Origin of the sequence: Nonomuraea sp. NPDC005692 (assembly GCF_040631115.1) — a bacterium.
Taxonomy (GTDB): domain Bacteria; phylum Actinomycetota; class Actinomycetes; order Streptosporangiales; family Streptosporangiaceae; genus Nonomuraea.
Map to the genome: position 1 here is coordinate 1 of NZ_JBEXYU010000006.1, position 57,671 is coordinate 57,671.

General features: G+C 74.4%; 47 protein-coding genes (1 of these 47 running past the window's edge). 28 read left to right on the top strand and 19 right to left on the bottom strand.

Annotation, left to right across the window (positions count from 1 at the left end; genetic code table 11):
- Positions 1–113: 113 nt before the first annotated feature.
- A complete protein-coding gene (locus ABZ459_RS15170; protein ID WP_357970684.1) occupies positions 114–986 on the top strand; it encodes a PfkB family carbohydrate kinase in 873 nt (290 codons plus the stop codon).
- Between the two features lie 43 nt (positions 987–1,029).
- Entirely contained in the window at positions 1,030–2,118 is a 1,089-nt protein-coding gene (locus ABZ459_RS15175; RefSeq protein WP_357970686.1) for a LacI family DNA-binding transcriptional regulator, read from the top strand.
- Positions 2,119–2,133: 15 nt separating this feature from the next.
- Here ABZ459_RS15175 and ABZ459_RS15180 read toward each other — a convergent pair whose 3' ends face one another.
- Both ABZ459_RS15180 and ABZ459_RS15185 read right to left on the bottom strand, forming a co-directional pair.
- Complete coding sequence (locus ABZ459_RS15180) at positions 2,134–2,421, bottom strand: DUF3040 domain-containing protein (protein WP_357970689.1); 288 nt, start codon at positions 2,419–2,421, stop codon at positions 2,134–2,136.
- Between the two features lie 363 nt (positions 2,422–2,784).
- Positions 2,785–3,387, bottom strand: a complete 603-nt coding sequence (locus ABZ459_RS15185) for a DNA starvation/stationary phase protection protein (RefSeq protein ID WP_357970692.1) — start codon at positions 3,385–3,387, stop codon at positions 2,785–2,787.
- Positions 3,388–3,577: 190 nt separating this feature from the next.
- On the opposite strand from ABZ459_RS15185, the gene ABZ459_RS15190 reads away from it, so the two are divergent.
- Positions 3,578–3,712: a hypothetical protein gene (locus ABZ459_RS15190; RefSeq protein WP_357970694.1), complete on the top strand. Its 135-nt coding sequence runs from the start codon at positions 3,578–3,580 to the stop codon at positions 3,710–3,712.
- Between the two features lie 45 nt (positions 3,713–3,757).
- Here the strand turns inward: ABZ459_RS15190 and ABZ459_RS15195 are convergent, their stop codons facing one another.
- On the bottom strand, positions 3,758–4,198 hold the full coding sequence (locus ABZ459_RS15195; RefSeq protein WP_357970696.1) for a PPC domain-containing DNA-binding protein: 441 nt from the start codon (positions 4,196–4,198) through the stop codon (positions 3,758–3,760).
- Positions 4,199–4,235: 37 nt separating this feature from the next.
- On the bottom strand, positions 4,236–4,775 hold the full coding sequence (locus ABZ459_RS15200) for a hypothetical protein (RefSeq protein ID WP_357970698.1): 540 nt from the start codon (positions 4,773–4,775) through the stop codon (positions 4,236–4,238).
- Between the two features lie 99 nt (positions 4,776–4,874).
- Here ABZ459_RS15200 and ABZ459_RS15205 point away from each other — a divergent pair, with 99 nt between their 5' ends.
- Together ABZ459_RS15205 and ABZ459_RS15210 are read left to right on the top strand one after the other, a co-directional pair.
- Entirely contained in the window at positions 4,875–8,219 is a 3,345-nt protein-coding gene (locus ABZ459_RS15205) for a serine/threonine-protein kinase (RefSeq protein WP_357970699.1), read from the top strand.
- A 111-nt stretch (positions 8,220–8,330) separates the two neighbouring features.
- Positions 8,331–11,354, top strand: coding sequence for a BTAD domain-containing putative transcriptional regulator (locus ABZ459_RS15210; RefSeq protein ID WP_357970702.1), 3,024 nt, complete (start codon positions 8,331–8,333; stop codon positions 11,352–11,354).
- An 18-nt stretch (positions 11,355–11,372) separates the two neighbouring features.
- Here the strand turns inward: ABZ459_RS15210 and ABZ459_RS15215 are convergent, their stop codons facing one another.
- The 6 genes from ABZ459_RS15215 to ABZ459_RS15240 form a co-directional block, all read right to left on the bottom strand.
- Entirely contained in the window at positions 11,373–12,347 is a 975-nt protein-coding gene (locus ABZ459_RS15215; protein WP_357970705.1) for a hypothetical protein, read from the bottom strand.
- Positions 12,347–13,747 carry an AMP-binding protein gene (locus tag ABZ459_RS15220; RefSeq protein ID WP_357970707.1) on the bottom strand — a complete coding sequence of 467 codons (1,401 nt, stop codon included), beginning with the start codon at positions 13,745–13,747 and terminating at the stop codon, positions 12,347–12,349. The genes ABZ459_RS15215 and ABZ459_RS15220 overlap by 1 nt, the downstream gene beginning before the upstream one ends.
- 254 nt (positions 13,748–14,001) lie before the next feature.
- Positions 14,002–15,381 (bottom strand): FAD-dependent monooxygenase, encoded by a 1,380-nt coding sequence (locus tag ABZ459_RS15225; RefSeq protein ID WP_357970709.1) that lies wholly within the window; start codon positions 15,379–15,381, stop codon positions 14,002–14,004.
- A 54-nt stretch (positions 15,382–15,435) separates the two neighbouring features.
- On the bottom strand, positions 15,436–18,489 hold the full coding sequence (locus ABZ459_RS15230) for a hypothetical protein (protein WP_357970711.1): 3,054 nt from the start codon (positions 18,487–18,489) through the stop codon (positions 15,436–15,438).
- Between the two features lie 115 nt (positions 18,490–18,604).
- Positions 18,605–19,387, bottom strand: a complete 783-nt coding sequence (locus tag ABZ459_RS15235; RefSeq protein WP_357970714.1) for an SAM-dependent methyltransferase — start codon at positions 19,385–19,387, stop codon at positions 18,605–18,607.
- A 66-nt stretch (positions 19,388–19,453) separates the two neighbouring features.
- Complete coding sequence (locus tag ABZ459_RS15240) at positions 19,454–20,053, bottom strand: TetR family transcriptional regulator (protein ID WP_357970717.1); 600 nt, start codon at positions 20,051–20,053, stop codon at positions 19,454–19,456.
- Positions 20,054–20,125: 72 nt separating this feature from the next.
- Here ABZ459_RS15240 and ABZ459_RS15245 point away from each other — a divergent pair, with 72 nt between their 5' ends.
- Both ABZ459_RS15245 and ABZ459_RS15250 read left to right on the top strand, forming a co-directional pair.
- Positions 20,126–20,929, top strand: coding sequence for a methyltransferase domain-containing protein (locus ABZ459_RS15245; protein WP_357970720.1), 804 nt, complete (start codon positions 20,126–20,128; stop codon positions 20,927–20,929).
- A 71-nt stretch (positions 20,930–21,000) separates the two neighbouring features.
- Complete coding sequence (locus ABZ459_RS15250; protein WP_357970722.1) at positions 21,001–24,174, top strand: CARDB domain-containing protein; 3,174 nt, start codon at positions 21,001–21,003, stop codon at positions 24,172–24,174.
- 39 nt (positions 24,175–24,213) lie between these two features.
- Here ABZ459_RS15250 and ABZ459_RS15255 read toward each other — a convergent pair whose 3' ends face one another.
- The 5 genes from ABZ459_RS15255 to ABZ459_RS15275 form a co-directional block, all read right to left on the bottom strand.
- Positions 24,214–25,653, bottom strand: a complete 1,440-nt coding sequence (locus tag ABZ459_RS15255) for a cation:proton antiporter (protein ID WP_357970725.1) — start codon at positions 25,651–25,653, stop codon at positions 24,214–24,216.
- A 54-nt stretch (positions 25,654–25,707) separates the two neighbouring features.
- The gene (locus ABZ459_RS15260; RefSeq protein ID WP_357970727.1) at positions 25,708–26,916 is read right to left on the bottom strand and encodes an MFS transporter; all 1,209 of its coding nucleotides are present in this window, start codon (positions 26,914–26,916) and stop codon (positions 25,708–25,710) included.
- A 71-nt stretch (positions 26,917–26,987) separates the two neighbouring features.
- Positions 26,988–27,875 carry an ATP phosphoribosyltransferase gene (hisG, locus tag ABZ459_RS15265; protein ID WP_357970729.1) on the bottom strand — a complete coding sequence of 296 codons (888 nt, stop codon included), beginning with the start codon at positions 27,873–27,875 and terminating at the stop codon, positions 26,988–26,990.
- A 44-nt stretch (positions 27,876–27,919) separates the two neighbouring features.
- Positions 27,920–28,624 (bottom strand): SDR family NAD(P)-dependent oxidoreductase, encoded by a 705-nt coding sequence (locus tag ABZ459_RS15270; RefSeq protein ID WP_357970731.1) that lies wholly within the window; start codon positions 28,622–28,624, stop codon positions 27,920–27,922.
- A complete protein-coding gene (locus tag ABZ459_RS15275) occupies positions 28,611–29,330 on the bottom strand; it encodes a phosphoribosylaminoimidazolesuccinocarboxamide synthase (protein ID WP_357970733.1) in 720 nt (239 codons plus the stop codon). The genes ABZ459_RS15270 and ABZ459_RS15275 overlap by 14 nt, the downstream gene beginning before the upstream one ends.
- A gap of 224 nt (positions 29,331–29,554) precedes the next feature.
- On the opposite strand from ABZ459_RS15275, the gene ABZ459_RS15280 reads away from it, so the two are divergent.
- The 5 genes from ABZ459_RS15280 to ABZ459_RS15300 are packed head-to-tail and all read left to right on the top strand — an operon-like array spanning position 29,555 to position 36,014.
- Complete coding sequence (locus tag ABZ459_RS15280) at positions 29,555–30,832, top strand: aminotransferase class III-fold pyridoxal phosphate-dependent enzyme (RefSeq protein ID WP_357970735.1); 1,278 nt, start codon at positions 29,555–29,557, stop codon at positions 30,830–30,832.
- Entirely contained in the window at positions 30,825–31,880 is a 1,056-nt protein-coding gene (locus tag ABZ459_RS15285) for a Gfo/Idh/MocA family oxidoreductase (RefSeq protein ID WP_357970738.1), read from the top strand. Before ABZ459_RS15280 ends, ABZ459_RS15285 begins: the two co-directional genes overlap by 8 nt.
- 28 nt (positions 31,881–31,908) lie before the next feature.
- Positions 31,909–33,732, top strand: coding sequence for an ABC transporter ATP-binding protein (locus tag ABZ459_RS15290; protein ID WP_357970741.1), 1,824 nt, complete (start codon positions 31,909–31,911; stop codon positions 33,730–33,732).
- Positions 33,733–33,753: 21 nt separating this feature from the next.
- Positions 33,754–35,532, top strand: coding sequence for an ABC transporter ATP-binding protein (locus ABZ459_RS15295; protein ID WP_357970743.1), 1,779 nt, complete (start codon positions 33,754–33,756; stop codon positions 35,530–35,532).
- A complete protein-coding gene (locus ABZ459_RS15300) occupies positions 35,529–36,014 on the top strand; it encodes an NUDIX domain-containing protein (RefSeq protein ID WP_357970745.1) in 486 nt (161 codons plus the stop codon). Before ABZ459_RS15295 ends, ABZ459_RS15300 begins: the two co-directional genes overlap by 4 nt.
- Here ABZ459_RS15300 and priA read toward each other — a convergent pair.
- The gene (gene priA, locus ABZ459_RS15305; protein WP_357970747.1) at positions 36,011–36,748 is read right to left on the bottom strand and encodes a bifunctional 1-(5-phosphoribosyl)-5-((5-phosphoribosylamino)methylideneamino)imidazole-4-carboxamide isomerase/phosphoribosylanthranilate isomerase PriA; all 738 of its coding nucleotides are present in this window, start codon (positions 36,746–36,748) and stop codon (positions 36,011–36,013) included. The two genes, ABZ459_RS15300 and priA, sit on opposite strands and share 4 nt — an antisense overlap.
- 183 nt (positions 36,749–36,931) lie before the next feature.
- Between priA and hisG (ABZ459_RS15310) the strand changes: the two genes are divergently transcribed.
- The 11 genes from hisG (ABZ459_RS15310) (at position 36,932) to ABZ459_RS15360 (ending at position 48,472) form a co-directional block, all read left to right on the top strand.
- On the top strand, positions 36,932–37,798 hold the full coding sequence (gene hisG / locus ABZ459_RS15310) for an ATP phosphoribosyltransferase (RefSeq protein WP_357970750.1): 867 nt from the start codon (positions 36,932–36,934) through the stop codon (positions 37,796–37,798).
- Positions 37,795–38,601, top strand: coding sequence for an HAD family hydrolase (locus ABZ459_RS15315; RefSeq protein ID WP_357970752.1), 807 nt, complete (start codon positions 37,795–37,797; stop codon positions 38,599–38,601). Before hisG (ABZ459_RS15310) ends, ABZ459_RS15315 begins: the two co-directional genes overlap by 4 nt.
- 148 nt (positions 38,602–38,749) lie before the next feature.
- Positions 38,750–39,769, top strand: coding sequence for a BMP family ABC transporter substrate-binding protein (locus ABZ459_RS15320; protein ID WP_357970754.1), 1,020 nt, complete (start codon positions 38,750–38,752; stop codon positions 39,767–39,769).
- Positions 39,766–40,857, top strand: a complete 1,092-nt coding sequence (locus ABZ459_RS15325) for an ABC transporter permease (RefSeq protein ID WP_357970757.1) — start codon at positions 39,766–39,768, stop codon at positions 40,855–40,857. The genes ABZ459_RS15320 and ABZ459_RS15325 overlap by 4 nt, the downstream gene beginning before the upstream one ends.
- Positions 40,854–42,074, top strand: coding sequence for an ABC transporter permease (locus ABZ459_RS15330; protein ID WP_357970761.1), 1,221 nt, complete (start codon positions 40,854–40,856; stop codon positions 42,072–42,074). Before ABZ459_RS15325 ends, ABZ459_RS15330 begins: the two co-directional genes overlap by 4 nt.
- Complete coding sequence (locus tag ABZ459_RS15335) at positions 42,074–44,176, top strand: N,N-dimethylformamidase beta subunit family domain-containing protein (RefSeq protein ID WP_357970764.1); 2,103 nt, start codon at positions 42,074–42,076, stop codon at positions 44,174–44,176. The genes ABZ459_RS15330 and ABZ459_RS15335 overlap by 1 nt, the downstream gene beginning before the upstream one ends.
- Position 44,177: 1 nt before the next feature.
- The gene (locus ABZ459_RS15340) at positions 44,178–45,089 is read left to right on the top strand and encodes a hypothetical protein (RefSeq protein ID WP_357970767.1); all 912 of its coding nucleotides are present in this window, start codon (positions 44,178–44,180) and stop codon (positions 45,087–45,089) included.
- Positions 45,086–46,015, top strand: coding sequence for a PfkB family carbohydrate kinase (locus ABZ459_RS15345; RefSeq protein ID WP_357970769.1), 930 nt, complete (start codon positions 45,086–45,088; stop codon positions 46,013–46,015). The genes ABZ459_RS15340 and ABZ459_RS15345 overlap by 4 nt, the downstream gene beginning before the upstream one ends.
- Positions 46,012–46,737: a GntR family transcriptional regulator gene (locus tag ABZ459_RS15350; RefSeq protein WP_357970772.1), complete on the top strand. Its 726-nt coding sequence runs from the start codon at positions 46,012–46,014 to the stop codon at positions 46,735–46,737. The genes ABZ459_RS15345 and ABZ459_RS15350 overlap by 4 nt, the downstream gene beginning before the upstream one ends.
- A 58-nt stretch (positions 46,738–46,795) precedes the next feature.
- Complete coding sequence (locus ABZ459_RS15355; protein WP_357970775.1) at positions 46,796–47,491, top strand: LuxR C-terminal-related transcriptional regulator; 696 nt, start codon at positions 46,796–46,798, stop codon at positions 47,489–47,491.
- Between the two features lie 48 nt (positions 47,492–47,539).
- The gene (locus ABZ459_RS15360) at positions 47,540–48,472 is read left to right on the top strand and encodes a 2OG-Fe(II) oxygenase family protein (protein WP_357970778.1); all 933 of its coding nucleotides are present in this window, start codon (positions 47,540–47,542) and stop codon (positions 48,470–48,472) included.
- A 30-nt stretch (positions 48,473–48,502) separates the two neighbouring features.
- Here the strand turns inward: ABZ459_RS15360 and ABZ459_RS15365 are convergent, their stop codons facing one another.
- Positions 48,503–49,228 carry an alpha/beta hydrolase gene (locus ABZ459_RS15365; protein WP_357970780.1) on the bottom strand — a complete coding sequence of 242 codons (726 nt, stop codon included), beginning with the start codon at positions 49,226–49,228 and terminating at the stop codon, positions 48,503–48,505.
- Between the two features lie 187 nt (positions 49,229–49,415).
- Here ABZ459_RS15365 and ABZ459_RS15370 point away from each other — a divergent pair, with 187 nt between their 5' ends.
- Both ABZ459_RS15370 and ABZ459_RS15375 read left to right on the top strand, forming a co-directional pair.
- Positions 49,416–50,369: an alpha/beta hydrolase gene (locus ABZ459_RS15370; protein WP_357970782.1), complete on the top strand. Its 954-nt coding sequence runs from the start codon at positions 49,416–49,418 to the stop codon at positions 50,367–50,369.
- Positions 50,370–50,380: 11 nt separating this feature from the next.
- On the top strand, positions 50,381–51,067 hold the full coding sequence (locus ABZ459_RS15375) for a hypothetical protein (RefSeq protein ID WP_357970785.1): 687 nt from the start codon (positions 50,381–50,383) through the stop codon (positions 51,065–51,067).
- A gap of 9 nt (positions 51,068–51,076) precedes the next feature.
- Here ABZ459_RS15375 and ABZ459_RS15380 read toward each other — a convergent pair whose 3' ends face one another.
- Together ABZ459_RS15380 and ABZ459_RS15385 are read right to left on the bottom strand one after the other, a co-directional pair.
- Positions 51,077–53,389, bottom strand: coding sequence for a tetratricopeptide repeat protein (locus ABZ459_RS15380; protein WP_357970787.1), 2,313 nt, complete (start codon positions 53,387–53,389; stop codon positions 51,077–51,079).
- 55 nt (positions 53,390–53,444) lie between these two features.
- Positions 53,445–54,644 carry a serine hydrolase domain-containing protein gene (locus tag ABZ459_RS15385; protein WP_357970789.1) on the bottom strand — a complete coding sequence of 400 codons (1,200 nt, stop codon included), beginning with the start codon at positions 54,642–54,644 and terminating at the stop codon, positions 53,445–53,447.
- Positions 54,645–54,796: 152 nt separating this feature from the next.
- On the opposite strand from ABZ459_RS15385, the gene ABZ459_RS15390 reads away from it, so the two are divergent.
- The 3 genes in view from ABZ459_RS15390 to ABZ459_RS15400 are tightly spaced (at most 30 nt apart) and all read left to right on the top strand, a layout consistent with a single transcriptional unit that may run on beyond the window.
- Positions 54,797–55,129 (top strand): YciI family protein, encoded by a 333-nt coding sequence (locus tag ABZ459_RS15390; protein ID WP_357971205.1) that lies wholly within the window; start codon positions 54,797–54,799, stop codon positions 55,127–55,129.
- Positions 55,122–56,366, top strand: a complete 1,245-nt coding sequence (locus ABZ459_RS15395) for a DUF6596 domain-containing protein (RefSeq protein ID WP_357970792.1) — start codon at positions 55,122–55,124, stop codon at positions 56,364–56,366. Before ABZ459_RS15390 ends, ABZ459_RS15395 begins: the two co-directional genes overlap by 8 nt.
- Before the next feature lie 30 nt (positions 56,367–56,396).
- A protein-coding gene (locus tag ABZ459_RS15400; RefSeq protein WP_357970794.1) for a glycoside hydrolase family 15 protein crosses the window boundary here: on the top strand, positions 56,397–57,671 show its 5' portion. The gene runs 540 nt beyond the window's last position; only the first 1,275 of its 1,815 coding nucleotides appear in the window; it begins with the start codon at positions 56,397–56,399; its stop codon lies beyond the right edge, outside the window.

Sequence of the window (57,671 nt, forward strand, 5' to 3'; positions counted from 1 at the left end):
CCCTTCGGCTCCAGCTTCCCCCTCCTCCCCGCGCCCCCCCCCCCCCCCCCCCGGGGGGGGGGGGGGCCGCGGCCCCGGCCCGCCCATCCCGAACACCCCGGCACAGGAGAAACATGAGAGTCCTCGGCTTCGGCGACAACATCGTCGACCGGTTCGTCGATCGGGGCATCGACTATCCGGGCGGCAACAGCGTGAACGTCGCCGTCTACGCGGGCCGCCTCGGCGTCGAGGCCGCCTACCTCGGGGTCTTCGGCGACGACGACCTCGGCGGCTTCCTGCGCGAGGCCGTCGCCGCGCAGGGCGTCGCGGTCGACCGCTGCGTGGTGCGCCCCGGCGAGAGCGGCGTGTCCCGGCTGCGCGTGGACGACGGCGACCGGGTCTTCCTGGGCTGGAACGGCGGCGGCGTCACCGTGCGGGAGCCGCTGGCGCTGACCGGCGACCTGCTCGCCTACGCCGGCTCGTTCGACCTGGTGCACTCCAGCGTCTACTCCGGCAGCGAGGACGAGCTGCCCGGGCTCGCCGGCCTGCGTCCCCTGGTCAGTTTCGACCTGTCCAGCGAGGACGACTACCGCGCCCCCGCCTACCTGGACCGCGTCTGCCCGCACGCCGACCTGGTGCTCCTGTCCTGCTCCCACCTGGACGAGGCGGCCACCCGCGACCTGCTGGCCCGCGCCGTGGCGAGCGGCGCCCGCCTGGCCCTCGGCACCAGGGGCGTGGACGGCGCGATGGCCTACGACGGCCACGACCTGGTCGCCGCCCCCGCCCGGCTGGTCGAGGACCCGGGCAAGATCGTCGACACCATGGGCTGCGGGGACGCGTTCCTGGCCGGGTTCGCGGTCTCCCTGCTGCTCGACGGCTGGCGCAAGGGCGCCGCGCCCGGCCCCGGGCCGGTCCTGCGGGCGCTGCTGGCCGGCGCGGAGACCGCCTACGACCAGTGCTTCGTCGAAGGCGCCTTCGGCTTCGGCAGGCCCGCCCCGCGCGGCTAGCATGGGCGTGCCCGCGACCCCCCAGAAACGAGGAACCCGTTCGATGGCAGCCGACCGGAGCCAGTCGGGGCGGCCGACGATCTCGGAGGTGGCCGCCGAGGCCGGCGTCGGCCGCGCCACCGCGGCCCGCACCCTCGGCGGCTACGGCTATGTCAGCCCGGAGCTGCGCGAACGGGTGCTGGCGGCGGCCGAGAAGCTCGGCTACCGCACCAACGCCCTGGCCCGCAGCATGTCCACCGGGGTCAGCCACACGCTCGGCGTGATCCTGGCCGACATCGGCAACCCGTTCTTCGCGGGCGTCATGCGCGGCATCTCCGACGCCTCGCGCGCCCGCGGGTTCGACACGATCGTGCTGAGCACGTACGAGCGGCTCGACGAGGAGGTGGCGGCCACCGACGTGCTCATCGACAAGCGGGTCGACGGCGTCATCATCGCCTCGGCGGCCGTGGGGCGCGACGAGGTCAAGCACATCAGGGCGGCCATGGGCCGGGGCATCCCGATCGTGCTGGTCGACCGCGCGGTCGCGCCGCTCGACCTCGACACGGTCGTCATCGACAACCGCGGCGCGGCCCGCGAGGCGGTCGAGGTGATGATCGCGGCCGGTCACCGGCGCATCGGGTTCGTGTGGGGGCCGTCCTCGATCGATCCGCCGGTGACCAGGCGGGCGCTGCTGGAGAAGGCCCGCAACGTGTGGACCGACGGCGAGCGCCTGCGCGGCTACCTCGACGCGCTCGACGACGCCCGCATCCCCTTCGATCCCGAGCTGGTCATGACCGGCCCGAAGACCGAGGAGTGGGCCACCCAGGAGGTGGCCCGCATGCTGGCGCTGCCCGACCGCACCACCGCCCTGTTCTGCACCGAGACCGACGCCGTGACCGGGGCGCTGCGGGCCGTACGCGCCGCCGGGCTGTCCTACCCGGCCGACATCTCGCTCATCGGCTTCGACGACAGCGCCTGGGCGGCCGTCATGGACCCGCCGCTGACGATGATCGAGCAGCCGGTCCACCAGCTCGGCGCGAAGGCGGCGGAGGTGCTGCTCGACGTGCTCGACGGGGCCGAGCCGCGGCACGACGTGCACACGCTGCGCTCGCGCCTGGTCACCCGCGCCTCGGTCGCCCCGCCGCCGTCCTGAGCGGGCGGCCGGCGGTCAGGGATGGGTGACCTGGGGCGAGGTGGTCACCACCTCGCGGGTGGGGCGCGGCGCGGGAGGGGTGCGCGGACGGCCCGCCGCCACGAACACGACCGCCGACAGCAGCGTCATCGCGACCACGATGACCAGGATGAAGGCCATCTCCCGGCGCGTCACCGGGCAGCGGCGGCGCCGGGCCGGTTTGGCGTTGAGCGCGTCGATGCGGCAGGCGAAGTCGCGGTCCTGCCAGCGCAGATCCTGCTCGATCTCGGCCAGGATGCGGCGTTCGCGGTCCGACAGGCTCATGGCCGCCGCTCCCGTCCCGCGACGCCGTGGGCGGGGGCGGGCGGTGAGGTCAGCGGTTCGGTCATGTCGTTCTCCGTCGCTCCCGGTCAGAAGTAGCCCCCGTCAGGGCGGCCCGGTCGGGGTCGGCCCTGGTCAAAGGGCGTCCCGCTGGTGAGGCGCGCCTTCGTGGCGGCGCGCTCTGGCGGGTCGCCGGCGGCCCCACAGGCCCGCGATTTCTCCGTACCCGGCGGCGCAGGCTCGATGCGGTGCCTTACCGCGCCCGGTATGAACCGTTACGCCCGGTGTGCGATGTCGGCCTAAATCCAGACATTTCCTTCACCTGGCGTCGATTTCCGGCTTACCGGACCTCGGCCGTGCCGGTGGTCAGCGGTCCGGCTTCTCCACCAGCGGGGTGTCCACCAGGTGCTCGATCAGGAACCAGGTCTGCAGCTCGTTCGTCCTGATGACGTCGGAGACCAGCAGGTCGTTGGTGCCGTCGTCGCCCATCTCCTGCGCCCGGTTGGCCGCGTCGTGGGCGGCCACGAGGATGGTCTCGTGCGCCTCGATCAGGCGTGAGAGCATGGCGGGCACCTCCTCGCAGCCGTTCGGCGGGCGCGGGATCACGGTGATCTCGGCCACGTGCCGCGGGTCGCCCACCGCGACGCCGCCGAGGGTCTGGACGCGCTCGGCCATCTCGTCCACCAGCGCGATCTGCTCCGAGGCGTGCTTGTCCAGCAGCAGGTGGAGCTGGTAGAACGTCGGGCCGCGCATCAGCCAGTGGTGCTTCTTGTACAGGCTGTAGAGGATCTGGGTGTCGGCCAGGATCTGGTTGAGGCGCTGGCAGGAGTACTCGCGCGCGTCGCGGGAGAGGCCGAGCGGGAACATCCGCACGGTGCCGTACTCCTGGATCTCCACGCCGTTCACGTGCAGCCACGGCTGGCTGTCGGGCTTCGAGCGGGTCGGCTTGGCGGAACGCTTGGTGGGCACGTACATCTCCTCAGATAGTCGGAACAATCGCCCGGAAACCTCCCCTCCGGCGCGCCAAGCGCCCCCACGAGCCCGCACAAGAGCCGGTCAACATCCGGCGCCCGCGACCGTTTGCCCGCAGGTCAGAGGGGTAGCCGGAGCGATGGGCGCGGGGGAGCCCCGTGCCCGGTCCGCCGGGAGGGGGATGACCATGCGACGCAAAGAGCCCGAGGACGAAGAGACGCCCGCGGCCGACCTCGAAGGCCCCAGCGACGAGGAAGACTACGACGAGGAGCGCGAGCGCTTCGAGCACATGAAGGAACTGAACCCGGACGACTTCGAGTGACCGCCCGCGCTCGCCGACAGGACGGGGCCGGCGCGGGTCGGAAGGTCAGCCCAGGTCGATGAGGGCCAGGCCGGTGGCGGGGTCGTGGCGGCGCCGAAGGTAGCGCGGGGACTGCGTGACGATCACTTCCAGCGTCGGCCACACCTGGCCGGCCAGCAGGTGGCCGCCGCGGGTCGTGCCGTCGGGCAGGCCCACGACCGCATGGGCGTGCAGGTGGGGCCGTACGTCGTCGTCGGGCATGGCGAAGTCGCCGATCAGCGAGAGCACCTCGGTCTGGCGGTCGACCGGGATCGGGTCGTAGCGGAGCGCCTCCGGGTCGAAGAAACCCAGCGTGACCTGCCGGAACCCGCCGATGCCGGTCAGCCGGGCGGCGCGGACGCCGTTGGCGGCCGCCCACTCCGTCAGGCTCTCGACCACCTCGTCACCGGGGTCGAGGACCACCGCGTACGTCTGCTCCTCGACGGTGGAGAGCCGCTTGCTGCGCATGACGATCTCCTGCCCGCAGGGCGCGCGGGCAACCCGGTCACTTCCAGACGGCCTTGGCCAGGATGTTCCCCAGCCCGGGAGTCTTCCACTGGTCGACGACCAGCACCTTCTCCTTGCGCAGGTACCAGATGCGCTGGGTGAAGGACACCGGGGCCGGCTTGCTGGTCTTCGTCTGGCAGCCCAGCCGCCACTCGGTGAAGCGGGCCCGGTGCCCCGCCCCCACCTGCACGGTCGCGGCGCGGGACGGACGGACGGGCGGGACGCCCTCGAAGTAGCGCCGGTCCGGGACGCACTCCACGACCCCGGTGCTGGGGTGGTACGGCTCGCCCGGCCGGTACGTGCCGCCCTCGGAGGCGTAGGAGATGGCCCGCGGCCCGCCGAGGGAGAAGCCGGGGCACTCCATCGCCCGCTTGGAGCAGGCCCCGGTGACCACGTCGAGCCCGCCGACCGGGTCCTTCTTCACCTTCCAGGAGACCGGTATCTGGATGGTGAACCCCCGGAACGACACGGGTTTGGTGGCCTGCGCGGGCGTTCCGGTCAGGACGAGCGCCGCGCTGAGCGTCAAGGTCATGAGCACGGCGGCGATCCTAGGTCCTGACGCCGATGGAATGTCAAGCGCCGATGAACGGGAAAAGATGACCGCAACTTTGCCGGCGATCACCGCATCCAACCAGCCGTGAACGCGTTGACCCCCGACGATCCGCAACGCCTGGGCGGCTACTGGCTCGCCGGACGGCTGGGCGCCGGCGGTCAGGGCGTCGTCTACGAGGCCTACGCCGAGGACGGCGCCCGGGTGGCGATCAAGGTGCTGCACGGCGACGAGGCCGGACGGCTGGCCAGGGAGGCCGAGGCGGCGCGGCGGGTCGCCTCGTTCTGCACCGCCCGCGTGCTCGCCGCCGAGCTGGACGGCCCGCGCCCGCACATCGTCAGCGAGTACGTCGCCGGGCCGAGCCTGCGCCGGGCGGTCACCGACGGGCGCCGCTTCCTCGGCGGCGACCTGCACCGCCTGGCCACGGCGGTGGCGACGGCGCTCACCGCCATCCACGAGGCCGGCGTGGTGCACCGCGACCTCAAACCGGACAACGTGCTGCTCGGCCCGGACGGCCCGCGGGTCATCGACTTCGGCATCGCGCGGACCGCCGAGATGTCGCTGACCGCGACCGGCCTGGTGACCGGCACGCCGACGTACATGGCGCCCGAGGTGTTCGGCGGCCAGCGGGCCGGCGCGCCCGCGGACGTGTTCGCCTGGGGCTGCGTCGTCCTGTACGCGGCCACGGGCGCCGATCCGTTCGAGGCCGAGAGCCTGGGCGGGGTGATGCACCGGGTGTTGTCGGCCACGCCCGACCTGGCCGCGCTGCCGGACTCGCTGCGCCCGCTGGTGTCGGCGGCGCTGAGCAAGGAGCCCGGCCGGCGTCCCGAGGCCCGCCAGCTGCTGCTCGCACTGGTCAGCGGGGACGGCGGGCTCGACACCGCACGGCTGCTCGAACGCGGACGACAGGCCGCCCACGTCGCCGGGACCGCCGCCGACCCGGCGCTCGGCACGCTGGCCGAGGACTCCTACGCGCTGCTGGCCCCCGCCGAGCGGGAGCTGGCGCCCGAGGTGTTCCTGCGCCTGTTCACCGTGGACGGCATGGGCGAGCTGGCCACCCGGAAGGCCGCCCTGGACGAGCTGGTGGCCGGCCGTCCGGCGGCCGAGGCGCCGGCGGTCACCAGGATCCTGGAGGTGTTCGCGTACCTGCTGGGCCGCGACGGCCGCGAGGTCTGGCTCGCCCGCCCGGCCCTGCCACACGCCTGGCCGCGGCTGCGCCGCTGGATCGAGGCCAACAGGGAGGGGCTGGCCGTCCACGGCCCGATCCTGGCCGCCGTCCGGCGCTGGGACGAGGGCGGCCGCAGGGACCGCGGCCTGTTCCACGGCACGATGCTGGACGAGGCCCTGAGCTGGGCGGCGACCGCCCGCCGCGACATCAGGCTGTCCCAGGCCGAGCGCGACTTCCTGGAGTCCTCGGCGCGGCTGGCCAAACGCCGGGTCCGCCGTGCCCGGCTGCTGACGCTGAGCCTGGCGGGGCTGCTGGTCGTCGCGCTGGCCGCGGGCGGCCTGGCGGTCCAGCAGAGCAGGCTCGCCGCCGCCCGCGCCGACGAGCTGCAGGACCGCCTGACGACGTCGGAGTCCACACGCCTGGCCGCGCGCGCCGAGGCGACCAGGCGCAGCGATCCGGTGCTCGCCGGGCTGCTCGCCGTGGCCGCCTGGCGGTTGCGGCCCACGCCGCAGGCCAGGGCGGCGCTGACCGCCGCGCTCGCACAGCGCGAGAGCGGCATGTTCCGCGACCCGGCCGGCGCCCGCAGCACCCTGCGGGCGCTGGGCGCCGACGGGCGCACGCTGCTCAGCGTCGGCCAGGACCAGGCGCGGCTGTGGGACGTGCGTACCGGCAGGCGCGTCGCGCTGATCTCCGGCCTGGGCCTCGGCCGCGAGCGGGTGTCCGACATCGGGCTGTCCCCCTCGGGCCGGACGCTGGTCGCCGCCACCACACGCCGCGCCCGCGCCTGGGACGCCGGCACCGGCCGCCCGGTCGGCACCTGGCCGGTCCACCGGAGCAGGGACCTGGTCGAGGGCTGGCAGGACGTCATCCGCCGGCACGAGGGCCGCAAGGTGATCGTCAAGCCGGGCGACAGCGAGCAGTGGGACGTCACCGACCCCGCCGCCCGGCACGGCACGCCGAGCCCCGACGGCCGGTGGCTGGCCACGTCCGGCGAGGGGACCCTGACCCTGAGGCAGACGAAGGAGGGCTGGACCGAGGAGGTCGGCGAGGGCAACGAAGGCGTCTGGAACAAGGGCGATCCCGTCTTCGACCACACGGGCCGGTTGCTGGCCACCGTCACCGACGCCACCGTCCAGTTCTGGCGACTGCCCGACAGCCACCTGCTGAGCGCCGTCCCGGTGCGCGGGGACATGGACGCCGGCACCCGACCGGCCGCCGCCTTCGACGGCACGACCTTCCGCTACCTCGTCGGCGACCAGGTGTTCGCCGTGGACGTCGCCGATCTGCTCACCGAGCCGGTCGAGGGCCCGCCGTACGAGCGGGCCGACCTCGGCGAGGACGGCCTGCACCTCGTCGTGGACGGCGCACTCCGCCAGGTCGGTGGCGGGACGCCCGGCCGCCTGCCCGCCGCGCGGACGCTCGCCTTCAGCCGCGACGGGCGCAGCCTCGCGCTGCTGTCCGGCCACGACGTCAGCGTCCTGGACACCGCGACCAGGCAGCCCGCGGGCGGGTTCACCGCGGGCGCCGGACGGACGCAGCCCGAGCTCGTCCGCTTCAGCCCCGACGGCGGCCGGCTCGCCGTCGTGCTCGACGGCCCGGGAACCGGCGAGGACGCGGTCGAGCTGTGGGACTGGCGGGCGCGCCGCCGCCTGTGGAGCACACCCCTGAGCCAGGTCGTGGACCTGGCGTTCGCGCCCGACGGCGGCCGGCTGGCGGTGACCGGCCTGGACGTGCGGGTGCTGCGGGCGGCCGACGGCCGGATCGTGGGCTCGCCGTTCAGCGTCTTCGGCAAGGACGTCCTGGGCTCCTGGGTGCGTTTCACCCACGCGGGGGACGGTGTGGTCGTGTTCGACTCCCGCGGCCGGCTGAGCACGTGGGACGCGGGCGGCCGGCGGCTGACCGAGGGGACCGAGGGCTTCTCCTTCATCGGCACGCCGGCCTACTCGCCGGTCGAGGATCTCGTCGCGGTCAACGCGGGGCAGGGCCGCGTCCGCCTGATCGACCCGAGGACGGGCGGCGACCTCGGCCTGTCCGCCGACCCGGGCGGCGGCCTCGAACGTGACGAGGGCGAGCTGCTGTCGATCGCGTTCGCCCCCGACGGCTCGCACGTCCTGACGGTGGACGCCGGCGGGACCGTCGGGCGCGTCCCGGCCGCCGCCGAACTGGTGGCGAGGACGGTCTGCGCGCGCGCCGGGCGGGCGCTGACCGAGCGGGAGTGGCGGACGTACGTGCCCGCGCTGCCCTACCGGCCCGTCTGCGGCTGACCGCGCGGGCCCGGGTCAGGGTCCCTCACCCGGGATTGTCAAAACGCCGTCGCGGGAGATGTACTGCCGTCCGGAAAGCCGATCTTTCGGTTCGGCCACGAGGGAGGCACGGTGGACTTCGCGATCCTCGGCACGATCCGGGTCAACGGCCCCGGCGGGCGGGTGCACCTGAGCCGCAAGCAGCGGGCCGTGCTCGGCGTCCTCCTGCTCCACCCGAACGCGACCGTCTCCAGGGAACGCCTGATCTCGGCCGTCTGGGACGACCCGCCGCGCTCGGCCCTGGCCAACATCCAGACCTACGTCCACCAGCTCCGGCGTTCCCTGGAGGGCGGCGGCCTGCTGGTGCGCACCGAGGGTTCGGGCTACGCCTGCGAGGTCCCGCCGGACAGCCTGGACCTGCTGGTGTTCGAGGACACCCTGCGGCTGGCCCGGCGGGAGCGGGCGGCGGGCGACCTGGCCGCGGCCGAGCGCGCCTACGCCGGGGCCGTCGCCCTGTGGCGCGGCGCGCCCGCCGAGGACGTGCCGCTCACCGGCGCGATGGCCCCCCGGCTCCTCGAACTGGAGGAACGCCTCGCGGTGGCCCGGTCGGAGTGGATCGACGCCCGGCTCGCCCTCCGGCAGGACGACCTCGTCGCCGAGCTGCGCGCGCTCATCGCCGCCCACCCGCTGCGCGAGCGGCTGTGGGAGCAGCTCGTGATCGCCCTGCACCGCGGCGGGCGGCGGGACGAGGCGCTGGAGGCCTTCCGCGAGGCCCGCGAGCTGCTGGTCGCCGAGCTGGGCCTGGAGCCGGGCCCCGAGCTGCGCCGCCTGCACGCCGCGCTGCTCGCCGGCGACCCCGACCTCGACCGGTGGCCGGGAGCGGACGGCCCGCGCTTCCCGGCGGCCGACCAGTGGCCCGCGGCGGCCGTCCCGGTCCAGCCGTTGTGCCAGCTTCCCGCCGACACCGCCGACTTCGTCGGCCGGGAGCCGGAGATCGCCGAGCTGCTGCCGCTGTTACGGGCGCGGCCGGACCGGCTCAGCCCGCCGATCGCGATCCTTTCGGGGCTGCCCGGCATAGGCAAGACCACGCTGGCGGTGCACCTCGCCCACCTGCTGCGCGCCGACTACCCGGGCGGGCAGCTCTTCGTCCGGCTCGGCCAGGACGCCCGCGGCCCGCGCGACCCCGGCGAACTGCTCGACGTGCTGCTGCGCTCCCTCGGCCTGGACGGCGCCATGATCCCCGCCTCGGCCGGGGAACGCGCCGGGCTGCTCCGCCAGCGGCTGGCCGACCAGGCGGTGCTGGTCGTGCTCGACGACGCCGTGGACGAGGCGCAGCTCCGCCACCTGCTGCCGGGCACGCCGCGCGGCGCGGTCCTGGTGACGTCCCGCTCGCCGCTGCCCGCGCTGGAGGGCGCGGTCCGGCTCCCGCTCGACCTTCCCGGCGAGCGGGACGCCCGGCTGCTGCTCGAACGCGTGGCCGGCCGCGACCGGATCGGCGCCGCGCCCGAGGCCGCCGAGGAGATCCTGCGTTCCTGCGGCCGGCTGCCGCTGGCGCTCAGGGTCGCGGGAGCCCGCCTGGCCATCCGCCCGGTCTGGCCGGTACGCGAGCTGGCCACCCGCCTGGCCGGCCACGACCTGGACGAGCTGGTCGTCGGCGGCCTCGACGTGCGGGCGACGTTCGAGCCCGGCTACGCGGCACTGCCGGAGTGGGCCAGGCACGCCTTCCGCCTGCTCGGGCTGGCCGGGCTGGACAGCGTCGCCGAGTGGACCACCGCCGCCCTGCTCGGCCTGCCCGCGCGGGAGGCCGACGCCGTCCTGGAGACGCTGGTCGCGCGCGGCATGCTCACCTCCACCGAGATCGACGTCGCCGGCCAGCCCCGCTACCGGCTGCACGACCTGCTGCGCGTCTACGCCAGGGAGCGCGCCGAGGCGGAGGAGCCCGCCGGGCAGCGGCACGCCGCGCTGACCCGGCTCGCGCTGGAAAGCCTCCGCAGGGCCAGGGCCGCCACCCGCGGGCTGCCCATCCCGCTGTCCCCGCCCTACGAGCGCGGCGAGCCCGGCCCCGGCACGCCCGCCGGCACGGTGTGGTTGTCGGCCGAGCGGCGCACGCTGGTGCTCGCCGTCACCACCGCCGCCGAGCTGGGCCAGGTCGCCACCGCCGCGGAGCTGGCCCACCACCTGACCGGCTACCTGACGATGGAACGTTTCCTGGCCGACGCCGAGCGCGTCCAGCACGCGGTGATCGCGGCGGCCACCGCGGCCGGCGACGAGCGCACCGCCCTGCGGTCCAGGCTGCTGCTGGTCAACATGGACATCGAGCGGGGCCGCTACCCGGCCGCCGACGCGGCGTGCGGGGAGCTGCTGGCCGCCTTCGAACGGATCGGCGACCCGCACGGGGCCGCGTACGCGCTGATCAGCCGGGCCGCCGACCGCCACGGTTCGGGCCGGCTGGACGAGGCGCTGGCCGACGCGTACGCGGCGATCGAGCTGCTGGCCGCCCACGACGACGCGGCCGGCCTGGCCTACGCCTGGACGTGGCCGATCTGGATCCACATCGAGCGCGGCGAGCACGACCAGGCCGTCAGGATCGCCCGAGCCCGGCTGGCGGAGGCCGGCGAGGACGACCACGGCACCCGCGGCAACCTGCTGCGCGCCCTCGGCACCGCCTGCTACCAGGCGGGCGAGACGGCCGAGGCGGTCGCGTGCTACCGCGAGAGCCTGCTGACCGCCCAGGCCGTCGGCGACCGGGTCGAGATGAGCAAGGTGTTGCGCAGGCTCGGCGAGGCGCTGGGCGCGCTCGGCCGGTTCGAGGAGGCGGCCGAGACGCTGGCGGCGAGCCTGCGGCTGTTCGTGGAGTGCGGCGACGTCCTGGGCGAGGCGCTGAGCGGGCACGCACTCGGTGTCGTCCGGCTGCGCCAGGGCGACCCGCACCAGGCGCTGCGGCACCTGGCCGCCGCGCTGGACCGGCTCGGCCGCGACGGCCCGCAGGTGTGGCGGGCCCGGACGCTCACGGAGATGGGCCGGGCCCACGCCCGCCTCGGACGGCACGAGGAGGCGGCCGCGGCGTGGCGGCACGCCCTGACCCTGTTCGGCGACAACCCGGAGGGCCGCCAGGTCGCCGCCTGCCTGGAGGGACAGCCCCGCGACGAGCCGTGACGGGATGCCGCCGCCGGCTCAGTCCTGCAGCCACCGCACGACCGGGGCCCCGGTCGCACCTGCCAGCCGGGCCGCGCGGCGGGCCTGACCCGGGGTGGCCCCCTCGCCGACGAGCGCGCCGCCGTCGTCCAGCGCGGCCCACACCCCCTCCGGCGCGCCGGAGGGGACGTCGAGCGCCCGGTTCACCGCGGGCCGGACCGGCGCGGGCGTGCGCCGGGCCCGCCACCGCCGCCAGTACAGCCACTGGACGAAGATCAGCGGGCCGAGCGCGGTCAGCAGCGGGATCGGCCGCCCGCCGCCCAGCACGACGGCGATGGAGACCGCCAGCAGCACCGCCTCCAGCCCCGCCGCCCACCACGCCGCCGCCTTCCCGTACGCCCTGACCGCCACCGCCGGCCAGATCGACAACATCAGGCAGTCCCCGAGGCCGATCAGCGAGGGGTTCTCGCCGTAGGAGGTGGCCAGCACGGGGGCGAACGGCAGCCCCTGCATGCGCTGCACGAAGTCGAGGGTCAGCGAGGACAGCCCGGTGGCCAGCGTGTCGTAGACGGTGAGCGCCACCGCCAGCGCGGCCACCTGGCCGGGCGTGACCGCCGCCTGCACCCACAGGTTCACCGCGCCGACGACGAGCAGCATCAGCAGCACGTCGTTGACCACCAGCACCCCGGCCGGCCATCCGGCGAGGTAGGCGGCCACGTCGGCGGCGCACAGCAGCAGCACCGCCGCCGTCGCCCACCGGCCGCCCAGCACGGGCGCGAGCGTGAGCTGCCCCAGCGTCAGCACCACCAGCCCGAAGACCGACACCACCACGCCGGTCGGCAGGTGCAGGTACGCGAACGGCATCACCACCAGCGCGGCGACCATGACCGCGATGTCGGAGCCCACCATCCGGCCGACCGGCGGCCTGGCCATGACGTAGCGGCCCAGGTAGGCGGCGGTCAGCGCGACGGTCAGGGCGACGAGCGCGTACAGCGCCGGCACGTACGGGGTCATCACAGTCCTCGCTCGAAGCTGAGCTCCAGCAGGTCGGCGCGGAGCCGGCACGGGGTGGGCAGGTCCTCGGCGGTCTCGACCAGGACGATGCCGCCCAGGGGCAGCCCGTGCGCCCGCTCCTCCAGGCGGCCGAGCAGGCCCGCGTCGGACTTGCCGGCCACGACGTACAGCAGGGAGCCCTCCAGCGACCAGCGCGTGGGCAGCGGCAGCGAGTGCTCGGCCTGCAGCACGTCCAGGACGTCGCGCGTGGTGAGCCCGCCGGGGGACACCCGCCCGAGCACGCGCGAGGTCGCGGGCAGCGCGGCCAGCGCGCACGACGGCCGCTCGTCCTCGCGCAGGACCCTGACCAGGTCGCCGGTGACGTACCGGAGCAGCAGGGTGGTGTCGCGGTAGGTGGAGTACGGGGTGACCACGATCGTGCCGACGGCCCCCGGTTCGGCGGGCCGCAGGGTGACGGGGTCGAGGATCTCGACCAGCCCCTGGTCGGCCGGCAGGTGCAGGTGGCCGTCGGCGCAGACCCGGCCGCCCACGGGGGCGATCTCGGTCATGGAGTAGCCGTCGCGGACCTGCGCGCCGAACGTGTGCTCCGCGCGCACGCGCAGCGCGTCGGTCAGCACCTCGCCGCCGGACCAGATCGTGCTCAGGCCGAAGTCGCCGGCCTGCCAGCCGCCCCGCTCGGCCTCCTGGACCAGCGCCGCCAGGTAGGAGGCGGTCACGTTGAGCTGGGTGATCTGCGGGTGTTTGCCGGGCACGTGCATCGGGGTGGCCAGCCGGTCGAGCGCGACGGCCGGATCGACGGCGCCCAGGTGCACGAACCCGGCCCCGGTCCGCGTGACGGCCCGCTCGGTGAGGATCTGGGCGATGGACCGCGAGCTGATCGCGTTGGCCCACAGGTCGGCGGAGCGCAGGTTGCCGGCGAGCATGAGCGCCAGCGCCGACATCGAGGACATCAGCTCGATCTCGTACGCCGAGAACCACACCATGGTCGGCGTCCCGGTCGTCCCCGTCGTGTGCGCGAGCACGACCGGACGGGCGCGGTCGGAGACGAAGGCGGCGGGCATGCCGCGCAGGTCGGCCTTGGAGGTGGGCGGGATCGTGGACAGCGTCGCGGGCGTGATCGAGCCGGGGTCCACGCCGTTCGTCCCGAACCAGCGCCGGTAGTAGGGGCTCTCGGCGGCCGCGTGGCGGACCGTGCGCCGCAGCCGCCGCCGGGTCAGGTCCTCCTGGAGCTCGGGGTCGCTGCCCGCGAGCATGTCGTCGGCGCCCTCGCCCGGGGACCCGAACGTCTCCAGGGTCACGCGCATGTCGTCGGCCAGCGCGTTCACGTCCCGCAGGCGGAACCTGCGGCCCGACATCATCGACCAGGCATAACCGAGCTGGCGTACCGCGGTGCCGAACACGCGTCGTCCTTCCACTCGTGGGGGGTGGCCCCCGGGAGACCCGGTCCCCCGGGGGTTCACGCGAGGGTGATCAGCCGTTCAGCACGAAGATGGCGGTGGACAGGGCGCTGACGGCGTACTTGGCGTAACGGCGAGCGGTCTTGACCATGAGGATCTCCCTGGTTGCTCGGGGCGCACGGGTGGCGCCCGCTGAGATCCAAGGATGTGCGGGGGCGCAAGAGAGCCACTACAGGGTCACTACAAGGGGCCTCGCCTCACACCAGCGTCAGGTAGTGGGCCAGCTCGGCGGCGGAGTCCGTGGCGATCCCGACGTGGCCGTCCGGGCGCACGAGCGTGTGCCGCACCCCGCCGTACGGCTCGGCCGGCGCGTACGCCCGCACCTGCGGGCCGCCCGGCACGCGGGGTGCGGGATCCGGCGACAGCAGCGTGAAGTGCGGGCCGCGCAGCAGGTCGAACAGGCGCGCCCGGGAGCCGTCGGCCAGCCGCAGCGGCCCGTCGGGCACCCGTTCGCCGCCCGCGCGGGCCAGCGAGCCGCCCCGGTAGCCGACCCGGAGCTGGTAGGTCTCCTCGTCCCGCCGGTACGACTTCCGGTCGTGCAGGTCCGTGCTGAGGCCGAGCACGCGGGCGGCGATCGGGCGGCGCTCCTCCTCGTAGGTGTCCAGCAGCGACGCCGGCCCGCCGGTCAGCGCGCGGGCGAGCTTCCAGCCCAGGTTGTAGGCGTCCTGGACGCCGGTGTTGAGCCCCTGGCCGCCCGCCGGGGAGTGCACGTGGGCGGCGTCCCCGGCCAGCAGCACGCGCCCGGCGCGGTAGGCGTCGGCCAGCCGGATGTTGACCCGGTAGAGCGAGGACCACAGCAGCTCGGTGACGCGGGCCGCGCGCAGCATCGAGCGTTCGGCGAAGAGCCGCTGGAAGCCGGCCAGCGTCAGGTCCGGCGTCGCGCCCGGCCTGAGCGGCGCCATGAACTGGAAGGCGTCGGTGCCGGCCATGGGGTAGAGCGCGACCATCCCCCTGCCCGGCCGCACCCAGGCGTGGATGTGCTCGCGGTCCAGCCCCTCGACGCGCACGTCCCCGAGGGCCATGCGCTCCTCCTCGCGGGTCTCGCCGGTGAACCCGATGCCGAGCGCCTTGCGCACCGTGCTCCTGCCGCCGTCGGCGGCGACCAGGTAGCGGGCCCGCAGGGTCGCCCCGGTGCCGAGCCGGGCCGTCACGCCGTGCGCGTCCTGCTCGAAGCCGGTCAGCTCGACGCCGTGCTCGACGGCGCCGCCCAGCTCGGCCAGCCGTTCCCGCAGCACCGCCTCGGTGCGCCACTGCGGGTGCATCCGCACCATCGGGTACGGCACCTGCTCGCTCGCCGCCGCCGGCCGGTGCATGCGGCCCTGGTAGACCGGCAGCCGCCCGATCCTGACCCGGATCGGCGGGTAGGGCGTTGTCCCGGCCAGGACCCGGTCGACGATCCCGAGGTCGTCGAAGATCTCCAGCGTCCGCGGCTGGAGGCCCTTGCCCTTGGAGCCCGCCGAGGGCGCCGCCGCCCGCTCGACGACGCGGTGGGCGATCCCGCGCCTGGCCAGCTCCACGGCGAGGGTGAGGCCGGTGGGACCGGCGCCGACGATGAGCACGTCCGTCTTGTCCGTCATGGGGCGACCGTGCCAGGCGCCGCTGCCAGATCTCTGTCAGCGCCCTGCCGGAGGTCACGAGCAGGGCGGACGGTAGGGCAGGTCGTCGAAGTAGCGCCGCCACTCGGCCCGGGTGAGCGGCATCCCGGCGGCCTCGCAGACGCGCGCGGCCACCGACTCCGGCCGCAGGTCCCACAACCGCAGGTCGTGGCCAGCGGCCGAGACGAGGGTGTGGTCGTCGGCGTACAGGACGGTCCCGAGGTCGGGGTGGGACAGCTCGGCGATCGGCCTTCGGGAGCGCAGGTCCCACAGGCGGGTGGTGCGGGAGGCGTCCGTGGTGGCCAGGGCGGCGCCGTCGGGGCTGAACCCGGCGATCAGGACGGTGCCGCCGTGCCCGCGCAGGGCCGCCGGACGGGGGGCGCGGCCCGGGTCGGCGATCCTCCAGACGCGGGCGGTCCGGTCGTGGCCGGTGCTGACCAGCACGTCGCCCTTCGGGCCGAAGCGCACGCCGGCCACCGCGTCGGCGTGCTCCTCGTGGTGGGCGACCTGGTCGAGGGCGCGGCGGCGCACGTCCCACAGGCGGACGCCGCGGTCGGCGCCGCCGCTGGCCAGCAGGCCGCCGCCGGGGCTGAAGTCGAGCGCGCCGACGTCGCCGAAGCCGTCGCGGGCGGCCAGGCGGCGCGGCGGGCCGGTGACGTCCCAGAGCAGCAGCCGGCCGCCGTGGTCGCCGGTGGCCAGGACGCGTCCGTCGGGGCTGAGCGCGGCGACCGCGAGGCCGCGCACCGGCAGCCGGACGTGCCGGGCCGGGCGGTAGGGGTCGCGGATGTCCCACACGGTCACGGCCACGCCGCGCTCGACGGTGGCCAGCCGGCGGCCGTCCCCGCTCAGCGCCGGATCGGCGGCCGGTGGAACGTTCCAGCGCGACAGCAGCACGCGGTGGCGGGGGTCGCGGACGTCCCACAGCGCGCCGCCGCGCGCGCCGGTCGTGGCCATCAGCGTCCGGTCCCGGCTCAGCACCAGCCCGGTCACCGGGTCGGGCACGCGCACCGGATGGCGCCACTGGTAGAACGCGCCGGCCGCCGACCCGGTGGCCAGCGCCTGACCGTCGGCGGTGAAGGCGAGGCCGAGCACGCGGTCGGGGTGCGGGAACGAGGTGACCTCCGCGCGGGTGGCCACCGTCCACAGCCGGACCGCGCGGTCGTCGCCGGCGGCGGCCAGGACGGTGCCGTCCGGGCTGAACGCCAGGGCGCCGGCGGGGTCGCCGTACCGGACGGGCCGGTCGCAGCGGCGGGCGCGCAGGAGGCAGAGCCAGGTGCCGCGGCCGGGCGCCGACCAGGCCAGCGCGGCGCCGTCGGGGCTGATCGCGAGCGCGGCGGGGCCGTCCTGGAGGCCGGTCGCGATCGTGTCCGCGGGGGAGGCGGGCCGGGCCGGGTCCCACAGGCGCACGCTGCCGTCGTCGTGGCCGGTGACCACCGTGTCGTCGCCGACGGCGAAGCGGGTGACCTGGGCGGAGGCGCGTACCGGAGGCAGGGCGACCGGGCGGCCGGCGAGCCTCCAGCGCCGGACGCCGTGCGCGGCGGCGGCGAGCACCGTGCGGCCGTCCGGCGTGAACGCCGCCGTCGCCGCGCCGGGCAGGGCGGCGACGTGCCGGGGGCGGGCGGGGTCCACGACGTTCCACACCTCGACGCCGTGCCGGGTGGCCGCGAGCAGGACGCGGTCACCGCCGGAGGGCCGGAAGGCGAGCGCGCCGACCGGACCGGCGGCGCGCGGCAGGGTGGCCAGCGGGGTGCGGCGGCGCGAGTCGGTGGCGTCCCACAGCTCGACCACGCCGTTGTCGGCGCCGGTCGCGAGCAGGGCGTGGTCCTGGCTGTAGGCGATCGCCCCCAGCCGGTCGCCGGCCGAGCGCAGCCGGGTGGCGTACGGCTCGGCGGTGTCGAGCAGCGTGCCGCGGGTGCCCGGGGTGTCGGCCAGGCCCTGGGCGGCCACCGCCACCTGCATCGCCAGCGCCGGGTCCGTGGCCCGCAGCGCCCGCGCCTGGACGGCGGCCCGCTCGGCGAGCGCGGTGACGCGGGCGGCGCTCGCCCGGCCGCTCTTCTGCCACGCCAGCCCCGCGCCCGCCCCGGCGACCACCACCAGCACCACCAGCGCCACCACCAGCCCGCGCACCCTCCGCCCGACCGGACACGCCCTGGCGCCCCCGCCGGAGCCGGAGGCGGGAGCCGCGGGCCCTCCGCCAGGGGAGGAAGCCGCCGACTCGGGATCGGGAGAGGGGGGAACGGGCTCCTCCCGGCCGGAGCGGAGAAGGGCGGGTTTCTCCCGGTCGGGAGAGGGAGAAGCGGGCGCGGGGCCGGGGGCGAGAGGCGGCGCGGTGGCGTTCCGGTAGGCGGCGTGGGTGAGCGTGTCGCCGTCGCGGCGGTGCCAGGTGGCGCGCATCGCGTGGGACAGGCGCGGCAGCGCGTCGGCCGTCACCGGGGCGTCGTCGCGTACGCCCAGGTCGTGCAGGATCGTCTCGGCCAGCTCCGGCTCCAGGGACAGCCCCGCGACCCGGGCCGGTTCGGTGATCGCGCGGCGCAGCTCGTCGCCGGTCATCGGGCCGAGCGGCAGCGACCGCGTCCGCAGCGCCTCGACCAGTGGCGGAAACCCCAGGCACCGCTCGTAGCAGTCGGCCCGCATCCCGATCACCACCGGCAGCCCGCCCGCCGCGAGCGCGCACAGCTCCTCGACGTACGCCTCCCGCCCGGACCCCGCCCGAGCCGTGAACAGCTCCTCGAACCGGTCGACCACCAGCAGCGCGCACTCCGCCACCGGCCGTCCCCCGCCCGGGACCGGCGAGCCGGGCGTACGCCACAACACCCCGGCGCGGCCCCCCGCCGGCGAACCCGCCAGGACGGCCGGCACCAGCCCCGCGGCCAGCACCGACGTCTTGCCCGCCCCCGCCGCCCCGGCCAGCACCACGGGACGGGCGGCGCGCGGCTCCCCGAGCAGCCCCACCAGCTCGGACACGACCCGCTCGCGCCCGAAGAACCACCTGGCGTCCCCGGTCGTGAACGGCCCCGGCGGCCAGGGGCACGGATCCCGCGCGCACCGGTCCCGCTCGCTCCCCAGCCCCGCGCCGAACCCGTCGTCCATCCCGCTCCCGTCACTCTGTGAAGTTGATCGGGGACTCAGGGTACGCGGGCCCGCCAGGCGGCGTACGCCGGTCGGGAAGGCGGCATCGCCCGGACCGGCGCGAAGCCGGGGACGGTCAGCGCTTGCGGCCGACGCCCGCGCAGTAGACGGCCTCGCGGTCGGCGTACAGCGTCTCGGGGACGGGACGCCAGCGCGGCAGCGGCACCACGCCCGGCTCCAGCAGCTCCAGCCCGTCGAAGAAGCTCGTGACCTCCTCAAGGGTGCGCAGCGTCATGGGCGCCCCGCCGCTCTCGTTCCAGTGGCGGACGCCCTCTTCGAGCTGCCTGCCGACCACGCCGTGGGAGACGGCCAGGTGGCTGCCCGGCGCCATCGGCTCCAGCAGCTCGGCGATGATCGAGCGGGCCAGGCCGGTGTCGGGAAGGAAGTCCACGACGCCGAGCAGGGTCAGCCCGATCGGCCGGTCGAAGTCGAGGTGCTCGGCGGCGGCGGCCAGGATCTTGCCGGGGTCGCGCAGGTCGGCGTCGACGAAGGCGGTCGTCCCTGCGGGCGCGGCCCGCAGCAGCGCCCGCGCGTGGGCCAGGACCATGGGGTCGTTGTCGACGTACACGACGTGGCTGTCCGGGGCCACCGCCTGGGCGACCTGGTGGGTGTTGTCCGCCGTGGGGATGCCGGTGCCGATGTCCAGGAACTGCCGGACGCCCGCCTCCCCGGCCATGTACCGCACCGCGCGGCCGAGGAACTCCCTGTTCGTACGGGCCAGCACCGGCAGGTCGGGCACGGCGGCGAGGATCTGCTCGCTCACCATCCGGTCGATCTCGTAGTTGTCCTTGCCGCCCAGCCACAGGTCGTAGATGCGGGCGGGGCTCGGAACATCGGTGTTCAGCGAACGTTCGCTCATCGCGACGCCTTCCGGACGAAAGGGGCTACGGGGGAGATCGTAGCCCCAAGATCCCTTCAAGGGGACTCAGAGCAGGCGGCGCTGGATCGGGTCGGCCATGGCCGTGGTGACGATCCACTCGACGACGGCGGCGTCGGGCGGGTCGTCCTCGCGGCCGGCGAACAGCAGGTGGGCGCTGCCGATCAGGGTGAGCGCCAGGGCGTCGACGTCGGCGTCGACCGCGATGCGGCCCATCTCGCGCTCGGCGGCGAGGTAGGCGGCGATCATGGTCGTGGCCTCGCCCAGGAGCGGGATGCCCGCCGACCCGGCCTGGCGCAGGCGGGCGCGCAGGCCGTCGCGGGAGATGACGAGGCTGACGACGGCCACGGCGACCGAGCCGAACAGCTCCAGCAGCGCGAGGGTGAGGTTTCCCGCGACGGTGCCGGTGCCGGCGCTCGCGCGCAGGGCGGCGGACTGGGCCTCGACGCGGCGGATGCGGTCGGTCACCAGCTCGGCGAGGAAGGCGTCGAAGTCGGCGAAGTGGCGGTGGAGCACGCCCTTGGCGCAGCCCGCCTCGGTGGTGACCGCCCGGCTGGTCAGAGCGTTGGCCCCGTCGCGGAGCAGGACGCGCTCGGCGGCGTCGAAGAGCTGTTCGCGCACGTCGCGGAGGGCTACGCCTGTGGGCACCGGGCCGGTCTCCTTCCTTCGCGAATCCTGTTCAGAGTAGACGAGTGGGCACGTGCCCATTAGAGTGGGCGCATGCCCACTCATACCCCCGAGAACGAGCCGCACCTGCACCGGCGGATGGCCGAGTCCTTCGGCGCCGACGCCGACCGCTACGACCGCACCCGCCCCCGCTACCCCGAGGAGATGGTGACCCGGATCGCCGGGTCGAGCCCCGGCCCCGACGTGCTCGACGTCGGCATCGGCACCGGCATCGCGGCCCGCCAGTTCCAGGCGGCCGGCTGCCGGGTGTCCGGCGTGGACGTGGACCCGCGCATGGCCGACCTGGCCCGGCGCGACGGCATCGAGGTGGACGTGTCCGCCTTCGAGTCCTGGGACCCGGCCGGCCGGACGTTCGACGCGGTCGTCGCCGGCCAGACCTGGCACTGGATCGACCCCGTCGCGGGCGCGGCCAAGGCGGCTCAGGTGCTGCGGCCCGGGGGCAGGCTGGCGCTGTTCTGGAACGTCTTCCAGACGCCGGACCTCCTGGCCGACGCCTTCGCCGAGGTCTACCGCCGCGTGCTGCCCGACCTGCCGGCGCTCGGCCAGGCCGGCCCCGCCGTGGGCATGTACACGTCGCTGCTCGACAAGATCGCCGACGGGGTCCGGACGGCGGGCGCGTTCGGCGAGCCCGAGCGGTGGGACTACGCGTGGGAGCGCGTCTACACCCGGGACGAGTGGCTGGCGCAGGTGCCCACGCACGGCCCGGTCACCGGATTGCCGCCGGAGCGGCGCCGCGAACTGCTGGCGGGCATCGGGGCCGCGATCGACGCGGTGGGCGGCGCCTTCACCGTGCACTACGACGTCCTGGTGCTCACCGCCGTCCGGCGGGCTGAGTAGCCGTTACTCATGCGGTCATGGGAGCGCGCGCGGACGATCCTCCTCAGGGCGACACCCCAGGAGGAACCACCGTGAGCGTCACACATGACATGAGAACCGGGCGGAAAGGGCCGGCGCGGTGGCGCGGGCGGCTCACGTTCGCCGCGATCGGCGTGCTGGTCGCCGCCTTGATCCCGGCGCTGGCGACGCCGGCGTCGGCGGCGGTCCCCGGCTTCTCGCTGACCTTCTCCATCGACTATCTCCGCCAGATCGAGGACCCGGACAGCGGAGGCGTCGGCGACGGCGACTACTACCCCAAGGTCAGGATCGCCGACGGCCCGCTCGAGACCGGCCCGCGCATCGAGGACGACGAGTTCGAGCCCCTCGGCCTGCCCGAGGCCCCGGGCGGCTGGGTCTTCACCAAGTCCGACCTGCCCGGCGACCAGCCGACCGTGAACATCACCGTCGCCCTCTGGGACTATGACGGCGGCCTCAACACCAACGACGACCGCATGGACATCAGCCCCCAGAACGACGACCTCGACCTCGACCTCGTCTACGACGTGCGCTCGGGCACCCTGTCGGGCGACGGCGTGCAGTTCGGCACGCCGTGCGTCGACTCCCAGGGGCGGCAGAAGGGCCAGACGTGCGCCGAGGGCGACGGCGACCACGGCTTCCCCAGGGACAACGACGGCAGGAAGACCAGGATCGGCTTCACCGTCTCCACCGTGATGCCCGACACCGACCACGACGGCATCCCGGACCTCGTCGAGCTGTCCGGGATCCGCGACAGGAACGGCGGGGTCATCGCCGACCTCCCGGCGCTCGGCGCGGACCCGTGCCGCAAGACGATCGTGCTGCAGGCCGACTACATGGCCGACGCCAGGCACTCCCACCGGCCCAAGCCGGACGCGATCACCCTGGTCAGGAACGCCTTCGACGCCGCGCCGGTCAAGGCGGAGAACCCGTGCCCGTACCCCGGGACGCACCGGGACGGCGTCGACTTCGTCTACCTCCAGGGCGCGCAACTGCCCGAGCAGGCCGCCATGGGCCTGGCCGACGACAGCGACTTCCGTGACGCGCGCACCGCCGACTTCCCCGCCGAGCTGGCCCGGTACGCGCACTACGCGATCTTCGCCCACGACCTCGTCGTCACCACCGCGACCGGGAGCTCGACGTCGCCGGGCACGTCGGGGCAGTGCTGCGAGCCCACCAGGGACAACAACAAGGACTTCATCGTCACCTTCGGCTCGTGGCGGACGATGTGCGTGGCCGACTTCGGCGTGGACTACGGCGGCGACGGCCGGCTCCAGACCACCCCGGCGGGCGACGACGTGGTGATCGGCACCCAGATCCACGTGGGCCCGGACCGTACGTGCGACACCACCGGCGCGGACCCGACCGACCGGCAGGTGCTCACCGTCGGCACCGGCCGGGACGACGCCGAGGTCGGCACCGTCCAGGACCAGGCCGGGACCATCATGCACGAGCTCGGGCACGCCCTGGGCCTGCGGCACGGCGGCGACGTCAACGACCAGTGGAAGCCCAACTACCTCAGCGTCATGAACTACTTCTTCCAGTCGGGCATCCCCACCGGCCCGCCGCCGCTGCTGGTCAACCAGCTCAGGGACTGGAAGATCGGCGCGATCCGGGTCGGCTACTCCAGCGGCGGCCTGCCCCCGCTCACCGAGGGCACGCTGAACGAGTCCGCCGGCATCGGCGACGGCACCGACCACACCTTCTGGTGGACCGACAACCTCGCCAACCCCACCAGCACGTTCCGGCCGCTGCGCTCGGCCGCCGGCAACGCGCCGATCAACTGGAACGACAACACCGCCCCCGGCACCGGCGCCCCGCTCATCGACACGGGGACGGTGAACGTGGACATCAACGCCAGCGGCGGCAGCACGACCCTGCGTGACCACGACGACTGGGCCGCCGTCAAGTACCGGGCCGCGCTCTCGCCGGACGCCAAGGGCTGGGCCTGCAGCAGCTTCCCCGTCTCCGCGCCCACGTGCAGCGGCTCGGGCAGCGGCTCGGGAGCCGAGCCGGAGAAGGAGCTCGACTTCACCACCGCCGTACGGCAGGAGATGTCCTTCTTCAACCTCTACGACCCCGACATCGTCACCGCCAAGAGCGTCGACAAGCCTGACGCCGAACCCGGCGACACCCTCACCTACCAGGTGAAGCTGGACAACGTCGGCACCGGTCCGGCGGCCTCCGTCGGCGTGACCGACACCCCGCCCACCGGGCCGGCCCAGACCCGCCAGGTTCCCTACCTGGGCGCCGGACGGTCCACGACCGAGACGTTCACGTACACGGTGCCGTGCGACACGGCCGACGCGGCCGTCCTGACCAACACGGCCACCGCCACCGCGACGGACACCGCCGGCGGCCCCGAGGCCGACACGGGCGACAACACCGCCAAGGCCGCCACCACCGCGCACGCGCCGCGGCTCACCCTGACCAAGACCGCACCGGCCACCGTGAACGCCGGAGAGGCGATGACCGTCGGGCTGCGGGCGGCCAACGTCGGCAGCGGCAGGGCCACCGACGTCGTCCTCACCGACACGCTGCCCAAGGAGGTCTACTACAGCAGCGCGCTCGACCGCGGCAGCGGCCCCCGTCCCGGCACGGTCACCCGCAACCCGGACGGCACCACCACCCTGACCTGGACGCTCGGCCCCCTCGACGGCGGCGCGGACGTGTCCGTCGGGTTCACGGCCCGGCCCGGCCTGCTGTTCACGAAGGGCGCCGAGCTGCCCGACACGGCGGCCGCCGCGTACCGGAACGCGGGCGGCTGCGTCTACGAGCCCGCCACGGCGTCCGCCACGACGACGGTCACCGAGGTCGCCCCCACCCGCGACCCGCGCTCGCACGGCTACTGGAAGACGCACCAGGAGGCTCGCACCGCCGAGTTCCTGGCCCGCGTCCAGGCCACCGACCAGCGGTTCGACACCGGGCAGGACGGCGAGCTGGGCGACGCCGAGGCCGTCGCCGCGCTCTCGGCCGGCGGCCCGCAACCCGGGCCGGCCCGCTTCCAGCTCCTGGCCACGCTGCTCGACCTGGCGGCCCGGCAGGTCAACGCGAGCACCCGGCTCGACTCGCCGCTCGTCCGGCGGCTCGGGGTGCGCACGGTCGGCGAGGCGGTCAGGTACGCCTTCGCCACCCTCGACCTGCCGCACGGCGGCGCGGCGGCCGGGCGCTACTCCGACACCACCTCGATGCTCGACGAGATCGTGAACAACCGGAGCGAGGTTTACTGACCCCCGCCAGGACGCCGCCACGAGGGCGCCGCGGCCGGCTCAGGCCGGTTGCGGCGTCCGCGGCTCGGCCCTGGCCGGGGCGTAGAGGCCGAGGCGGCGCAGGGCCGGCGCGGTCATCATGGTGGTGATCAGGGCCATCAGCACGAGCACCGTGAACGTGCCGGGCGAGATCAGCCCCATGCCGAGCCCGGTGCTGAGCACGACGATCTCGGTGACGCCGCGGGCGTTCATGAGCACGCCGAGCCCGAGCGCGAGGCGTCCCGGCATGCCGCCCGCCCAGGCGATCACCCCGGCCGCGCCCAGCTTGCCGAGGACGGCGGCCACCAGCAGCACCGCCCCGCCCAGCAGCACCACCGGATGACCGAACGCCAGATGCACGTCGGTGCGCAGCCCGATCGAGGCGAAGAACACCGGCAGCAACATCGCGCGGTTGAGCGAGCCGAGGCGTTCGGGCACCGCGCCGAGCACGGGCGCGTCGCGGGGGAAGGCGACCCCCGCCAGCAGGGCGCCGAAGATCGCGTGCACGCCGATGGCGTCGGTCGCCGCCGCCAGGGCGAAGATCAGGCCCAGGACCAGCGCGAGCGCCGCCGGAGCGGGCAGCCGGCGGGCGGCGTGCCGGGCCGCCAGGGCGGCGAGCGCGGGGCGTACGACGAGGGTCACGGCGAGGACCAGGGCGGCGGCCAGCCCCAGCGAGGTCAGCACGCCCGCCGGGGAGCCGGCGTGGGCCAGGGCGATCACCGCGGCCAGCGCGCACCAGGCGAGCACGTCGGCCAGCCCCGCGCACAGGATCGCCAGCGACCCCAGCCGGGTGGCGGTCAGCCCGGCCTCCTGGAGGATCCTGGCCAGCACGGGGAACGCGGTGACGCTCAACGCCGTCCCGGCGAACAGGACGAACGCCGTGCCCGACGCCGACGGCCCGGCGAGCGCACCGGCGAACGGGAGCGCCGCGACCGCTCCCAGGGCGAACGGCACGGCCGTCATCGCCAGCGCGGCGACCCCCACGACCACGCGCTGCCGGCCGAGGGCGGCCGGGTCGAACTCCCGCCCCACCGTGAACATGAAGACCGCCAGCCCGGCCTGGGCCAGCAGTTCGAGCTGCGGCGCGACCCAGCCGGGCAGGATCAGCGCGGACACCCCGGGCGCCAGCGAGCCCAGCGCGGACGGCCCGAGCAGCAGCCCGGCCACCATCTGCCCCACCACGGACGGCTGGCCCGCCCGGCGCGCCAGGACGCCGCCCAGCGAGGCCAGCCCGCCGATGACCACCACGGCGAGGAACAGCCGCAGGATCGACTGGGCGGGCGGCGCCCCGGCGTGCGCGGCCGGCGCCGCCGCCTGCCCCGGCTGCTGCGCGCCCGGCCCGAACACCAGCAGCATCGACACGCCCGCCACGGCGATCAGCAGCAGCGCGACCGCCAGGCCCCGGGCCGGGGCGGGCAGCAGGGCCTGTTCGGTGTCGTCGAGCGGGTCGTGTCCGCGCATGGTCGCACCTTCCTGCCTACTCCGCGATGGGCTCCCGGCCCCTCGGCGGCCGGCTCAGTCGGCGGCCGGGAGCGGCCGGGCCGCCCGCCGGCCGATCAGCAGCAGGGCGCCGACGGCGGCGACGATGCCGACGGCGATGACGGGGATCAGGGCCTGGTAGCCGATCTCGCCGGCCACCAGGCCGAACAGCGGGGGACCGAGCAGGGAGCCGAGGCTGCCGGCCTGGGCGATGACGCCGTTGCCGACGTCGGCGTGGTCGAGGCGTTCCAGGACGAGGGGGAGCGCGGCGAAGACCAGGGCGCCCAGGAAGCCGTTCTCCATGGAGATGACGCCCGCGCCGGTGAGCGCGCCCCCGGCGGAGCCGCCGGCGTACAGGATCCAGGCGGCCGGCACGACGAGGAAGCCCGACAGGGCCAGCACGCCGACCCGTACGCCCCTGCGCAGCAGGACGCCCACCGCCAGCCCGCCGGCCACGCCGAGCAGCGAGATCACCGAGGTCAGCGCGCCCGCGGCGGCGGCCGAGCGGCCGTACTGCTCGATGAGCAGCGTGGGCAGCAGCACGATCACCGGGATGGTCACCAGCGCGGTCAGGCAGAAGGCCGCGGCCAGCACGCCCGGCCAGGTGAGCGCCCGCGCCCGGGGCACCGGCCCGGCCGCCTGCGCCCCGCCGGCGCGCGGCAGCCGCGCCCACGTCACCGCGGCGATCAGCAGCGTCAGCCCGGCGATCAGGCCGGTCCAGCCGCGCCACCCCAGCGCGTCGCCGGCCGCGCCGCCGGCCAGCGTGCTGGCCCCCAGCCCGACCGGGACGAACGTCGCCCAGACCGACAGGGCGGTGCCCCGGTCGCGCTCGTGGGCCAGGCGCAGGATCAGCGCCGGGCAGGAGATGGTGACCAGGACGTAGCCGACGCCCTCGACGCCGCGGGCGATGAGCAGCCAGGCGAAGTCGTTCGCCGCCATGCTGGCCGCGCCCGCCGCCGCGATCAGGACCAGGCCGGTGACCAGCGACCGCCCGGTGCCGAAGCGGCGGACGAGATACCCCGCCGGCAGGCCGACCACCGCCCCGACGCCGACCACCGCCGAGATCACCCAGCCCAGCTCCGGCAGCGACAGCCCGAGCTGGGCCGCCATCGCGGGCCCGACCGAGGAGAACTTGCCGAGGCTCATCGCGCCGACGACCCCGCCGACGTAGACGAGGAGGATCGTCAGCCAGGGGGAGCGTCGCGGGGACGCCTCCGTGATCTTTGCCGCCGACCGGGGGTCCATGAGTCTCCTTCGCACTGCGCTCCGCGGGCCAGGGTTCCCACGTCCGATCTTCGCCATGCCGGCGGCGCCGATCAACCCGCTTCCCCCGTGGCGAAGATGCCGATGCCCGACTCGGTGACGTTGACCGCCCCGGCCGACAGCAGTGCGTCGATCGTCTCGGGCACCTCCCGCCTGGGCAGGACGCCCTGTAGGACGACCATGGTCCCGTCCGCGAGGTCGGCGCCCGCGCGCCACGACTGGCCCGGCATCGCGGGCACCACCTCGGCCAGCCGGTCGGCGGGGGTGCGGACCGTCAGCAGCACGTGGGCCGGGCCCACCCAGGCGGCGCGCAGCAGCAGGGCGACGTTCCTGATCACGCCGCGCCTGGCCGGGTCGGCGTAGGCGGCCGGGTTGGCGACGAGCTGCGCGCCGCAGGTCCGGACGGTCTCGATGACGCGCAGGTCGTTCTGGCGCAGCGAGTGGCCGGTCTCCACGACGTCCATCATGGCGTCGGCCAGCTCGGGGATCTTGGCCTCGGTCGCGCCGTAGGACACGACCACCTCGGCCCGCCGTCCCGCCTCGCGGAAGAAGCGGCGGCCGATGTTCGGGTACTCGGTGGCCACCCTGACCCCGTCGTCGAGGTCGGCGGCGCTGCGGGCGGGGTGGCCGGACGGCACCGCGAGCACCAGCCGCCACGGCCGCTCGGTGTTCCTGGAGTAGTCGAACGACTCCACCACCTCGACCTCGGCCCCGGTCTCCTCCACCCAGTCGGCGCCGGTCAGCCCGAGGTCGAAGGTGCCGTCCCCGACGACCAAGGGGATCTCGCGCGGCTTGTAGAAGGCCACGTGCGACACGCCGGAGTGGTCCACCGTGCCGCGGTAGGAGCGGTCCGAGCGCCGCCGTACGGGCAGCCCCGCGGTCGCGAAGAGCTCCAGGGCCCGCCGCTCCAGCGAACCCTTCGGCAGGGCGAGCGAGATCATGGTTTCCTCCTGACGGGCACGGCGGGACGGCGGGGGCGCGAGCATCACACGTGCAGCAGCCGGTCGATGCCGACGACGGGCGGCTCGGGCAGGCAGGACGGCCGCACCTCGATCTCGCCCACCACGAGGTCGTCCGGCCAGGAGTCGACGATGGTGGCCACGCAGCGGGCCACCGACCGGGTGCTCATCTTGTGCGGCGAGCCGTCGCCGTCGAGGTTGGCGATGGCGCCCGGCGAGACCAGGCAGGCGCGCACCCCGTTGCGGCGCTCCTCCAGCAGCAGCGTCTCGACCAGCGCCTTCAGCCCGGCCTTGGTGGCGCTGTAGGCGGCCCCGCCCTCGAAGTACCGCGTCCCGGCGTGGCTGCCCATCGCGACGAACATCCCGCCGGCGGCCCGCAACGCCGGCAGGACGGCTTTGAGCAGGTGGAAGCAGGCGCTCAGGTTGATCGCGACCAGCCGCTCCCAGTCCTCCGCGCGCAGCTCGGCGATCGGGTCGAGCACCCGGTCCACCGCGTTGGACACGCAGACGTCGAGCCGGCCGGCCGAGCCGAGCACCTGGGCGGTCGCCTCCGCGATCTGCGCCGGGTCCGACAGGTCGCACCTGTGCTCGCCGAGCCAGTCCTCACCCGCGAGCGAGCGGTTCAGGGAGAAGACGCGGTAGCCGCGCTCGCGCAGCTCCTCGGCGATGGCCCGCCCGCTGCCCCGGTTGCTGCCGGTGACCAGCGCGGCCGGGGTCTCATGTGATGACATCGAGGACGCGGCTCCACTGGTTCACGATCTCCTCGCCCGCCACGCCGTCCCGGAACAGGTCCTTGTCCAGCGGGGAGCCGTCCTGGTGGCGCAGGCGCATGCAGTCCTGGGAGATCTCGGAGATGACGGTCAGCCCGCCGTCGGCGGTCCGGCCGAAGATGAGGCAGAAGTCCCACACCTCCAGCGGGCGCAGCCAGGACCGCAGCACGTCGTTGACGGCGAGGGACAGCTCCCGCATCTCCTCCACCGGCAGGTCCAGCGCCCGCAGGTAGTCCTCGCCGATCGGCTGGTCCTCGGGGTCGGTCCGGTAGTCGAACTTCACGACCGGGCGCGGCAGCGGGGCGCCGTCCTCGAACAGGCCGGGGTACTTGCGGGTGGTCGACCCCGTGGCCCGGTTCTTCACGATCACCTCGAACGGCGGCGCCGGGCAGTAGTCGGCCACGTACGAGTCGGCCGAGACCCGTTCCCGGAACGCGCACGGCACGCCGGCGTCGGCCAGCCGGGCCGCCGCCCTTTCGTAGAAATCGAGCCGGAGCGGCCCGGTGCGCTCGACGATTTCATCACGGTGGTACGTGAAACTGCGCAGGCTGGGGATTATCTGCACCAGGCACCGCCCGTCGGGCAGCAGCCACAGACGCTTACTGCGCCCGATGATATCCGGCTCTCCCCGGCCGGCCGGAGTTCCCGGCTCTGATCCGTTATCCACGCCGCCTCCATCCGCCGACAATGGCCCACACAACTTGATATTGCGGGCACCTCGTTGTCAAGGCGGCGTGACCCTGGAAAAAGGAGCACTTGACGTGGCTCTCGCGGTCTTGATATGTCGTCCGCCCTCGCCGGGAGCACTGGAAGAAAGAGTACTTGACGGGTCCCGGCGACCGGACGGTACTGTCTTCAGAAATTGAAATTCCGATCTTAATTAGAATCCCAATGGGGGGAGGATCGTTGTCGGAATATGAGCGCATAGCTCACTCGAAGATCACGCGTAAGTTCAGGTCCGCGGGGCAGCAGCTCTTGTTCTCGCGGGGGCGGCGGGGCGAGGTGTCCGACGCTAACGGCGTACCGTACATCGATTTCGTCATGGGTTATGGCCCAGTGATAATCGGCCACGCGGACGCCCAGTTCAACGAAATTCTCTGCGGTTATCTCGGCAACGGAGTCATGCTGCCGGGCTACACCACGTTCCACCAGGAATACCTCGACCGGCTGCTCGGCGAGCGGCCCGGCGACCGCGGCGCGTTCTTCAAGACCGCCTCCGAGGCCGTCACCGCCGCCTTCCGGCTGGCCGCGATGCGCACCGGCCGGCTCGGTATCATCCGCAGCGGCTACGTCGGCTGGCACGACTCCCAGATCGCCGACTCCCTCAAGTGGCACGAGCCGCTGCACTCCCCGCTGCGGGACAAGCTGCGCTACACCGACGGCATGCGTGGCGTCGGCGAGTCCGAGCCGGTGGCCAACTGGGTGGACCTGCGCCTGGAATCCCTCGCCGAGCTGCTGGAACGGCACCGCGGCCGGCTGGGCTGCTTCGTCTTCGACGCGTACCTGGCCTCCTTCACCACGGCCGACGTGCTGCGCCAGGCCGTCGCCATGTGCCGCGAGGCCGGCCTGCTCACCGTCTTCGACGAGACCAAGACCGGCGGCCGGATCTCGCCTCTCGGCTACGACCACGACAACGCCCTCGGCTCCGACCTGATCGTGATCGGCAAGGCGCTGGCCAACGGCGCCCCGCTGAGCATCCTGGCCGGCGACGCCGACCTGCTCGCGCTGGCCGAGAAGGCCCGGCTGAGCGGCACGTTCTCCAAGGAGATGATCGCCGTCTACGCGGCGCTGGCCACCCGCGACATCCTGGAGAAGCCCGTCGGCGACTCGCCGGACGGCTGGACCGAGCTCGGCCGGATCGGCACGCAGGTGGCCGCCGCCTTCACCGCGGCCGCCGCGGACGCCGGGGTCGAGGCCCTGGTGGGCGCCCGTCCGGTGCTCGGCGGCGGCATGTTCGAGCTCGTCTACCACGACGTGGAGCTGCTGGGCGACAAGGAGCGTCGCGAGGCGCTGCTGGCCGAGCTCGCCGGGGTCGGCATCCTGCTGCTCGAAGGGCACCCGTCCTTCGTGTGCCTGGCCCACCGCGACATCGACTGGGGCGACCTGCGCGACCGGGTGCGGCAGGCGTTCGAGGCGTGGACCGCCCCCACGGGGGCCGGCCGTGGCTGACCTCCTGCGCCTCGCCCTGGTCGGCTGCGGCCGCCAGATGCAGCAGAACCTGTTCCCGTTCCTGCAACGCATCCGCGGCCACCAGGTCGTGGCCTGCGTCGACCCCGACCTGTCGCTGGCCGCCGACGTGCAGTCGCTGGCCGGCGGCGCGACCTGCGTCTCCTCGGTGGACGAGCTCGACCTGGAGATGGTGGACGCCGCCGTGCTGGCCGTCCCGCCGGAGCCGTCCTACCTGCTGGTCCGGCAGCTCGCCGAGCGCGGGGTGGACTGCTTCGTCGAGAAGCCGGCCGGGCCGTCCACGCCCGCGCTCCAGGACCTGGAGCACGTGGTGCGCCGCAGCGGGCGGCACGTCCAGGTGGGCTTCAACTTCCGCTACGCCGAGACCCTGCAGCGGCTGCACGAGCTGAGCGAGGAGATCCGGGCCACGCCGTGCTCGGTGACCATCGACTTCTACAGCCGCCACCCGTCCGCGCCGCAGTGGGGGGTGGACACCACCCTGGAGGCGTGGATCCGGCACAACGGGGTGCACGCCATCGACCTGGCCCGCTGGTTCGTGCCGTCGCCGGTCGTCCAGGTGGACGCGCACGCCATCGCCAGTGACGCCGACCGGTTCCAGATCAACCTGTTCCTGCGGCACCACGACGGCTCGCTGTCCACGCTGCGCATGGGCAACCACGTCAAGCGGTTCATGGTGGGCGTCACCGTCCAGGGCATGGACGGCAGCCGGTACAGCGCGCCGTCGCTGGAACGGGTGACGCTCGAACTGTCCGACGGCGTGCCCCACGGCCAGGAGCTGCACGCCACCCGCAACCTGGACCACGGGTGGGGGCGCAGCGGCTTCGGGCCCGAGTTGCAGGCGTTCGTGGACGCCTGCGCGCAGCGGTCGGCCGAGCCCCAGACGGGCGGCCGTCCCCCGGTCAAGGGCGTGCCGTCGGTCTCCGACGCGCTGGCCGCCTCCGCCCTGTGCGACCGGGTGATGGCCGAGCTCAACACCGCCGCGACGAACGGCTTCGGCCTGCTGACCGGGTCCGTCCGGGCCTCGGCCTAGGCCGGGCCGTCGACGAGGAGGGGGAGGCATGACCGAGCGGGCGCGACCGGCCGCGGGCGGGCGGCCGGTCGCGTCGCCGGATCCGGCCGGGTCACCTGATCCGGCCGCGGCGCGGAATTCGGCCGGGTCGCCTGATCCGGTCGCGGCGCGGGGGGTGGGCCGGTGGATCGCCGGTCATCTGCGCCGGCACCGGCCGTCGCTGCTGCTGTTCAGCGTGGCGGCCGCGGCGGCGAGCCTGTGCTCCACGCTCGTCCCCGTCCAGATCGGCGCGGCGTTCGCCGAGGCCACCGGCCCGCGCCACGACCTAGGCGCGGTCGGGGTGGCGGCGCTGGCGGCCGCGCTGCTGGCGGCCGGCCGGTTCGTCGCCGACCTGCTGTCGAACGGCTCGATGGAGGTCGTCGCCCAGCGCGTCAAGCGGGACGTGCGCGACGAGCTGTACCGCAGCCTGCTGACCAAGCGCATGGCCTTCCACGACCAGCAGCGCATCGGCGACATCCTGGCCCGCGCCATCAACGACGCGAGACTGGTCGACTACATGCTCAGCCCCGGGGCGGCCACCGCCGCCAACGGCGTGCTGGCCCTGTTGGTGCCGATCCTGTTCATCGCCTCGCTGGACCCGCGGCTGCTGCTGGCCCCCGGCGTGCTGGTCCTGGTGTTCGCCTACGCGCTGCGTTACCACCTGCGCCGGCTCTACCCGCTGGTCATGCGCACCCGCGAGACCTTCGCCGACCTCAACGAACGCTTCTCCACCACGCTGTCGGGCATCGCCACCGTCAAGGCAGCCACGCAGGAGGACTTCGAGCGGCACGCCCTGAGATCGGCCGCCGCCGCCTACCGGGACGCCTTCGTCCGGCGCGGCCGGGCGCAGGCGGTCTACCTGCCGGCGCTGAGCTTCGCCCTCGCCATGGTGACCGGCTCCCTGCACTCCCTCTACCTCTACTCGCAGGGGGAGCTGGCGCTGTCCCAGGTGGTGACCTACCTCGGCTGGCTGCTGCTGTTCGCGCAGCCCGTCACCATGTCCGAGCAGGCCGTGCCGGTCATCCAGGAGGGCTTCGCGGCCGCCGCGCGCATGCGGCAGATCATCGAAGGCGCCCCCGGCGAGCGCGAGGACACCCGCGGCAGCACGGCCGCCGTCGAGGGTGCGATCACCTTCGACCGGGTGTCGCTGCGCCACGAGGGCCGGGACATCCTGCGCGAGGTCTCCTTCCATCTGCCCGCAGGCCGCACCCTCGCCGTCGTCGGCCCCACCGGCAGCGGCAAGAGCATGCTGATCAAACTGGTCAACCGCATGTACGACGCCACCGAGGGCCGGGTGCTGATCGACGGGCGGGACGTGCGCGAGTGGGAGCCGGGCGCGCTGCGCCGCCAGATCGGCCACGTGGACCAGGAGATCTTCCTGTTCTCCAAGAGCGTCCTGGACAACATCGCCTTCGGCGCCCCGCACGCCGCCGGGTACGAGGACGTCCTGCGCGTCGCCAAGCAGGCGTGCGCGGACGAGTTCGTCCAGGGGATGGCCGACGGCTACGCCACCGTGCTCAACGAGGGCGGCACGACGCTGTCCGGCGGGCAGCGGCAGCGGCTGGCCATCGCCAGGGCCCTGCTGACCGAGCCGCGCATCCTCACCCTCGACGACGCGACCAGCGCCGTGGACGCCCGTACCGAATCGGCCATCACCGAGGCGATCGAGCGCGCGACGGCGGGCCGCACGACGGTGCTGGTCTCGCACCGCCCCGGCCAGATCCGCCGCGCCGACCTCATCCTGCTGCTGGACGGCGGCCGGGTCGTCGACCAGGGCTCGCACGACGAACTGATGGCGCGCTGCGCGCTCTACCGGGAGATCTACAGTGGCTGACGCCCAGGATCGGCGGCGCCCGTGAGCGACCTGTTCGCGGGCCTGCACGCCGACGCCTACGACCGCGTGTACGGCAACCGCCGCCTGCTGGCCCGCATCCTGCGGCAGTTGCGCGCCCACCGCGCCGGCATGATCGGCTCGGCCCTGCTCGTCGCGGGCTCGGTGCTGCTGACCGCCTCCGTGCCGATCGTCGTCTCCCGCCTGATCGACCAGGCCGGCGGCGGCAGCGGCCCCGGCCTGCTGCTGTGCCTGTTCGTGGTCGCGGCGGCGGTGCTGGCCTGGGCGATGAACTGGGCCCGCCAGGCGATCACCGCGCGGCTGGTGGGCGGCATGGTCTACCGGCTGCAGTGCGAGGCCGCCGACGCCGCGCTCGCCAAGGACGTCGCCTTCTACGACGAGAACTCGGTCGGCAAGGTGCTCAGCCGGGTCACCGGCGACACCGAGGGCTTCGGCTCGGTGCTCACCCTCACCCTGAACCTGATCAGCCAGCTGTTCCTGGTGGTGCTGCTCGGCGGCGTGGTGTTCTGGATCGACCCCGGCCTCGGCCTGGTCATCCTGGCGGCGCTGCCTTTCCTGCTGGGCACCGCCCTGGCCTTCCGCCGGGTGGCCCGCACGGCGGCGGCGGCCACGCGGCGGGTGATGGCCAAGGTCAACGCCAACGTGCACGAGACCATGCTCGGCATCGCGGTCGCCAAGAGCTTCGGCCGCGAGCGGGCCGTCCACGACGACTTCGACGACGTCAACCGGCTGTCGTACCGCGTCTACGTCCGGCAGGGCCTCATCTACGCGGTCATCCTGCCGGTCCTGACGCTGCTGGCGGGCCTGGCCACGGCGGTCGTGCTGTACCAGGGCGGCCGGTTCGCGGCGATCGGCAGGCTCTCGGCGGGCGAGTGGTACTTCGCCCTCCAGGCGCTCGGCATGCTCTGGCAGCCGGTCACCCAGGCCGCCTCGTTCTGGAGCCTGTTCCAGCAGGGGCTGGCCGCCGCCGAGCGGGTGTTCGCGCTGATCGACAGCGACCACGCCGTCGTCCAGAGCGGCAACGCGCCGGTGACCGCGCTGACCGGCGAGATCGAGGCGCGCGGCCTGCACTTCCGGTACGGCTCGGGCGCCGCCGTGTTCCGCGACTTCGACGTGCGCCTCGCGGCCCGCGAGACGGTGGCGGTCGTCGGGCACACCGGCGGCGGCAAGTCCACGCTGGCCAAGCTGATCGCCCGCGCCTACGACTTCCAGGGCGGCGAGCTGCTGGTCGACGGCCGCGACATCCGCGGCCTGGACCTGCGGGCCTACCGGCGGCGGGTGGGGGTCGTCCCGCAGCACCCGTTCATCTTCGCGGGCACGCTCGCCGAGAACATCGCCTACGGCCGCCCCGGCGCCGGCCGCGACGACGTCGTACGGGCCGTCGAGCGGATCGGCCACCGCGTGTGGGACCGCAGCATGCCGATGTCCCTGGACGACCGCCTGGCCGCCGGCGGGCAGGGCGTGTCGGTCGGGCAGCGGCAGCTCATCGCCCTGGCCAGGATGTTCGTCCGCGAGCCGGACATCCTGCTGCTGGACGAGCCGACCGCCAGCGTCGACCCGCTGACCGAACGCGGCATCCAGGACGCGCTGGCCCGGCTGTGCGCCGGGCGCACGGTCGTGGTGATCGCCCACCGGCTGTCCACCATCCGGCGCGCCGACCGCGTCCTCGTGCTGCACGGCGGCGAGATCGCCGAGCAGGGCCGGTTCGACGAGCTGCTGCGCCGCGACGGCCCGTTCGCCGCGCTCTACGCCACCTACTACGCGCACCAGGAGACCGCATGACCTGCGCCCCCCATCCGGCGGAGTTCGAGCCGATCCAGCGGGAGGCGTCCGCCACGGGCGTGCGCTGCGTGGTCGGCGCCGTGCTGTTCAACCCGCTCGGCGAGGTGTTCCTGCAACGGCGGGCGGCCCACGTGCGGCTCTTCCCCGGCTGCTGGGACATCGTCGGCGGGCACGTCGAGCGGGGCGAGACGCTGTGCGCGGCGCTGGCCAGGGAGATCGAGGAGGAGACCGGCTGGCGGCTGCTGCGGGTGGGCGGCCTGGTGGACGTCTTCGACTGGACCGGCGGCGACGGCGGCCTGCGGCGCGAGATCGACGTGCTGGCCACGGTCGAGGGCGACCTGACCCGGCCCGCCATCGAGCAGGACAAGTTCGACGAGGCCCGCTGGCTGGACGGCGACGCCCTGCGCCGCCTGGCCGCCGAGTCGCCCGGCTCGGGCATGGTCGAGCTGGCCCTGCGCGCGCTGGCCATGCGGCCGGTCTAGGGCTCCGGTTTGCGTACCGCGTCCAGGGCCTGTCGCAGGGTGAACCGGCCGGCGTACAGCGCCTTGCCCACCACCACGCCCTCGACGCCCAGCGGGGTCAGGGAGGAGACGGCGCGCAGGTCGTCCAGGCTGGAGATCCCGCCGGAGGCCACGACGGGCCGGCCGGTGGCGGCGCAGACGTCGCGTAGCAGCTTCAGGTTGGGGCCGCCGAGGGTGCCGTCCCTGGCGATGTCGGTGACGACGTACCGGGCGCAGCCGGCCGCGTCGAGGCGGGCCAGGGTCTCGTACAGCTCGCCGGCGTCGCGGGTCCAGCCGTGGCTGCGTACGGTGGTGCCCCAGACGTCCAGCTCGACGGCCACCCGGTCGCCGTGCCGGTCGATGACCTCCGCCACCCACGCCGGACGCTCCAGCGCGCCGGTGCCGAGCACCACCCGGCCGCAGCCGGTGGCCAGCGCCGCCGCCAGGCTCGCGTCGTCGCGCACGCCGCCGCACAGCTCGACCGGGATGTCCAGGGCGCCGACGACCTCGGCGATCCGCGCCCGGTTCGAGCCGGTGCCGAAGGCGGCGTCCAGGTCCACCAGGTGCACCCAGTCGGCGCCGGAGTCCTGCCAGGCCAGCGCCGCGTCGAGCGGGTCGCCGTACCAGGTCTCGGACCCCGACTCGCCGCGCAGCAGGCGGACGGCCCGGCCGCCGCGCACGTCGACGGCGGGCAGGAGGGTCAGGCATGTGGACACTCGTCGTTTCCTCTCCCGTGAACCCCCCTTTTCCATCATCGCGAACACTGGTCAGGAATCGAAGTCAACCTTCGGCCACCACCATGGTTCACTTGCCGCCGCCCGGCCGGACGGGGACGCTTGCCGGTGCGCGCCGCACGCCCAGTCGCCGGGGGCCGGTCCCCCTGTTCCGAGGAGGACTGCATGGTCTCGCTCGCGCTGCCCAAGGGCACGTTCCTGGAGCGTCCCGTCCTCGATCTGTTCGCCGCGGCCGGGCTGGAGGTGCGCCGGCCGTCCGAGCGCAGCTACCGGGCGAGCATCGCCTACGACGGCGGCGTCGAGGTGGCCTTCCACAAGCCGCGCGAGATCCCGCTCGCCGTGGAGAGAGGCGTCTTCGACTTCGGCGTGACCGGCACCGACTGGATCGAGGAGACCGGCGCGAAGGTCGAGCTGGTCGAGGCGAGCGGGTGCGTGCCGCCCTGGCGGCTGGTGCTCGCCGTCCCCTCCGGGCATCCCGCCGTGGACGCCGCCGGCCTGCCCGCCGGGGCCCGGGTCGCGACCGGCTTCCCGAAGATCTCCCGGCAGTACTTCCAGAGCGTGCCGCTGCCCGTACGGATCGTCCCGTCGTTCGGCGCCACGGAGGCCAAGGTCCCCGAGCTGGCCGACGCCGTCATCGAGACCGACGGCCCCGGCTCCGCCCTGGACGAGCACGACCTGCGCGTCGTCGCCACGTTGCGCACCTGCTTACCGCAGGTCGTCGCGAGCCCCGCCGCCTGGCGGGACGCCCGCAGACGCGCCGCGATCCAGCGGGTCGCGCGGCTGCTGGCCTCGGTCGACGGGGGAGCGGCCCACGTGCTGCTGACCGTCCGCACCACCACGCGCGACCTGCCACGGGTGGCCGGGTCGATGCCGGAACGGTCCTGGCGGGCCGGCACCGGCCTGACCGAGAACCTGGTGGTCGTGCAGGGGCTGGCGGCCCGGCGCGGCCTGGCCGAGACCATCGGCGGCATCCTGGCCGCCGGCGCGCTCGACGTCATCGAGTCGCGCGTCGGGAAGGACGTCACGCCGTGAGCCGCCGGATGATCGTGTGCGACCTCGACGGGACGCTCCTGGACTCCCGCGGCCAGGTCTCCGAGCGCACCAGGACCGCCGTGCGCCGCGCCCGAGCCGCGGGGCACGTGTTCGTCATCGCGACCGCGCGGCCGGTCCGCGACACCCGTCCGGTGGCCGCGGCGCTGGACCACGCGGCCGTCGCCGTCTGCGGGAACGGCTCGATCACCTTCGACTTCGGCAGCGAGGAGGTGGTCGACTACCGCCCGCTGGACCGGCAGCCGCTCGCCGCGACGCTGGCGCTGCTGCGCGACCGTTTCCCCGGCGTGCGCCTGGGCGCCGAGTGCCGCCTCGAACTGCTCCTGGAGGACGCCTTCCACCTGCCCGAGCCGCTGGCCCGCGACGCCCGGCGGGTGCCCCGCCTGGAGGGCGAGATCGACCGGCACGACGTCGGCAAGCTCATGGTCCAGCTCGAAGGCGCCGCCCGCCAGTACTACGAGACCGTGCGCGGGCTGCTGACCGGCTGCGAGGTCACCATCTCGGCCGACGTGTTCTGCGAGGTCATGCGGTCCGGCGTGACCAAGGCCGCGGCCCTGGAGTCGATGGCGTCCAGGCTCGGCCTGGGCAGCGCCGACGTGATCGCCTTCGGCGACATGCCGAACGACCTCCCCATGCTGACCTGGGCCGGAACCGCGGTGGCGGTGGCCAACGCCCATCCCGCCGTGCTCGGCGCGGTGGGCGAGGTGACCGCCTCCAACGACGACGACGGGGTGGCCGCGTGGCTGGAACGGCACGCCATGGCCGATTTCTCAGAGAAGTATTGACGCTTGTCTGACGACTATTCATGATGGTCGCTGGAGCCGGGAACGCACCGGCCAGGATCGGCCTGCGGAGGCAGGCCGCCAAGGCCCGCGCCGGGCGCGGGCGTCCCGTCTGAGAGGTGCCCCAGTGCCCCGATTAGCCGTTGCCCCTGTGTTCGTCCGCGTCCTCGCACTCTTCGCGGCGTTGTGCTCGCTCGCCGCCTGCACCGCCGTCAGCCCCGCCGCCGAGAAGAAGGGCGCCACCTCGGTCGGCGTGGCCTTCAGCCGCGGCGGGCGCGGCGACAGATCCTTCAACGACTCGGTGGGGGCCGGCGTCGACCGCGCGAAGGCCGAGCTGGGCGTCTCGGCCAAGGAGCTCAGCCCCAACGCCGCCGGGTCCGACCTGGAGGAGATCCTGCGGCTGCTGGCCCAGACCGGCCACAACCCGGTGCTGGCCGTCGGCTTCTTCTACGCCCAGCCGCTGGCCAAGGTCGCCCCCGCCTTCCCCCGCACCCAGTTCGTCATCATCGACGACGCCACCGTGAAGCTGCCCAACGTCACCAACGTGGTGTTCCGCGAGGAGCAGGCCAGCTACCTGGTCGGCGCGGCGGCCGCGCTCAAGTCCGCCAGCGGGAAGATCGGCTTCGTCGGCGGGGTCCAGACGCCGCCGCAGGAGAAGTTCCTCGCCGGGTACGCGGCCGGCGCCCGCGCGGTGAAACCCGGCATCCAGCTCTCCAGCGTGTTCATGTCCCAGCCGCCCGACTTCAGCGGCTTCTCGGCCCCCGACAAGGCCCAGGAGGCGGCCCGCGGCATGTACGACGGCGGCGCCGACGTCGTCTACCACGCCGCCGGGGCGTCCGGGCTCGGCGTCTTCCAGGCGGCCAAGGCGGCCGGCAAGTGGGCGATCGGCGTCGACGTCGACCAGCGCAAGACGGTCGATCCCGGGCTCGCCGGGGTGATCCTGACCAGCGCCACCAAGCAGCTCGACGTCGCGGTCCTGAGCATCGTCCGGGACGCGGTGGCGGGCCGGCCGATCGCCGGGGTGCGCGAGTTCGGGCTCAAGGAGGGCGGGGTCGGCTACGCCACCAGCGGCGGCGAGCTCGCCGACATCCAGCCGCGGCTGGAGGAACTGCGCAAGCAGATCGTCTCGGGCGAGATCAAGGTGCCCGCCAGGCCGGCGGAGAGCCGATGAGCCGGGCGCGGGCGGCGGGCCGGGAAGCGCTGCGCGTGCTCGCCGTCCCGGCGCTCGCGCTGCTGATCGCGCTCACGGTCGCCACCGCGCTGCTGGCCGCGGTGGGGGCCGCGCCGGGGCGGACGTACCTGACGATGCTGGAGTTCGGGGTCCGGCCGGACTCGCTCGTCTCCGCGGTGAACCGGGCGGCCGTCTACTTCTTCGCCGCCCTCGCCGTGGCCGTCACCTTCCGGATGAAGCTGTTCAACATCGGGGTCGAGGGCCAGTACCACGTGGCCGCGCTGTTAGCGGCGGTCGCCGGGGCGGCCGTGCGGCTGCCGGGCCCGCTGCACCTGGCGTTCGTCTGCCTGGTCGCCGTGCTGGCCGGAGCACTCTGGGCCGGGATCGCCGCGGTGCTCAAGGTGTGGCGCGGGGTCTCCGAGGTGCTGTCCACGCTGCTGCTGAACTACGTCGCCACCGCCGTCGTCGCCTACCTGCTGGCCGAGGTCTTCGCCGCGGGCAGCACCTCCGGCTCGACGCAGGAGCTGCCGCCGTCGGCCCGGCTGCCGCAGCTCACGCTGCCGTCGGGCGACCAGCTCGGCTCGGCCACGCTGGGCGCGGTCGTGCTGGGCGTGGCGGTGCACGTGCTGCTCACCCGCACCCGCTACGGCTACGAGCTGCGGGCCGGCGGCCTGAACCCGGTGGCGGCGCGCGTCCAGGGCATCGACCCGCGCCGGATGATCCTCGTCACGATGTTGTTGTCCGGCGGCCTGGCGGGCCTGGCCGGGCTGCCCGACCTGCTGGGCCAGACCTACCGGTACGGCATGGACTTCCCCTCCGGCGCGGGCTTCACCGGGATCGCCGTGGCCCTGCTCGGCCGCAACACGCCCGCGGGCATCGCGCTGGCCGCCCTGCTCTTCGGGTTCCTGGAACGGTCGGCGCTGATCCTCGACATCGAGGGCATCCCCAAGGAGATCGTCACGATCATGCAGGGCGTCATCGTGCTCAGCGTCGTGGTGGCCTACGAGGTGGCGCGGCGGATGGAACGCAGGCGGGCCGAGCGGCTCGTACGGGAGCAGGCGTCCCCGGCGCTGGAGCCGTCCGTATGAGCGCGGGACGGTACCGGTGGTGGCGGGCCGCGCTCGTCCTGTTGCTGGCGATGTCGGTGGTCAGGGTGTTCACCGGCGCCGACGAGCTCACCGGGTCGGGCGTCGTGGGGGCGGCGCTGCGGCTGGCGGTCCCGATCGGGCTCGCCGGGCTGAGCGGCCTGTGGAGCGAGCGCGCGGGCGTCGCCAACCTCGGCATCGAGGGCATGATGATCATCGGCACCGTCTGCGGGGCCTGGGCCGGGTACGGGTTCGGCGTCTGGGCCGGGGTGCTGGCCGGCACGCTCGGCGGGGTCGCGGCCGGGCTGCTGCACGCGGTCGTCACCGTCACCTTCGGGGTCGACCAGGTGGTGTGCGGCATCGCGATCAACATCCTGGCGGTGGGCGTGGCCCGGTTCATGTCGGTCATCGCCTTCAGCGGCCTGCCGGGGGCGGGGGCCACCCAGTCGCCGCCGGTGAGCGGGTCGATCGGCACGGTGAGCGTGCCCGTCCTGGCGGGCGGCGGGGGCACGCCCGACCTGCTCGGCGGGCTGGAGCGCGGCCGGTTCTTCCTGGTGTCCGACCTCGCCGGGATCGTGCGGGGGTTCCTGCACGAGGTCTCGCTGCTCACCGTGGTCGCCGTCGCGCTGGTCCCGCTGAGCTTCGTGCTGCTCTGGCGTACCGCGTTCGGGCTGCGGCTGCGGTCGGCGGGCGAGCACCCGGCGGCGGCGGACTCGCTCGGGGTGCCGGTGCTGCGGATGCGGTACTACGGCGTGCTGGTCTCCGGCGGGCTGGCCGGGCTCGGCGGGGCCTACCTGGTCACCGTCTCCTCGACCGTCTACCGCGAGGGCCAGACCGGCGGCCGGGGCTTCATCGGGCTGGCCGCCATGATCTTCGGCAACTGGCGGCCGTCCGGCACGGCCGCCGGGGCGCTGCTGTTCGGTTACGCCGACGCCCTGCAACTGCGCCAGGCGAGCGCGGTGCACGTGCTGCTGCTGCTCGGGGCCGTGCTGGCCTGGGTCGCCGCCGTCGCGCTCGTCCGTACGCGGCTGCGCCTGGCCGCGACGCTGGCGCTGCTCGGCGCCGCCGCCTTCGCGGTCTTCCAGGGCACCGACTCGGTCCCCACCCAGCTCGTGTACGCCACGCCGTACCTCACCACGCTGCTGGTGCTGGTCACGGTCGCCCAACGGCTCCGCATGCCGGCCTACGTCGGCATCCCCTACCGGCGAGGAGACGCGTGATGACCATCGACCGGGAGCCCCGCCTGATGGGGTACGCCGACCGCTGGTCCGCGGCGCCCGGTGAGCGGCTGGCCGTGCACGCCTCCGGCCCGGACGGGGACGCCGACGCCGCCCTTGTGGACCTCGTCCGGGAGAGCGACCTGACCCCGGCCGTGCCGGTGACGATCGCGCCGCGGCCGCTGCGGCCCGGCTCCCGGCTGGAGGCGGCCTCGGTGCCGACGCCCGCCAGGGGCGGCCTCGCCCTCTGGATCCGGCCGAAGCGGCTCGGGCCGCGCCAGGTCGTGGCCCGTCTGGGCGCCTCGGAATGGCGGCTGCTGCTCGCGCTCGACGAGGAGGGCAGGCCCGAGGCCACCGTGCTGACGCCGTCGGGGAGCATGGGCTGCCGGCTGCGCTCGGCCGTCCCGGCGGGGGAGTGGTCGCTGCTGGCCGTGGCGTGGGAGGCGGCGCCGCTGATGACCGTCCTGCATCTGAACGACTTCCGCACCCCGGGCGTGAGCGCCGGGCGGGCCCGCCTGCCGCTGCCGTCCCCGTCGGGCGAGCTGCTGATCGGGGCGGGCGAAGAGCATCCGTACGCGGGCCGGATCGCCCTGCCCATGCTGACCGAGGGCCCGCTCGCCATGCCCGGCCGCGTTCCGCTGACCGACCTGACCACCGGTCCCGAGCTGGTCAAACACCTCGGCCCCGAGCTGCTGGCCCTGTGGGACCCGTCCGCCGGCCCCGGCGCGCCCGTCGTCCCGGACGTCAGCGGCAACGGGCACCACGCGAACGCCGTCAACCGGCCGCTGGCCGGGCTCGCCGGGCCGGGCGGCGGCGCCCGCACCGCGCTCCAGGTCAGCCCGGAGGACCTCGACGACGCCCGCTGGCCGGTGACGTGCGAGCTGACCGTCCCGCCGGACGCCGGCTCCACCGTGCTCGGCGTGCGCCTGCGGACCCGGGGGCAGTCGTGCGTGCTGCCGGTGGTCGTGCGCCCGGACGCGACGCGCAGGAGCCCGGTCGCGGTCGTCCTGCCCACGTTCACCTACCTCGCCTACGCCAACCACCGGCAGTCCAGCGAGGCCGAGTACTTCGGCGACTACCGGCAGGTCACCGACCGCGTGATCACGCTCTCCCCGGTGGACGCCTACCTCAACGAGCACCGCGAGCTCGGCCTGTCCCTGTACGACCAGCGGCGCGAGGGCGGCCACGTCACCCACTCCTCCAGACGCCGCCCGGTGCTCAACCTCACCCCCGACTACCGCTGGTGGATGACCGGCGCGCCGCGCCACTTCGCCGCCGACCTGCTGCTGCTGCGCTGGCTGCGCTCGGCCGGCTTCGCCTTCGACGTGCTGGCCGACGAGGACGTGCACGAAGGCGGCGCCGGCCTGCTGTCCGCCTACCGCGTCGTCCTGACCGGCAGCCACCCCGAGTACGTCACCGCCCCGGAACGTGCGGCCTTCGGCGCGTACGTGTCCGGCGGCGGCCGGCTCATGTACCTGGGCGGCAACGGGTTCTACTGGGTGACCGGCGTCGATCCCCGGCACCCGCACGCCATCGAGGTCCGCCGCGGCCACGTCGGCGACTGGTGGGACGACGAGCCCGGCGAGGACGTGCTGACCTCCACCGGCGAGCCCGGCGGCCTCTGGCGGCACCGCGGCCTGGCGCCGCAGGAGCTGCTCGGCGTCGGATTCGCCGCCCAGGGCTGGGGGCCCGCCCCCGGCTACACCCGCCTGCCCGACAGTTACCGGGAGGAGGCGTCCTGGGTGTTCGAGGGCGTCGGGACCGACCCGGTCGGCTGCTGCGGTCTCGCGCTCGGCGGGGCGGCGGGGGACGAGATCGACCGGGCCGCGCCCGAGCTCGGCACCCCGCCGGACACCCTGGTGCTCGCGACCTCCGCGGGCGGCCACGGCCACCACTACCGGCCCCCTACCGAGGAGGCCGGGCTGGGCGCGCAGGCCGTACGCGCCGACATGACCCTGCGACTGCTCGGATCAGGCGGCGCCGTGTTCGCCGCCGGATCCGTCAACTGGGTGACCAGCCTCGCCTGCTGTGACGGTGACATCAGGCGAATCACCCGGAACGTCCTGTCCCGATTCCTGCAACCCGCAGCTTGTGAGGAGGAGTGACGTGACCACCGCGAGCGCGAGGCACCTCGACTACCCCTATCCCCGCACGTCGGCCGAGCTGACCGACGAGATGTTGTCCATGCCCGCAGAGGAACTGGCGGCCATCGCCCGCCATCCGCTGACCGTCTTCCCCGACACCACCGAGCTCTACTACCGGCTGGCCCGGGAGATGGCCGACGAGTTACGCGCCCGCAACATGCGCGGCGAGCCCACCCGCTGGATCCTGCCCGTGGGCCCGAAGGCGCAGTACCCGATCCTGGCGCGCATCTGCAACGAGGAGCGCATCAGCTGGGCCGACGTGTTCGCCTTCCACATGGACGAGTTCCTCGACTGGCAGGGCCGGCCGGTGGACCCCTCGCACCCCTTCAGCTTCCGCGGCTATTGCGACCGCAACCTCTACCAGCTCCTCGACCCCGACCTGCGGCCCCACCCGGGCAACGTCGTCTTCCCCGACGTGTTCGACCCGGACGCGTTCGGCACGCGCCTGCGGGGCGAGGGCGGCGCCGACACCTGTTACGCGGGCTTCGGCTACCGGGGGCACCTGGCCTTCAACGAGCCGCCGTCCACGCGCTGGCACCAGTACACCGCCGCGGAGTTCGCCGCCTCGACCACGCGTGTCGTCCCGCTGCTCGACGACACGATCGTGGCCCACTCCCACCGGGTGACCGGCGGCTACACGCAGGCGATCCCGCGGATGGCGATCACCGTCGGCATGTCGGAGATCCTCTCCGCCCGCCGGCTGCACCTGATCACCGACGGGGGCGCCTGGAAGCGGTACATCGTCCGGGTGCTGCTGCTCACCACCGAGCCGGACGTGCTGCTCCCGGTGACCTTCGCGCACCACCACCCCGACGTGCGCGTGACCGTCGACGCCGACAGCATCGCGCCCTGCGCCCTGGGGCTGGGCTCGTGACCGTCGTCGCGGTCGGGGCCTACATCGTCGACCTCTACATGTTCGGCGACCACCTGCCGGAGCCGGGCGAGAGCGTCAACGCCGCCGACTACGCCACCGCGCACGGCGGCAAGGCCGCGAACGTGGCCGTCGCCGCGGCCCGGCTGGGCGCGCCCGCCCGGTTCGTCGGCTGCCTCGGCGACGACGCCGCCCGGCCGGTGGCGCTGGCCGAGCTGCGCGCCGAGGGCATCGAGGTCGGCGAGTGCACCACGGCCGTCGGCGTCGCGACCGGGCGCAGCTTCGTCTACGTCGACGCGGGCGGCAGGCAGATGGTCATGACCTGGCCGGGGGCCGCCGACCTGCTGCCGCCCGCCCAGGCGGCCGCGGTCGCCGCCGGCCTGCCCCCCGGGTCCGTGCTCGTCCTGCAGGGGGAGATCCCGCTGGAGATCTCCTACGCCGCCGCGACGGCGGCCCCGCCGGGCGTGCGCGTCCTGCTCAACCCGAGCCCGGCGGGACCGTTCCTGGAGGGGACCGGGAAGGAGCTGCTGGCCCGGGCCGACCTGCTGGTGCTCAACGAGGGCGAGCTGTCCGCGCTGGCCGGCGAGACCCCCGGCGACCTGGACGACCTGCGCGGCAGGACCAGGGGACGCACTGTCGTCGTCACCCGCGGCGAGCACGGCGCCGAGATCGCCGACGACGGCGGCACTATGCTGATCGACGTCCCCAGCGTGCGCGTTGTGGACACCACCGGCGCGGGTGACGCCTTCACCGGCGCCCTGGCGGCCGCCCTCTGCGCCGGCGCGGGCCTGGTGCGCGGCGTCCGGCTCGCCTGCCAGGTGGCGACCGTCTCGGTCACGCGCCGGTTCTGTGCCCCCAGCTACCCATCGGCCGCCGAGCTCGGCATCGCCCCGCTCCGCGGTCCGTCCGTGCAGGAGAGACCCGCGTGACACGACGTCATCCCACCCTGGCCATCCAGATCCGTGACCGGCTGCACGCCCTGATCGTCGAGCAGGGGCTGCGCCCCGGTGACAGGCTGCCGTCGGAGAACGAGCTCATGACCCTGTTCGACGTCGGGCGCACCAGCATCAGGGAGGCGTTCAAGCTCCTGGAGCAGGAAGGGCTCATCCAGGCCAGGCACGGCGACGGCCGCTACCTCACCTCGCAGCCCAGCCTGGACCGGCCGCTGACCCGCCTCGAAGGCGTCACCGAGATGCTGGCCAGCCGCGGGTTCACCGCCGACAACACCGTCCTCGACGTCATGGCCACCGAGCCGGACCGCCACCAGCGGGAGCTGCTGCAACTGCCGCCCGGCGAGGCCATCGTCCGGCTGGAACGCCTGCGCAGGCACCGGGACGACGCGCTGCTGTACTCGATCGACCTGTTCCCGCGCTCGCTCATCGGCCGCCCCCTGGACGAGGTGGACTGGACCGGCTCGCTGTTCCAGCTCCTCACCGAGCACGGCCACACCATCGCCTACGCCGTCGCCCAGGTCCGCGCGGTGACCCTGAGCCACGCCCAGGCCGAGCGCATCGGCACCCACGAGGACGGCGGCGCCTGGCTGCTGCTCCTCCAGACCCACCACGACAGCGCCGGACGGCCGGTGCTGTATTCGCAGGACTACCACAGGGGCACCGACTTCTCCTTCCACCTGGTGAGACGCCGCGACTGAGTGAGCCGCCGCCGCGTACCGACCGACCGCCGTTCGCCGACGCAGAGAGGATCATGCGATGAGTGCCATCACGCTGGAGGCCGCCCAGCCGATCCCGGCCTCCCCTTCCAGCCTCCGGGCGAGGTGCTCCAGGCTGTCCGTCTTCTGGCTCGCCGAGGACGAGGTCTCCTTCTACGGGCTCCCGCCGCTGCTGATGAAGGTGTCGAACGTGGCCGGGGTCGCGGTCGTGCGCAGCTGCGCGGAGGCCCGGCTGCTGCTGGCCGGCGAGGACTTCGACGTGGCGGTGATCCCGCTCGCCGTCCTGCCTGACGTGCTCGGCGGACGCCCCCGCCGGGCCCGCCCGCAGATCCTGGCCATGGTGCGTCAGGGGGAGGAGCTCGCCCCCTGCGTCGCCCAGCGGTACGGGCTGGCCGGTTGCCTGCTGTGGGACGAGATCAATGTCGCCGGCTTGTCGGGCACCTTCGATCGGCTGCTGCGCGGCGACGCGCCCGTCCCGTCCAGGGGCGCCCCCGACCTGCTCGGCCGCCTGACCGAGCGCGAGCACATGGTGCTGGCGCTGCTGCTGCGCGGCATGAGCAACCACCAGATCGCCCGCTCGATGGGCATCTCCATCCACGGCGTCAAGCGCCACATCTCGAACCTGCTCGTCAAGTTCAACTGCTCCAACCGCACCGAGGTCGCCCTGGTCGCCCAGCGTCTCGGCCTCGACCCCGCCTCCCGCAACCCGCGCCACCTGAGCAGCACCCGCACGTAGCACGTACGACGAACCATCCCCGAACGGTCATCGAGAAACGGAGTGACAATGGACGTCCCTCTCATGGAACTCAGCGGCCGCGCCCCCGTCGTCAGGCTGCATGACATCGAGGCGGACATGGCCGCCGCCACCGACGCCATCAGGTCGCAGCTGACCGGATGGGGCTTCATGGCCGCGGAGGTGCCCGGCATCGGCGAGCGCGTCGAGGCCATGATGAACGAGTTCGCCGCGGCCTGCCGGGCGACCGGGCCGAGCCTGTCCGACTACGCCTACGACGTCGTCCCGCAGCTCGCCGTCGGCGGCACGCACGGGTTCTTCCCGTACAACTCGGAGATCCCGCGCCTGGCCAACGGCGTGCCCGACCCGAAGGAGTTCATCCACGTCAGCGGCGCCATGATCGGCGACCAGCCGCCCGGGGCGGGTGACGTGCTGCGGGCCTTCCCGGCGTTCGGCACCCGCGCCGCCGAGGTGTTCGACATCGCCTTCCGGCTGATCTCGCTCTTCGGCGAGGTCGTCCGGGGCATGATGCCGCCCGGCACGCCCGAGCTGGACCTCTCGCACGACGCGACGAACCTGCGAGTGATCCACTACCGGGACGTCGGCGACCGCGAGGTGCTGGCCCACGAGCACTCCGGCATCCAGATGCTCGGCCTCCAGCTGCCCCCGTCCGACCAGGGCCTGCAGTACGTGCTGCACGACGGCACCTGGGTCGAGCCGGTGATCGCCGGGACCGACGTCGTGCTGTGCAACATCGGCCGGATGCTCACCAGCGCCTCCGACGGGCGGTTCCGGCCGTCCACGCACCGGGTGCACACCAAGCCGATGCCGGCCGGCTACGAGCGCCTGTCGTCGGTGCTCTTCGCCTACCCGCAGCACAAGGCCCGCCAGTGGAAGATGGTGGACGGCGAGCTGATGTCGCTGAACGCCACCTGGGGCGACTTCATCGACAGCCGCTTCCAGGGGCTCGGCAAGCAGTCCTGACCACCCGGCCTCCTGGCGGCCGGGCGGCCGTCAGGAGGCGGTGGCCCGGACGGCCGCCCGGATCACGTCGGCGACCTCCTTCGGCCGCGACACCGCGACCGCGTGCGAGGCGCCGGCGACCTCCACGGCGGTCGCGCCGGCCCGCTCGGCCCCGAACCGCTGCACGTCGGGGTTGATGGCCTGGTCGGCGTCGGCGATGACGGCCCACGACGGCTTGGCCCGCCAGGCCGCCGTGGCCGCCGCCTCGGTGAACGCCCCGGCCGCCAGGGGCCGCTGCGCCACCGCGAGGACCCGGGTGACCTCGGCCGGCACGTCGGCGGCGAAGACCTGGGGGAAGGCGTCGGCGGCGATGGTGAACTCGGCGGCGGCGCCGCCGTCCGGCAGCGGGTAGGCCACCTGCCGCAGGCTCGCGCCGAGCGGCGGCTCGGGGAAGCGGCCCTGGAGCTCGCCCAGGCTCTCGCCCTCGTCCAGGACGTACGCGGCGACGTAGACGAGGCCGACGACGTTGTCCGCCGCGCCGGCCACGGTGATGATCGCGCCGCCGTACGAGTGGCCTGCCAGCACGACCGGGCCGTCGATCTGGGCCACCACGGAGGCGACGTACGCCGCGTCCGAGGCCAGGCCGCGCAGCGGGTTCGGCGGGGCCACCACGGGGATGCCGTCCCGCTGCAACTCGGCGATGACGCCGGACCAGCTCGCCGCGTCGGCGAACGCGCCGTGCACGAGGACGACCGTCGGGGTGGTGCTCTCCGTCATGGGAAAAACTCCTTCTCGGGGCAAGAGGGGACCGGTCGGCCCCGGTAGCGATCCAACAGCCGGGCCGCTCGCGCGCACGAGGCGGAAACGTACTTCTGCCTGTGGTTCCGCCTCGTCTTTCCCCAGGACGGTCGCTTGGATGGGTGACGGCCCCCCCTGCTTCCCACCCCTTCTTCCTGGAGCGATCATGATCAAGCCCGTCCTGGAACCCGCCGCTCAGGCGTTCGCCGAGGCCACCGCCGAGCCGCCGTACCTCTTCCAGCTCCCGCCGGAGGAGGGCCGCAAGGCCGTCAACGAGGTGCAGTCCGGCCCGGCCGAGCTGCCCGCCGTGGACGAGGAGTGGGTGACGGTCCCCGGCGGACCCACCGGCGAGGTCAGGGCCCGCATCGTGCGGCCGGCCGGCAACACCGGCGACCTGCCCGTGATCATCTACATCCACGGCGCCGGCTGGGTCTTCGGCAACGCCCACACCCACGACCGGCTGGTCCGCGAGCTGGCGACCGGCGCCGGCGCCGCCGTGGTCTTCCCCGAGTACGACCTGTCGCCCGAGCACCGCTACCCGGTCGCCATCGAGCAGAACTGGACGGTCGCCCGCTGGATCGTCACCGACGGCGCCGCCAAGGGCCTGGACGCCACGCGCGTCGCGGTGGCCGGCGACTCCGTGGGCGGCAACATGACCGCCGCGCTGACCATCATGGCCAAGCAGCGCGGCGGCCTGTCGCTGCGCCGGCAGGTGCTGTTCTACCCGGTGACCGACGCGTCCTTCGACACCGAGTCCTACCGGCAGTTCGCCGAGGGCTACTTCCTGCGCCGGGACGGCATGCAGTGGTTCTGGGACCAGTACACGACCTCGGACGCCGAGCGCGCCGAGATCACCGCGTCCCCGCTGCGGGCCACCGTCGAGGAGCTGACCGGCCTGCCGCCGGCGCTGGTCATCACCGGCGAGGCGGACGTGCTGCGGGACGAGGGCGAGGCGTACGCCGCCAAGCTGCGCGCGGCCGGGGTGCCCGTGACCGCGGTGCGCTACCAGGGCATCATCCACGACTTCGTCATGCTCAACGCGCTGCGCGGCACGTACGCGGCCGAGTCGGCGATCGAGCTGGCCACCGGCACGCTGCGCCGGGCCCTGCACGAGAGCTGACCTCCCGCGCCATGCCCTCCGCCTACGACCTGGACCAGGTGCGGCACGCCAACGCCACCGGGCGGGTCCCGGTCGTCTTCGTCCACGACCCGTGGTTGCTGGCCGGGAGCTGGGAGCCCTGGGCCGAGGTGTTCGGGCAGGCGGGGTTCGTCCCCGTCATCCCGGCCTGGCCCGAGGACGGCGACGCCGCCGGGCATGCCGCCGGGCACTTCGCGGGGCTGATCGGCGGGCTGGCGCGCCGGCCCGCCCTGGTCGGCCATGCCGCCGGCGGCCTGGTCTCGCAGATCCTGGCCGGGCGCGGGCTGGCCTGCGCCTGCGTGGCGATCAGCCCGGCGCCGTTCCACGGGGCGCTCACGTACGGGCGTTTCCGGCACGCCGTGGCCAACGCCGTCGGCGAGGAGGAGGCCAGGCGGCTGTACGAGACGTACGCCGTCCGGGCGGCGGAGGCGGGCGCCCCGCGGGGCCTCGACGGCACCGCGCCGGACCGGGGGCCGCTGCTGCTGGTCGCCGGCGAGATGGACCGCACGGTCCCGTGGGCCGCCGCGCACGCCTCCTACCTGTGGCAGGCGCGCAACCGGCACCACCTGACCGAGATCGTCGAGCTGCCGGGGCGCGGGCACTCGATGACGGTGGACAGCGGCTGGCGCGAGGTCTGCGGCACCGCCCTGACCTTCATCGAACGGTTCGTGGACCCCTGACCGGCCCGCTCAGCGAGCGCCTTCCGGATCCGGGATCTTCACAGCGGTCTTGAGGGCGGTCTTCACGGGGGCCAGGCGGGCGAGCTCGGCGGTCACGCGGGCCGCCCGGACGGCGTCGGCGGAGGCCTCGTACAGCTCCAGGGCCTCCTGGAACGCCTCGCGCGCCTCCTTCCGCCGCCCGAGCGCGACCAGCGCCCGGCCCAGGTTCGTCAGCGTCTGGGCCGTGGCCCGGTTGATCGGGCGCTTGCGCAGCTCGACCAGCGCCTCGCGATAGTGGTCGGCGGCCTCCTGCCAGCGGCCGAGTGCGAAGTAGCCGTCGCTCAGCAGGTCCAGCGCCGCCCCGACGGCGTGGGCGACGATGACCGGCGTGCCGCCGAACGCCGGGTCGCGCAGCCGTTCCAGCAGCTCCAGCCCGTGCCGTACGGCCTCCTCGATCCGGCCCAGCCGGCGCAGGCCGTTGCCGACGCTGAGCATGGCCTGGGCGTACCCCTCGGGGTCGCCGGCCTGCCGGAAGCACTCCGCCGCCCGCCGCGCGTGCTCCAGGCCGGTCTCCGTGGCGCGCCGGTCGTCGTGCCCCCACAGCGCCCAGGTGGCGTAGGTCAGGGCCCAGCCCTGCTGGCGCACGTCCCCGATCTCGCGGGCCAGCTCCAGCGCGCGCAGCGCGGTCCGCTCGCCCTCGTCGTAGCGGCCCTGGCAGTACGTGCGCGCCCAGGACAGGTAGTTGAGGTGCACCGCCTCCTGCGCGCGGTCGCCCATTTCGCGGGCCGCCCCGGACGACATCTCGAACACCTCGGGCCAGTGCCCCCAGTGCATCCACAGGTCGGAGAACCAGTGCATGGCCTCGGCCACCTCGACGACCCGCGCGTGCTCACCGGCGCGGGCCGCCTGCCGCAGCGCGGCCAGCCACGCCGCGCCCTCGGCCTGGAGCCATTCCTGCGCCTGCCGCGCGCTGTCCAGCTCGACCAGCGAGCTCCAGCCGGACGGCGGCGCGCCGTAGTCCGGCTCGAACCAGCGCCCGGCGACGGTCGCGACCTCCAGCAGCCAGTCGTCCATCCGCCGCCGCGCCTGCCGCTGCGCCGTCATGGGCTCCTCGTCGGACAGCCGGGCGCGGGCGAACAGCCGGACCAGGTCGTGGAAGCGGTAGCGGCCGGGGTACGGCGACTGCAACAGCCCGAGATCGACCAGTTCCTCCAGGGCGTCCTCGGCCTCGTCCGGGCCCAGCTCGGCCAGGACCGCCGTCATCGGCACCCCGAAGTCCGGCGCGGCGGCCAGCGCCAGCCGCCGGAAGCCGCGCCGCGCGGACGCCGACAGCTGCCGGTACGACAGCGCGAAGGCCGCCGCCACCGACAGGTCGCCGGCGGCCAGCGACTCCACCCGGCGTCCCTCGTCGCCGAGCCGGGCGGCCAGGTGCCCGGCGGTCCAGCCGGGCCTGCTCTGCAGCCGGTTCCCGGCGATGCGCAGCGCCAGCGGCAGGTTCCCGCACAGGTCGGCCACCTGCGCGACCCCCTCCGGGTCGGCGTCGGCGCGCTCGGCGCCGACGATCTCGCGCAGCAGCGCGGCCGACTCCCCGGCCGCCAGGTGCGCCAGCGGCACCTGGTGCACGCCCTCCAGCCCGGCCAGCGGGCGGCGGCTGGTGATCAGCGTCATCGCCGGCCCCTCGGCGGGCAGCAGCGGGCGCACCTGCGCCTCGTTCGCGGCGTTGTCCAGGATGACCAGGCAGCGCCGGTCGCGCAGCAGGGCGCGGTAGTGGCCGGCGCGGTCCTCCTCGTCGGCCGGGATACGCCGCTCGGCCACGCCCAGGGCGTTGAGCAGCCGGGACAGCGCCGTGCACGGGTCCAGCGGGACCGGGTCCATGCCGCGCAGGTCCAGGTAGAAGCGGCCGTCGGGGAACAGGTCGGCCAGGTGCGCGGCGGCGCGCACGGCCAGGGCGGTCTTGCCGATGCCGGCCGCCCCGGAGACGGCGGCGACGACGGCGGGCGCGTCCTCGGCCGTGCGGGCGGCCAGGTCGCGCAGCAGGCGCAGCTCCCGTTCGCGGCCGGTGAAGTCGCCCACGCCGCGGGGCGGCTCGCAGGCGCCCGGCGCGGTGTCCTGGCGTGGGCGGCTGGCGCGGGCGGCGTCGGACAGCGCCGTGCGCCGCGGCTCGTCCAGCCGCAGCGCCTCGGCCAGTGCCTCGACGGTGCGCCGTTGCGGGCCCCGGCTGGTGCCGCGCTCCATGTCGCCGATGGCGCGCACGCTGACGCCGGAGGCGTGGGAGAGCTCCTCGATGGTCAGCCCGGCGGCGTGTCTCAGGCTCCGCAGCATCGTGCCGAACGACTCCGCCACTCGTCCCCCTCAGAATTACGAGCGGCGAAATCCCCCGAAACGCCGCATACCTACCTTATCTGCCGGAAAAGGGGCCGAGGTGCTGGTCGATCGAGGTGTACGTCACGGTCCAGAAGTCCTCGAAGACCTTGGGCGCCACCGGCGAGGTCATCGCCACCTGGGTGAACAGCACGCCCACCAGCCCCTCCGACGGATCGGTGTAGGCCGTGGTGCCGAGCCCGCCGGTCCATCCGAACCGGCCCGGCCGGGTGTAGAGGCGATCGGCCCGGGTGTCCACCTGCACCCCGAACCCCCAGCCGCCCGACCCGAGGAACGTCTCGGCGCCCGCCTTCTGGGCCGGCGACAGATGGTCGGCCGTCATCAGGGCGACCGAGGCCCGCGACAGGATCCGGCCGCCGTCGTGCCGCCCCTGCGCCAGCAGCATCCGGCAGAACGCGGCGTAGTCGGGGGCGGTCGAGAGCAGGCCGGGGCCGCCGCCGCCGGACGGGAAGGGCGGCGGCTCGTCCCACACGCGCGGGTCGGGCCTCGGCGTCACGCCGCCCGAGCCGTCCGGCTGGTAGGAGCCCGCCAGGCGGTGGAGCTTGCCGGCGGGCAGGTGGTAGCCGGTGTCGCGCATGCCCAGGGGCGCGAAGATGCGCTCGGTCATGAAGTCGTGCAGCGGCTTGCCCGCGGCCCGCGCGATCAGCACGCCCAGGACGTCGGCGGCCGTGTGGTAGAGCCACCGCTCGCCCGGCTGGTACATCAGCGGCAGCGCGCCCAGCCGTTCGAGCCACTCGTCCGGGCCGCTGCCGGGCCCGTCGGGGCCGCGGTCGATCCGCGGGTCCCGCATCGCGCGCACAATGGGCAGGTCGTCGCCCGCCACCAGGAGCTGTCCGGTGCCGAGCCGGAAGGTCAGCAGGTCGCGTACGGTGATCGGCCGCGCGGCGGGCACCGTGTCGTCCAGCGGCGCGTCCAGGGCGCGCAGCACCCGGCGACCGGCCAGCTCGGGGACCAGGTCGTCGATCGGGTCGTCGATCCGCAGGACGCACTCCTCCACCAGGATCATCGCCGCCGCCGCGGTGACGGCCTTGGTCAGCGACGCGATCCGGAAGATCGAGTCGGCCTCGACGGCCGCACCGCCGCCGCGCTCCAGCGTGCCCACCGGCACGACGTGCGTCTCGCCCCGATGATGGACGAGCCCGACCAGCCCCGGCACCTCGCCCCGCGCCACGAACCCGCCCAGCACGCCCCGCATCCGCTGTTCCAGTACGCTCATCGGTCCTCCTGAAGTGACGTGTCGTGACAATGACCGGAAGTAACCGGAAAACTCATCGTCATGGCGTGTCCATCCGGGCGGGCCCCGTTCGTGGATAGGGCGTACGGCGGCCCCGCCGTACGCCGACCATGAAGGGGAACACCGTGAAGTACATGCTGCTGATCAACGCCGGCACCTCCGACGAGCAGGAGCCGGGCGACTTCCAGGAGTGGATGGCCTACGACAAGGCCGTCCGGGAGGCGGGCATCCGGGTCGCCGGCGAGTCGCTGGCCGACCTGGTGACCGCCACCACCGTACGGGTGAGCGCCGACGGCACGCCCACCGTCACCGACGGCCCGTACGCCGAGACGCGCGAGGTCCTGGGCGGCTTCTACGTGATCGACGTGCCGGACCTCGACGCCGCCCTCGACTGGGCCGTGCGCTGCCCGGGTGCGCGCGGCGGCGGCTCGGTGGTCGTGCGCCCGGTCGCCGACTTCGATGCGTGAGATCGAGGCCGTCTTCCGTGAGGAGCGCGGCCGGCTGCTGGCCGCGCTCGTCCGCCGCTTCGGCGACCTCGACCTCGCCGAGGAGGTCACCTCCGACGCCGTCGAGGCGGCGCTGAGGCACTGGCCCGCCGAGGGCGTGCCGCCCAATCCGGGCGCGTGGCTGATGACCACCGCGCGGCGCAAGGCGGTCGACCGGCTCAGGCGCGAGCAGGCGCTCGCCACCCGGCTGGCCGTCCTGGCGGCGGAGGCCGAGCGGGCCGCCCCCGAAGCGCCTCCCGGCGAGGACGGCGGGCTGCCCGACGAACGGCTGCGGCTCTTCTTCACCTGCGCCCACCCGGCGCTGCCGGCCGAGGACCGCGGGGCGCTGACGTTGCGCTGCCTGGCCGGCCTGACCACCCCCGAGGTGGCGCGGGCCTACCTGGTGCCGGCCCAGACGATGGCCAAGCGCATCGTCCGGGCCAAGAAGAAGATCCGGGAGGCGCGCGTCCCGTTCCGCGTGCCCGAGGCCCACGAGCTGCCGGAACGGGTGCCCGGCGTGCTCCAGGTGATCTACTCGATCTTCACCGAGGGCTACGCGGCCAGCTCCGGGCCCTTCCTCCAGCGGCTCGACCTGGCCGAGGAGGCGATCAGGCTGGCCCGGATCCTGCGCCGGCTGCTGCCCGCCGAGCGGGAGGTCGCCGGGCTGCTGGCGCTGCTGCTGCTGGTGCACGCGCGGCGCGAGGCCCGAACCGGGCCCGAGGGGGAGCCGGTGCTGCTCGGCGAGCAGGACCGCGCCCTCTGGGACCGGGCCATGATCGACGAGGGCTCGGCACTGGTGGTGACCGCGCTCAGCGGCGGCCCGCCCGGCCCGTACGCCGTCCAGGCCGCGATCGCGGCGCTGCACGACGAAACCCCGGACCTGGCCGCGACCGACTGGCCGCAGGTCGTGGCCCTGTACGACGTGCTGCTCGCGCTCGACCCCTCCCCGGTGGTGGCGCTGAACAGGGCGGCGGCCGTGGCCATGCGCGACGGGCCCGAGGCCGGGCTGACGCTGCTGGAGGAGCTGGCCGGGACGCGGCGGCTGCGCGACTACCACCCCTACCTGCTGGCCCGCGCTGACCTGCTGCACCGGCTCGGCCGGTTGCCCGAGGCCGCCGAGGCGTACCGCGCCGCGCTCCGGACGGCCGGGAGCGCGCCCGAGCGCGCCCACCTCCGCCACCGCCTGGCCGCCCTGGAGGAGGCCGGGCACGAGGTTTGAGCACCGCTCTGACCAGGGAGAACTGCTGCGATGGGTGGAGCAGACGGTGACCGCTACCTGCCGATCGCCGAGCACGGCCTCATCGGCGATCTGCGCAGCGTGGCCCTGGTCGGCACCGACGGCACCATCGACTGGTACTGCTGCCCGGCCTTCGACTCGCCCAGCGTGTTCGCCGCGATCCTCGACGCCGACCGGGGCGGGGCGTTCGAGCTGGCCACCGACGTGCCGGCGCGGACCAAGCAGTTCTACTTCCCCGACACCAACGTGCTCATCACCCGCTTCTTCACCGAGAGCGGGGTGGGCGAGATCCAGGACTTCATGCCGATCATCGGCGAGCCGGGCGGCAGCGGCCGGCAGCGGCTGATCCGCCGGGTGCTCTGCGTGCGCGGCTCGCTGCCGTTCCACACGCGGGTGGCCCCCCGCTTCGGCTACGGGGCCGACCCGCACGTCGTGCGCGAGGTCGACGGCCTGACCGTCTTCGAGTCCGCCCAGCTGACGCTCGCGCTGAGCGCCACCGTGCCGGTCGAGTGCGACGGACGCGACGTGCGGGCGTGCTTCACCCTCGTGGAGGGCGAGTCGGAGGTGTTCGCGCTCGACCGGGTCGAGGCCGAGATCCCGCCCCTCGGCTGCCCGCACGTCGAGGCGGAGGAGGCGCTGACCGCCACGGTCGCGTTCTGGCGCAAATGGCTGTCGGCCTCCCGCTACCGGGGCAGGTGGCGGGAGATGGTCCACCGCTCGGCTCTGACGCTCAAGCTGCTGACGTACGCGCCGACCGGCGCGATCGTCGCCGCGCCGACGACCAGCCTGCCCGAGCTGATCGGCGGCGAGCGCAACTGGGACTACCGCTACCTGTGGGTCCGCGACGCCGCCTTCTGCGTCTACGCCCTGCTCCGGCTGGGCTTCACCGGCGAGGCCGAGGCGTTCATGTCGTTCCTGACCCGGCACGTCAGCCTGCGCCCCGCCGGCCCCAACGGCCCCCTCCAGATCATGTACGGCATCGACGGCCGCACCGACCTGCCCGAACGGCAGCTCGACCACCTGGAGGGCTACCGCGGCTCGGCCCCGGTACGCATCGGCAACGCCGCCGCCGGCCAGCTCCAGCTCGACATCTACGGCGCCCTGCTCGACTCCGTCTACCTCTACGACAAATGGGGCAAGCCCATCTCCAGCGACCACTGGGACGCCGTCTGCGCCCTGGTCGACTGGGTGTGCGACAACTGGGACCAGCCCGACGAGGGCGTCTGGGAGACCAGGGGCGGGCGCAAGAAGTTCCTGTACTCCCGGCTGATGTGCTGGGTCGCCATC

Bases quoted from the DNA above. Each gene is read 5' to 3' on its own strand.
- ABZ459_RS15365 (WP_357970780.1), bottom strand. From the start codon at position 49,228: ATGACGGAGAGCACCACCCCGACGGTCGTCCTCGTGCACGGCGCGTTC.
- ABZ459_RS15335 (WP_357970764.1), top strand. From the start codon at position 42,074: ATGACCATCGACCGGGAGCCCCGCCTGATGGGGTACGCCGACCGCTGG.
- ABZ459_RS15270 (WP_357970731.1), bottom strand. From the start codon at position 28,624: ATGTCATCACATGAGACCCCGGCCGCGCTGGTCACCGGCAGCAACCGG.
- ABZ459_RS15330 (WP_357970761.1), top strand. From the start codon at position 40,854: ATGAGCGCGGGACGGTACCGGTGGTGGCGGGCCGCGCTCGTCCTGTTG.
- ABZ459_RS15395 (WP_357970792.1), top strand. From the start codon at position 55,122: ATGCGTGAGATCGAGGCCGTCTTCCGTGAGGAGCGCGGCCGGCTGCTG.
- ABZ459_RS15195 (WP_357970696.1), bottom strand. From the start codon at position 4,198: ATGCGCAGCAAGCGGCTCTCCACCGTCGAGGAGCAGACGTACGCGGTG.
- ABZ459_RS15225 (WP_357970709.1), bottom strand. From the start codon at position 15,381: ATGACGGACAAGACGGACGTGCTCATCGTCGGCGCCGGTCCCACCGGC.
- ABZ459_RS15215 (WP_357970705.1), bottom strand. From the start codon at position 12,347: ATGACCCCGTACGTGCCGGCGCTGTACGCGCTCGTCGCCCTGACCGTC.
- ABZ459_RS15325 (WP_357970757.1), top strand. From the start codon at position 39,766: ATGAGCCGGGCGCGGGCGGCGGGCCGGGAAGCGCTGCGCGTGCTCGCC.
- ABZ459_RS15355 (WP_357970775.1), top strand. From the start codon at position 46,796: ATGAGTGCCATCACGCTGGAGGCCGCCCAGCCGATCCCGGCCTCCCCT.
- ABZ459_RS15370 (WP_357970782.1), top strand. From the start codon at position 49,416: ATGATCAAGCCCGTCCTGGAACCCGCCGCTCAGGCGTTCGCCGAGGCC.
- ABZ459_RS15375 (WP_357970785.1), top strand. From the start codon at position 50,381: ATGCCCTCCGCCTACGACCTGGACCAGGTGCGGCACGCCAACGCCACC.
- ABZ459_RS15360 (WP_357970778.1), top strand. From the start codon at position 47,540: ATGGACGTCCCTCTCATGGAACTCAGCGGCCGCGCCCCCGTCGTCAGG.
- hisG (WP_357970750.1), top strand. From the start codon at position 36,932: ATGGTCTCGCTCGCGCTGCCCAAGGGCACGTTCCTGGAGCGTCCCGTC.
- ABZ459_RS15300 (WP_357970745.1), top strand. From the start codon at position 35,529: ATGACCTGCGCCCCCCATCCGGCGGAGTTCGAGCCGATCCAGCGGGAG.
- ABZ459_RS15190 (WP_357970694.1), top strand. From the start codon at position 3,578: ATGCGACGCAAAGAGCCCGAGGACGAAGAGACGCCCGCGGCCGACCTC.
- ABZ459_RS15235 (WP_357970714.1), bottom strand. From the start codon at position 19,387: ATGAGCGAACGTTCGCTGAACACCGATGTTCCGAGCCCCGCCCGCATC.
- ABZ459_RS15230 (WP_357970711.1), bottom strand. From the start codon at position 18,489: ATGGACGACGGGTTCGGCGCGGGGCTGGGGAGCGAGCGGGACCGGTGC.
- ABZ459_RS15245 (WP_357970720.1), top strand. From the start codon at position 20,126: ATGCCCACTCATACCCCCGAGAACGAGCCGCACCTGCACCGGCGGATG.
- ABZ459_RS15385 (WP_357970789.1), bottom strand. From the start codon at position 54,644: ATGAGCGTACTGGAACAGCGGATGCGGGGCGTGCTGGGCGGGTTCGTG.
- ABZ459_RS15260 (WP_357970727.1), bottom strand. From the start codon at position 26,916: ATGGACCCCCGGTCGGCGGCAAAGATCACGGAGGCGTCCCCGCGACGC.
- ABZ459_RS15390 (WP_357971205.1), top strand. From the start codon at position 54,797: ATGCTGCTGATCAACGCCGGCACCTCCGACGAGCAGGAGCCGGGCGAC.
- ABZ459_RS15255 (WP_357970725.1), bottom strand. From the start codon at position 25,653: ATGCGCGGACACGACCCGCTCGACGACACCGAACAGGCCCTGCTGCCC.
- ABZ459_RS15170 (WP_357970684.1), top strand. From the start codon at position 114: ATGAGAGTCCTCGGCTTCGGCGACAACATCGTCGACCGGTTCGTCGAT.
- ABZ459_RS15290 (WP_357970741.1), top strand. From the start codon at position 31,909: ATGACCGAGCGGGCGCGACCGGCCGCGGGCGGGCGGCCGGTCGCGTCG.
- hisG (WP_357970729.1), bottom strand. From the start codon at position 27,875: ATGATCTCGCTCGCCCTGCCGAAGGGTTCGCTGGAGCGGCGGGCCCTG.
- ABZ459_RS15175 (WP_357970686.1), top strand. From the start codon at position 1,030: ATGGCAGCCGACCGGAGCCAGTCGGGGCGGCCGACGATCTCGGAGGTG.
- ABZ459_RS15180 (WP_357970689.1), bottom strand. From the start codon at position 2,421: ATGAGCCTGTCGGACCGCGAACGCCGCATCCTGGCCGAGATCGAGCAG.
- ABZ459_RS15280 (WP_357970735.1), top strand. From the start codon at position 29,555: ATGGGGGGAGGATCGTTGTCGGAATATGAGCGCATAGCTCACTCGAAG.